Origin of the sequence: Pseudomonas sp. CCC3.1, assembly GCF_034347405.1 — a bacterium.
Lineage (GTDB): Bacteria > Pseudomonadota > Gammaproteobacteria > Pseudomonadales > Pseudomonadaceae > Aquipseudomonas.
In genome coordinates this window covers 2,874,181-2,931,851 of record NZ_CP133778.1, presented here as the reverse complement: position 1 = coordinate 2,931,851, position 57,671 = coordinate 2,874,181, and the positions used below count along the sequence as shown (strand labels likewise).

Genomic DNA, 57,671 nt, shown 5'->3' with positions numbered 1-57,671 from the left:
ATAAATATCAATCGGGCCGACCCCGGCCATGCTGTTGATGTCGCCGCCAGCCGCGAACACCTTGTCGCCACCGGTCAGCAGGATGCAACGCACTTCGGGGTTTTCAGCCAGTTCAGTGAAGTAACGCGACAGCAACGCTTGCAGTTCAAGGCTCAAGGCATTGGTGGCCTGGGGGCGATTCAGGCGCAGCAGGGCCACGCCTGCGGCTGGAAATTCAAGCAATACCGGCTCGGCAGATGGGTCTGACATGGGGTTCCTCATTAACAGGGGCTGTGACCACAGCGTGCGCTGGATTGTTGCTTTCGGTCGGTGACGCTTCATCGTCCGTTCAGACGACGAACGCCCCCCGGATTGTCCCTAGAGTGGCTCCATCAGAAGAAAAGGAGCGCGTCATGGGCCAACTTTCAGGGCTGGACTACAGCGGCAAGGTGGTACTGGTCACCGGCGGAACCAAAGGCATTGGCGCAGGTATCGCGCGCAGTTTTCTGCAAGCCGGGGCGCAGGTGATTGTGTGCGGCAGAACGCTTCCAGAGGCCTTGCCCAAGGTCGATGCGGCGCAAGCGGTATTCATGGCGTGCGACGTGCGTGACATGGATTCACTCAAGGCCCTGTTTGACGGAATTCGCGCCGATTTTGGCCGCCTCGATGTGGTCGTCAATAACGCCGGTGGCAGCCCGGCCGCTGAGGCTGCCAGTGCATCGCCACGTTTTCACGAAGGCATCATCCGGCTCAATCTCATCGCTCCCTTGAATGTTGCGCAGCAGGCCAACGCACTGATGCAGCAACAGGTCGAGGGCGGCTGCATTGTGTTTATCGGCAGCATCAGTGCGCTGCGTCCATCTCCCGGCACGGCAGCGTATGGCGCGGCCAAGGCGGGCGTGTTGGCGCTGGTGCAATCGCTGGCAGTGGAATGGGCACCCAAAGTGCGGGTGGTTACGGTCAGCCCTGGGCTGGTGCGCACCGAACAAGCGCATTTGCATTACGGCGACGAGCAGGGCATCGCGGCTGTCAGTGCCGGGATTCCGGCAGGGCGCATGGCAGTGCCCGAAGACATCGGTAACGCCTGTCTGTTTATCGCATCACCCATGGCCGGCTATGCCAGCGGCTGCAACTTGTTGCTGCACGGCGGCGGCGAACGTCCGGCCTATTTAAACGCAGCGAACTGACGACCTTCAGCGGCCGCCAGTGGGTTGCCGCTCTCAACACGCAGGAGACGAACTTGGCTGATTCTCAATTGCTAACCGACGTGCGCGCCCTGGTGGGGCGTGAATATGGTCGCGTCTACGCCTGGGACGAAGTCAACGCCCCGATGATCCGCCAATGGTGCGAGATCATGGGCGTGGACAACCCGCTTTACACCGACGCCGCCTTTGCCTCGAGCAGTGCACAGGACGGGCTGGTGGCACCGGCTGCGATGCTGCAGGTGTGGTGTATGGAGGGTTTTCATACCAATAACTATCCGCCGGGCTCGACCTCCGAAAACCCCTACGAGGTGCTCAAGCTCATTGAGTCGTATGGCTATGCGTCTGTGGTCGCGGTCAACTCCGAACTGAGCTTTAACCGTAATGTGCGGCCGGGTGAAAAGCTGTACTACACCACCCGTCTGGACTCAGTGGGTGATGAGAAAACCACAGGTCTGGGCACCGGTTTCTTCGTCACGCTGGTGATGAGCTACTTCGTTGAGCACAAAAGTGGCGACGAGGCGGTCGGAGAGTTGTTGTTCCGCGTGTTCAAGTTCCGCCCCGCGCACAACCACAGCGCCGAAGCCGCCCCGGCCAAGGTCGAGGAAAAACCTGCGATCAAGCGCCCCAAACCGGGCATGAGCGACGACACGCGGTTTTTCTGGGAAGGCTGCGACGCTGGCAAGTTACTGATCCAGCGCTGCACCCAGTGCCAGACCTTGCGTCATCCACCGGCACCGGTGTGCATCGAGTGCCACTCGTTCGATTGGGACAGCGTTGAGGCCAGTGGCCGCGCCAGCCTGTACTCGTTCGTGATCATGCATTACCCCCAAGTTGCTCCGTTTGATCATCCCAACCCGATTGGTCTGATCGAACTTGCGGAGGGTGTGCGTCTGGTAGCCGGGCTGGTGGGCGCTGAGCGTGACGAACTGCGCATCGGCCAAGCCTTGCAACTTGAATTCCAGACCTTCGACGGCGAACTCACGCTGCCGTTGTTCAGGCCAGCTGCGCAATAAGGGGGCTGCATGGATTTCGAATTCACCGAAGATCAAAAAGCAATCGCTGAAATGGCGGGCAATGTGTTTGCCGACTATTGCACCGATGACCGCTTGCGCCAGTTCGATACCAGTGAGCACGCCTTTATGGAGCCGCTGTGGCAGTTGTGCGTGGAAACCGGTTTGCAGGCCTTGGCCATTCCGGAGGCTCAAGGGGGCAGCGGCCTGGGCATGACCGAGTTGTTGCTGGTGCTTGAAGCCCAAGGCCGAGCGCTGGGGCAGGTGCCGTTGTGGCGCCATCAACTGGCCGCCGCGACTCTGGCGCAGTGTGCTGAGCCGTCCTTGCAGGCATGGGCTGTTGAGGCGGCGGCTGGCCGGGCTTTACTGACCCTGGACCTGAGCGGTTTGACCAGCGCCCAGGGCATTGCCTTGCAGGCCACATCGACCGCAGGCGGCTGGCTGCTCAACGGCCGTGTGGCTGCACTGGCGCTGGCTGAGCAGTCACAGGCGGCGCTGTTGTTGGTTGAGGCCGAAGGTCAGCCACGTTTGGCGCTGGTCGAATTGTCGGCCAAAGCCATCAAGCAGGTGCCCGGCCGCATGACCCACGGCGAAGCCATTGCAGACCTGCACGTCGACAAACTGTTGATTGGCGTTGAGCACGTGCTCCCGGCCAGTGCCTTGAGCTGGCTGGAGCCGCGCAGCATTGCGGCATTGGCCGCGTTGCAACTGGGTGTGAGTGATGAGCAGATTCGCCGCACCGTGGTGTACGTCAGCGAGCGTCGCCAGTTCGACCGCAGCATCGGCAGCTTTCAGGCCGTGCAAATGAGCATGGCAACGACCCACATCGCCCTTGAAGCGTTGCGCAGCTGCCTGTGGCAATTGTGCTATCGCCTCGACGCCGGTCTGCCCGCGCCGTCTGAAGCGCTGGCCACCGCCTGGCAGGCCTGCGAAGCGGGGCACCTGATCGGGCATACCGCTCAGCACGTACACGGCGGCATTGGCGTCGACCTGACGTACCCGATGCACCGCTTTCTTTACTGGAGCCGCGCTTTGGGCAGTGCCCTGGGCGGTTCGGCGGCAAGCCTGGAACGCCTCGGCGACTGGTTGAGCCATAACGACAAGCTGGGATGGAAATATGACCTCGAAGAACACCAAGCGCTTTGACGACGTGCGCCCCGGCGAAACCCTGCCGGAACTGGCGATCCCGATCACCGTGGGGCTGGTCGCAGGCGGCGCCATCGCGACCCGCGATTACTTCCCGGGCCACCACGACCTGAATGCCGCGCAGACCCTCGGCTCGCCGCACATCTTCATGAATATCCTCACCACCAACGGGCTGGTGCAGCGTTACATCGAAGACTGGGCGGGCCCCGAAGCGCGTTTTGCGTCGCTGAAGATCAAGCTCGGCGCGCCGAACTACCCCGGCGACTGCATGACCTTCAACGGCGCAGTCACGGGTCAGGACGCTGCCACCCGCACGGTGGAAATAACCCTCAGCGGCAAAAATTCGATGGGCAACCACGTGACCGGTACGGTCGCGCTGGTTCTGCCCTGACAGCGGGAGACACGACACATGACGCAATCGTCACTTTCCGGCAGCGCCGCCATTGTTGGGCTGGGCGCGACCGAGTTTTCCAAGAACTCCGGGCGTACCGAACTGCGCCTGGCGCTGGAAGCCACGCTGGCCGCACTCAAAGACGCGGGCATCGACCCGTCTGAAGTCGAAGGTTTTAGCTCGTATTCGGTCGACAAAGTGCCCGAGTATGAAATCGCCCGTCTGCTGGGCTGCAAGGACGTGAAGTTCTTCTCCCAAGTGCCTCATGGTGGTGGAGCGGCCTGCGGGCCGATCATGCATGCCGCCATGGCCGTGGCCACCGGTGTGGCCAAAGTTGTGGTGGTGTACCGCGCCATGAACGAGCGTTCGTGGTATCGCTTCGGCAGCGGCAGTTATGGCTTTGCCTCAACGCCGACGTTCGAGAACGTCAACTACGGCTGGTACATGCCGCACGGCCTGCACACCCCGGCCTCGTGGGTGGGCATGTTTGCCCAGCGCTACATGCACACCTATGGCGCGACCTCCGAAGACTTCGGTCGGGTAGCGGTGGCGGTCCGTGACTTTGCCGCGACCAACCCGAACGCCTTCTTCTACGGCAAGCCGATCACCCTTGAAGAACATCAGGCCTCGCGCTGGATCTGCGAGCCGCTGCATTTGCTCGACTGCTGCCAGGAGTCTGATGGCGCTGTGGCCATGGTTATCACCTCGGCCGAGCGGGCCAAGGACTTGCGCCAGAAGCCGGTGATGATCAAGGCCGGTTCCCAGGGCATTACCTCGGGCCAGCAAATCATGACCTCGTTCTACCGCGACGACATAACCGGGCTGCCGGAAATGGGCGTGGTGGCCAAAGAGCTGTATCGCCAGTCCGGACTTGGGCCTGATGCGCTGCAAACCGCGGTGATTTATGACCATTTCACCCCGTTTGTGTTGCCGCAACTGGAAGAGTTCGGTCTGTGTGAGCGTGGCGAAGCCAAGGAATTTATCCGCGCCGGGCACCATGCCCGCGGCGGCAAGTTCCCGATCAACACCCATGGCGGGCAGTTGGGCGAGGCTTACATCCACGGCATGAACGGCGTGGCGGAAGCGGTGCGCCAGGTGCGCGGCAACTCGGTCAACCAGGTCGACAACGTCGAAAACGTGTTGGTCACCGCCGGTACGGGTGTACCGACCAGCGGCCTGATTCTTGGCACAGCCTAAGGAGCTTCCATGTTCGTTGACCTCACTCCCGAACAACACGCCCTGCGCCTCAAGGTGCGGGACTACTTCCAAAACCTGATGACCCCGCAACTGCGTGAGCAATTGCGCGGCAAAGAGGGCGGCGATCTGTACCGCGACACCATCCGCCAGATGGGCCGCGATGGCTGGCTGGCCGTCGGTTGGCCCGTGGAGCACGGCGGACAAGGCTACGGCCCGACCGAACAATTTATCTTCTTTGAAGAAGCCAACATTGCCGGTGCACCGCTGCCTTTCGTGACCATCAGTACCGTGGGCCCGGCGCTCATGGCCTACGGCACGGAAGAGCAAAAGGCCAAGTTTTTGCCGGGTATTGCAGCGGGCGAAATCATCTTCGCCATCGGTTACTCCGAGCCGGGTGCAGGCAGTGATCTGGCAGCGCTGAAAACCAGTGCCCGGCTCGAAGGCGAGCACTTTGTGGTCAACGGCAACAAGCTGTGGACGTCGGGCGCCGAGTCAGCCGATTACATCTGGCTGGCGGCCCGCACCGACCCTGATTTGCCGCGCCACAAGGGGGTGTCGATCCTGATTCTCGACACTCGCTGCGAAGGCTTTTCGACCACGGTTATTCCGACCACCAGCAACCCGACAACGGCTACCTATTACGACAGCGTGCGGGTGCCGAAGGCCATGCTGGTGGGCGAATTGAACGGTGGCTGGAAGCTGATTACCGCACAGCTCAACCATGAGCGATTGGGCCTGGGCGCGTGGTCGGACAAAGTGGTGGGCTTGTTTCGCCGGGTGTTTATGTGGGCCCGCGAGGCGGATGAACATGGCGCTCGCGCGACCGACAAAGCCTGGGTGCGCGCCGGGTTGGCGCAGTGCTACGCCCGCCTTGAAGCCATGCGCCTGATCAACCTGCGCATTGCGGCCGGTCTTGAACGTGACCAGATGGACGTGGCGCTGGCCTCGACCACCAAGGTGTATGGCTCTGAGTCGGGGGTCGAGATTCTGCGCATATTGAGCAACATCGTCGGGGCCAATGGCCTGGTGCGTGGCGGTTCGCAGGCTTCCTTGCTGCAAGGCGAACTGGAGTACGAAGTGCGGGCTTCGGTGACCCTGACGTTTGGCGGCGGCACCAACGAAATCCAGCGCGAGCTGATTGCCCAGTTCGGCCTGGGCATGCCACGTAGCCAACGTTGACGCTCCCACATTAGATCTGCGCCATCCCCTGATGGGTTGGTATTAGGTATTTACAGGTAAAAAACATGAGCGCAATTGACCAGTTCAGAGAGCAAACCCGCAGTTGGCTTGAGGCCAATTGTCCGCCGTCGCAGCGCAAGGCCATCCCTGAGGGCGAGTTGGTGTGGGGCGCACGCCACGTCGAATTTCCTGATGCAGACGCGCAGCTGTGGTTTGAGCGCATGCGCGACAAGGGCTGGTTCTGTCCGGATTGGCCACTGGAGTACGGCGGCGCGGGTCTGAGCCCGGAATACAGCGCGGTGCTGGAAAGCGAGTTGCGACGCCTTAAGTGCCGCCCGCCGCAAATCAATCTGGGCATCTGGATGCTCGGCCCGGTGTTGCTTGAGTTCGGTACCGAAGAGCAGAAAAAAGCCCTGCTGACCCCGATGACTCGTGGCCAGGTGCGCTGGTGTCAGGGTTTTTCCGAGCCCAATGCCGGGTCCGATCTGGCGAGCCTGAAAACCTCGGCGCGCGATGAGGGCGATCACTTTGTGGTCGACGGCAGCAAGATCTGGACCTCTTACGGCGACAAGTCCGACTGGATGTATGCCCTGGTGCGCACTGATCCAAAGGCCAGCAAGCATGCAGGTATCAGCCTGATTGTGCTGGACATGAAGAGCCCCGGCGTGAGCGTCGCACCGATTGATTTGATCAGTGGCAAATCGGCGTTCTGCCAAGTGTTTTTCGACAGCGTCAAAGTGCCTAAATCGCAATTGATTGGCCCGCTGCATGGCGGTTGGAACTTGGCCAAACGGCTGTTGCAGCACGAACGCAAAGCCATGTCCAAGTTCGGTGAATTCAGCCTGCCGACGCATTTCCATTTGTTGCCACTGCTCAACGAGTACTTGCCTGAACCGACGGGCCTGAGTGAGTCGGCACTGGCTGCGCGTGCCGTGGCCTGCGCCATGAACGAGCACAGCTACAACCTGACCGTGCAGCGCATGGGCGAAGAAGCGCGAGCCGGGCAAGACGTGAGCGGGCTGATGTCGATCATGAAACTGGTGCACACCGAGCAGGAACGCGGCAAGTTCGAAGTACTGCTGGACCTGATGGGCTACCACGCGCTGGGCTGGGACAAGAGCGTTTTCAGTGCGCAGGAACAAGCCATTACCCGTGGCTGGCTTAACAGTTATGCCCTGACGATTTCTGGCGGGGCTTCGGAAATCCAGCTCAATGTGATCGCCAAGCGGGTGCTTGGCCTGCCTGACGTGAAGTAAGGAAACAGACCATGAACCTGCTTTATAGCGAAGAACAACGGTTGTTGGCCGACAGCGCCCGCGAGTTCCTGGCGGCGCGTAGCCCAGTGGCCCGTCAACGTACCTTGCGTGATGAGCACAGCGAATTGGGCTTTGACGCTACCTTGTGGCAGGACGCCGTAGCGTTGGGCTGGAGCGCGATTCCGTTCCCTGAGAACCTCGGGGGTCTGGATTTTGGCTGCATGGGCCTGGGCCCGATTTTTGAATCCATGGGCAGCACGCTCAGCGCCTCGCCGCTGTTGTCGAGTGTGGTGCTCAGCGGCTCATTGCTGCACTTGCAAGGCAATGCCCAGCAGCAGGATCAGTGGCTGTCGGCGGCCATCAGCGGCGAGCGGCGCCTGGCCCTTGCACTGGATGAGCGTTCGCGTCACAGCCCTACGCAAGTCGCCTTGCAGGCCGTGCCGAATGCCACTGGTTACAGCCTGAGCGGGCACAAGTATTTCGTCATCGATGGCGTCGGAGCAGACGGCTATCTGGTGGCGGCCCAGGCGGCGCAGGGCATCAGCCTGTTTCTGGTGCCTGCCACTGCGCCGGGCCTTGTAGTGAGTGCCTTGCCCTTGATCGATTCGCGCAACCACGCGCAGTTGCGACTGGACCAGGTGCAGGTCGGGCCTGATGCCTTGCTCGGTGACATCGGTGCGGCGGGGCCTGCGTTAATGACTGCGCTGGATCGTGGCCGGGTGTGTGTGGCGGCCGAGATGCTGGGCATGGCCGAAAAACTCTTCAGAATGACCCTCGACTACCTCAAGACCCGTGTGCAGTTCGAGGTGGCGATTGGCTCGTTTCAGTCACTGCAACACCGGGCGGCTCAGTTGTTTGTCGAGTTGGCACTGGCGCGCAGCACGGTGATGGCTGGCCTGGCAGCGCTGGACGATACGAGCTTGAGCGAGGTTGAGCGTCAGCGGCTGGCCAGTCTGGCGAAATGGAAGGCAGGCCAGATGGCCCTCAAGGTCGCCAATGAAGCGGTGCAGATGCACGGCGGGATTGGTGTGACCGATGAGCTGGACGTGGGCCTGTACCTCAAGCGTATCCGGGTGGCACAGGCAAGCCTGGGAGATGCCGATTATCACTGCGAGCGTTACGCAAGCCTTGCGCCTGCGCACGCCTGAGCCTGTTGCAAGCTGTTCGGGTGAGGAGAATAACAAGATGAAACTTGAACAATGGCAGAGCGCCTGGCAGCAGTTGATTGGTGCCGGCTCGCCTTATGAAGTGGTGACGCCAGCGAGTGGCGGTACCAAACGTTTTCGGCACACGGCCGCCAACGTGTGGGAGGTCATTGATAGCGGTCGCGTCCACGGCGACCGTGAGTTTTTGGTGTGGGAACAGCAACGCCTGACGTTCAGTGAGTTTTTCGATCAGGTCGATCGACTGGCCGGGCAACTGGTGCGACGTTTTGGTGTGCGTCAGGGCGATCGGGTGGCGATTGCCATGCGCAATCAACCGGCTTGGCTGGTCGCGTTTTCGGCCGTACAGCGCTGTGGCGCCGTGTGTGTGCCGCTCAACAGTTGGGGCTTGCGTGATGAGCTGTTTCATGGTTTGCAGGACAGCGGCGCGCGGCTGTTGCTGTGTGACGAGCCGCGCTTGCAACTGCTCAAGAGCGACCTGCGTGAGCAAGGTCTGGCAACCATCGTGGTGGGCCTTGCTGCCGGGACCACGCTGGACGAGCATTGCCAGCGTCTTGAAGATGTGCTGGCCGAGCCCGCATTGACTGCACCGACGCTGAAAGTCACCGCCGATGACCCGGCGATGATTCTCTACACCTCGGGCACCACCAGTTTGGCCAAGGGCGTGTTGTCGACCCATGACGCGGTGTGCCAGGCGCTGGTGGCCCTGGAGTTTCAAGGGGTTTTCTGTGCCGTGAGTTCGCCCGAGCGCATCAGCGTGGTGATCAACAGCGGTTACGCCCCCACCACCTTGATGGCGGTGCCGCTGTTTCATGTCAGCGGCTTGCATGCCCAGTTCTTGCTGGCCCTGCGCAGCGGTCGGCGTTTGCTGCTGATGTACAAGTGGGACGTGGAAAAAGCCTTCGATCTGATCCGCGACGAACACTGCACGCAGTTCAATGGCGCGCCAGTGATGATGCAGCAATTACTGGCGTCGCCACGCTTTGGCACGGCTGACACCAAGAGCCTGCTCGGCCTGGGGCTGGGCGGCGCGGCTCCGTCCAGCAGCCTGTTGGCGAACCTGACCCGGCGCAAACCCGAGGCCATTGGAGGCAGTGGTTACGGTCTGACCGAAAGCAACGGCATTTGTGCGGCGATTGGGGGAGATCAGTTCGTTTACAAGCCTGCCGCCGCGGGCTGGCCTTTACCCATCGTCGATGTGCGCATTGGCGACAGCCCGGACCGACCCTTGCCCAACGGTGTCAGCGGCCTGATCTGGGTGCGCTCGCCGACCCTGATGAGCGCGTACTGGAACCTGCCTGATGCGAGTGCCCAAACCTTGCGCGATGGCTGGCTCGACACGGGCGATATCGGTCATCTGGATGCTGAAGGTTTCCTTTACATCACTGACCGCGCCAAGGACTTGATCAACCGGGGTGGCGAGAAGATTTCGGCTGCCGAAGTCGAGTCCTGTGCGTGTGAAATGCCGGGCGTGGTGGAAGCCGCAGCCTTTGCCGTGCCGGACGACGTATTGGGTGAAGTGGTGTTTCTGGTGGTGCGCGGCGAGCCCGTCGATGCCCTGGACAGCGAGACCGTGCGCCGCTTTATTGCCCAGCGCCTGGCGAGCTTTAAAGTCCCGGCGCAGATCCATGTGCAGCACACCCCGTTCGCCCGCAATGCCTCGGGGAAGATGCTTAAAAACCTGCTCAAGGAAGTCTTGGTTACTGCCTGATTAGTCTTTGTGGACGATGTGCTCGCTGCCAGTTGGCGAAGAATGGACGCATACCTCAGCCCGTTTTATCCGCGTAGGAGGCAATACATGAAAATAACAAGAACAGGCGTAATGCTCGCAGCCGCCATGGCCGTCAATCTGGGAGCCATCGCTCCGGTTTCTGCACAAGTGTCCCCCGCAGAAGCCGCCAAACTGGGCAAGGAGCTGACCTGTGTAGGTGCCGAACAGGCGGGTAATGCGGCGGGAACCATCCCGCCGTACACCGGCAAGTATTTAGGCGAAGTCCCCGGCTGGAACCACGTTAAATTCTCGGGCGACCAGCCGGTTGACCCGTATGCCGCTGAGAAACCGATTTTGGTGATCACCGCGCAAAACATGGATCAGTACGCCGATAAGCTCACCGACGGTCAGAAGGCGTTGTTCAAGCGTTATCCGACCACCTACAAGATGAACATCTACCCAGGGCACCGTGATTACCGCTACCCGGACTATGTCTGCAAGCGCGTCATGAGCAACGCTTTGAATGCCAAGCTGGTGAACGACGGCATGGGCTTTGAAGGCCTGGGCCAAGTGCCGTTTCCCATTCCGAAAACAGGTATGGAAGCGCTCTGGAACCACCAGTTGCCAGCCCGCGCGTACACCGAAGAACGAACCAGTGATCTGGCGTCGGTCTTGCCCAATGGCAGCATTGGCTGGGGCCGTGCGTATGCCCGAAACCTGTCGCAGGCCAACTCACCGACCGTTGAGCCCAAGACCGAAGACAAGATCCAGGCCATGAGCAACAACATGACGCTCAAGCCGGCTCGCGACAATGGCACGATCAGCATTTCCCACGAACCCTACAACTTCGCCACCAACCCGCGCCAGGCGTGGAGCTACAGCCCTTCGACCCGTCGCGTGCGCCAACTGCCGGGGTACGGCTATGACCAGCCAATGATCGGGACCAACGGCACCATGACGGTGGACGAAGATCGCTTGTTCAACGGTTCGCCGGAGCGCTTTAACTGGAAGTTGATTGGCAAGCGTGAAATCTACATCCCGGCCAACGCCTACAAGCCGAATGCCGGCACGGTGAAATATGCCGACATGCTGACCATCAACCACCCCAATCCTGAACTGATGCGCTATGAGCTGCGTCGGGTCTGGGTACTCGAAGGTGATTTGAAAGAGGGCTATCGCCATGTCTATGGCAAGCGCGTGCTGTTCCTTGACGAAGACACCTGGCATTCGGTGCTGGCAGACAACTACGATGCCCGTGGGCAGTTGTGGAAGCACGCCATGATCAACTACTACTACCACCCGGACATGAGCGCCTGGCAGGCAGGTTCACAGTTCTTCATGGACTTGAACTCGGGTCAATACACCGGCTACGGCATGACCAACGAATCGAAAAAAGGTCCGATCCTCAACGAAGGCAAGTTCACTGCAGACCAGTACACCTCTGATGCCGCACGGGCGATGGGGCGTTAAGCCTAAACCCGCCGTTACGCAAAAAGCCCTGTCGGTCAACGACAGGGCTTTTTGTTTTAGGAACACACCCAATCCCGTGGGATTTCGTAGCAGTTGCCGAGCCTGCGAGGCTACGTCCGATTGCGAAGCGATCGTAAACCCTAAGTGCAGGGTTTAACTGATACACCTCAGTGCTTAATTTTACGACTGCTACGCAGCCGGACGTAGCCTCGCAGACTCGGCAACTGCTACGAGTGCGTCTTAGGCTTCAAGGCAAATGCAGCAGCACGTAGTCGTTTTTGTCGAAGCGCCCGCTCAAAGCCGGAACGATGTCGCCCAGCGCAGTGCCTTGCAGTGCCTGGTAGTCCTTGCGGTCCATAACGATCCAGGCGGGTGCCTGCAACGCGCTCAGTTCTACCGCTGACTGGGTGAACAAGGGCTGCAAGTCACGGTCTACGTTGACCATGAACTTGATCGCCTTGGCGTCTTTGCCCATGCCATGCAAGACCAGCGGCGCAGGTGCCTGATCGACCAGGTGCAGGGTGTTGAGGGTGAAGTCGCGGGTGTCGTAGGCGCTGCGCTCTGCCGGTTCGATCACCAGAATGTAGCTGCTCCACATCGCCAGCACGGCGCAGGCGGCCAGGCCGGTTGCCCGCCATTGGGCCTTGAACAGCAATGCCAGTGCGAATACTTGCAGCACACCGAGCACGGCATAGATTGAGGTCAGGGGTGGCAGGTCGTCACTGAAGCGCTTGCTGGCGACGATCAGGCCTGCAATCAGCAGCGTGGGCAAAGCCAGCAAAATGGCTTGAATAATGCCGCGCAGTGCCACGAATACTCGACCTTGCATGCCCATGAACGGGTAGGCCGCAATAATGGCGGCCATCGGTAGCATCGGCAGCAAGTAGCGGGCTTTTTTCGCTTGCGGAACCGAGAGGCCGATCATCACGATCAAGCCCGCTGCCGCGCAGTATTTGACCAAGTGCAGGGCCGTATTCGACGGTTTGCGCCCGGCGATCAGCACCGCGGCCACTACCAGCACGGCCAGCGGGTAAGCCAGCGCGTAGTTGCCCATGGAACTTGTGAAGTAATAAAAGGTGCCACTGGCGCCTTCGCTGCCGTCGATGCGGCCAGTGACCTGCATGCGGATCACGTCCTGGACAAAAGCCTGGCCGCCGCTGAGCCAGGCCAGCAGCAGTAACAGACCAATGCACAGCACCAGCAGTACCAGCGCCTGCACGCCAACGCTGAACATGCGGCGCCATTGACCGCTGAGCAGGTAGTAGCTGCAGAGCATGCCGGTGGGAATCACCAGCCCGATGGGGCCGCGAATGGCAAAGCCCAGTACCAGCAACACCAGTAGCCAAAGATGGCGGCGTGGCGCGCCAAAGTGATCATGGGCATAGGCCAGGTAAAACGCGCCGAGGCTGACTGCCGCGAGCATCTGGTCCAGTGACACGGCTCGGGTTTCAGTGATGAAGGTCATGCTCAACAGCAGCAGCGCCACGCTGAGCAAGGCCCAGGTGGTGGACTGCGGGGCAACCAGCCGATAGATCAGCGTCACGATCACGGCGCTGGCAAAAGCTGTGGGTAGCCACGCGGTCAGGCTATTGACCTCGCCAAACGGCAAGGACAGCAGCCAGGTGAACAGGGTCGTGGTGGCGTTGTAGTCGGCGTAAGGCTGGCCGTAGGTGGTCGGGAAAAAGCTGGGGCCATTGCGCAGCATTTCCTTGGCAAACATCACAAAGCGCGAGTCAAAGCCGATCGCGGCCTGGTGCATGTCGCCCAGAATAAACAGCAGTAATGCCAGTGCACCGAGCAGCAGGGACTGGCGGTGCAGTGCACGTAAAACGCTAGCGGAAGGGTAGGCCGGCATGTCGAGTTTCCTTGACTCAATAGACAGACACATAACAAGCGTGGGAGCTGGCGCAGGTTGCGATTTTTTGATTTGAGAGCAAAGTCAAAAGATCGCAACCTGCGGCAGCTCCCACGGGGTAGCCAATGGCGGCGTTGGTAGACCGTTAAACGGCCGTTGCGCCTTGCGATACCGGCAAGTTGCAAGACTCGCCACGCCCCATCGGGAAGTACTGCAAGCCCGCACGGGTCAGGCGCTCGACGTCATACAGGTTTCGCCCATCGAAAATGACAGGGGTTTTGAGGCGTTGCTTGATCAGGTCGAAGTCTGGCGCCTTGAATTGTTGCCATTCAGTGCAGACGATCAAGGCATCAGCGCCATTGAGCGTCGACTCCGGGGTACCCATCAGGCTCAAACGCGGCTCGTCGCCGTACAAACGCTGGGTTTCTTGCATGGCTTCAGGGTCAAAGGCACGCACGTCTGCGCCCGCGTCCCATAACGCCTGCATCAATACGCGGCTTGGGGCATCGCGCATGTCGTCAGTGTTGGGCTTGAAGGCCAAACCCCACAGGGCAAAGGTTTTGCCTTTGAGGTCGCCTTTGAAGAAGGCATTGATGCGGTCGAACAGTTTGTGTTTCTGGCGTTCGTTGATGGCTTCAACCGCTTGCAGCAAATCGCTGGAGCAATTGACTTGCTGGGCGCTGTGGATTAGCGCACGCATGTCTTTAGGGAAGCACGACCCACCATAGCCGCAGCCAGGGTAGATGAAGTGGTAACCAATGCGCGTGTCGGCACCGATGCCCAGTCGCACGGACTCAATGTCGGCGCCCAGGTGCTCGGCCAGTTCGGCGATCTGGTTGATGAAGCTGATTTTGGTGGCGAGCATGCAGTTGGCCGCGTACTTGGTTAGTTCGGCGCTGCGCAAGTCCATGTTGATGATGCGGTCATGGTTGCGGTTGAACGGGGCGTACAGGTCGCGCATCACGTCGCGCACTTCATCGCGCTCGCAGCCAATAATGATGCGATCCGGACGACGGCAATCGTTCACTGCCGAGCCTTCCTTGAGGAATTCGGGGTTAGACACGACGTCGAATTGCAACGAACGGCCGGTCTTGCTCAGGGCGTTGTTGATGTGTGCGGTCAGCGCGTCACCCGTGCCAACCGGCACCGTGGACTTCTCAACCAGAATCACCGGTTCTTCACGGTGGCGACCGACTGCGTCACCCACCGAGAACACCGCCTTGAGGTTTGCCGAGCCGTCTTCGCTGGGGGGGGTGCCGACCGCGATAAACAGCACTTGGCCATGTTCAACGGCGAGTTTTTCATCGCTGGTGAAGCGCAGGCGTTTGCTTTCGAGATTTTCACGAACAAGGTTTGAAAGGCCCGGTTCAAAAATGCTGACGTGACCTTGCTGTAACAGCTCGACCTTTTTCTGATCAATGTCCATGCAAATCACGTCGTGGCCGACTTCCGCCAAGACGGTTGCCTGCACCAGGCCTACATAACCACTACCAAATACACTGATTTTCATGCGCTGTTCCTGGAACCTGGGGGACGTCGAGAGTTGATCGTCAGCACCCCTAGAATGACCAGCGTCACGCCAAGGGTTTTTGAAAGGGTGAAGCTCTCATGGAATATCGGCAGGCTGGCGGCCAGCAGGTAGACCAGTGCGTAGCTGATGCTGAGCAGCGAGTAGGCTCGCCCCAATGGCAGGTCACGCAAGGCCAGTAACCAACACAGCATCGACAGCGCGTATGCCAGGATCGCGGCAAATACCACGCCCAGCGCTGACAGTGATACGTCGCCTTGGCTGATTGCGTTCAGCCATTGGGCGGGCTCCGGCAGGCGGGTCATGCTCCAGCGCATGCCCAATTGGGCGCCGCTGACCAGTAATACGCTGCCACACGCAAAGGAAAATCCACGGCGCAGGTTCATGCGTGTTGCCCCAGCAGAACCACACCGGCAATCACCAGACCCACGCCAATCCAGTGCCGCAGGTCGATGGTTTCTTTAAACACGTAGCGCGCTACCAGAGTGATCAGAACAAAGTTGAGGCTGAGCATCGGGTAAGCGATGCCCACTTCAAGGCGTTGCAACACCAGCAGCCACACCAGCAAACCGAGGCCCAGACACAGCAGGGCCAACCACAGCCAGGGTGATCGCAGCTTGTGTGCGATCCCCGATTGCGGTCCGCGCCAGCTTTCGACCGCGTACTTCTGAGCGACCTGGCCCGCGCAGGTCAGCAGGCACGCCATCAGCAACAGGGCCAGGGTCATGGAGCGGTCTGCGGGTAAATCAAAATCACCATATTGCCTTCGTCAAAACGCTGGGCATCGTTGGGCAGCATGTCCATTTCATGGGTTTCATCGCTGTCCTTGACCCGCATCACCACACCTACCGGGCCTTTCAGGCGCGCGTCGGCCAGCCAGGCCTGAATGTCTTCAAGGCCGATGCTTTTGCCTTTGGCATCGTCATAGGTCAGGCCGTATTTGACCTCACCCTGGGTGTTGTAAAGCGTTACGTCAGGACGGCGCAGGCGCCAGGACAGCGCCGATGCCGCCCCCAGATCGTTACTGAGCAGGGTTTTGGCAGGGGCTAATGCATCCAGATGCTGAAGCACAAACTGGTCTGGCATTTTGTTGTGCACCACGCTGCTCGGCATGCTGGCTGGCAGTACCAGCACCAGCACGCCCATGGCGACGGCAGGCGCGGCCCACATTTTTACCGGGCGTGACATGGCCAGCAGGCCAGTGACAATCCAGGTCAGCAGCACCACGACCAATAACGCTATGTGCAGGGGTTCGTTGTCGTAAAACGGTTTTTTGATCTGGAAGAAGATCAGCGCCAGCAAGGCAACGCTGCCCAGCAGCAGATTGACCAGACCGTTCATGCGCAATGAAAGGGTTTTGACGTGTTCAACCCGATTCATCAGCGTATGGCCCAGCAACAGGGCCAGCGGCAGCATGCAAGGCATGATGTAGGTCGGTAGCTTACCCTTGCTCAGGCTGAACAAGGCCAGCGGAAAAAACAGCCACATCAGGACAAAAATCACGCTGGCATGACGTTTTTGTGTCCAGGCATCTTTGAGGGTGGCAGGAAGCAGCGCGGCCCACGGCAGGCTGGAAACCACCATCAGCGGCAGGTAGAACCACCAAGGGCGCCCGTGCTGTGCATCTTCACCGGCGAAGCGGCGAATGTGTTCGTGCCAGAAAAAGAAGCGCCAGTAGTCCGGTTCCTGGGCGTGCACGGCAAGCACCCAAGGCAATGAGACGATGGCCGCCACCAGCATCGCGAGCAGGCCGTATTTGACCAGCTCCAGGAAGCGCTTTTGCCAGATCATGTAGGGCAGGGCGATCAGCACGGGCAGCAACAGGGCCAAAAAGCCCTTGGTCATAAAGCCCATGCCGCAGGCAAAGCCCAGCAAGGCCCAGCTATAAAGACGCTGGCGAGTGTATTGGGTGTCGACTGCAAACCACAGCGCAACCATGCTCAGGTTGACCCACAGAGTGAACTGCGGATCGAGGTTGGAGTAACCGGCCTGGCCTGCAATGAGGCCGAAGGTCATGTACACCAGTGCGCAGGCAAAGCTCTTGCGCGGGTCATTCCACAAGCGGCGGGCCACGAGGTAGGCCAGCAGTACGCTAAGGCCAGTGGCAATCGCGGAGGCAATTCGTACGCCAAACAGGTTTTCGCCAAAAATGGCTTGCCCGATGGCAATCATCCAGTAGCCAGCAATCGGCTTCTCGAAGTAGCGCAAATCCATGAAGTGCGGGGTGACCCAGTTACCGTCGACCAGAATCTGCTGGCCGATTTGCGCGTAACGCGCTTCATCCGGGATCCACAGACCGTGGGTACCCAGGGGTAACAGGTAAAACGCAATGAAGGCCAGAATCAGCAGCGGTATCGCCCAGCGTTGAGTCATGGCTTCTGCACTCCCAGCCAGCCTTCACGGCCGTCCAGTACGCCACGGCTCAATTGCCCGGCCGGCAGGCTGTTGAGATCGGCGGGAAGCAAGTCCCGCAGTGGCTGAAACTGAATGTCACGGGCACGGGCCTGCGCCAGCAATTGACGGAAGTCATTAGCCATTAGAATCCCTTCTACTTCTGCATGAATGGTGTACGCATTCAGCTTTTGAGGGCTGAAACGATCAAGAATGTATGAATTGAAGTCGGCAGCGCTCAGCTCAGGTCCGACTACTTCATCGAAAGTGGGTAAGTCCACAGGGATTTGCGGCGCGCCCAGTCTGCCGTCGGCCAACCTTGGCCGAAACAGACTGTGCCCGCGGCAATCACTGTTGTAACGAAAGCCAAAGGTTTCTTTGGCCTGGACTACGCGTTCATCTGCACGCCAACCGGCGGCGGCCGAACACTCGACTGCTTGCCCGGTAATGTCGCTCAGGGTGTCGACGCCCCGGCGAATCTGCTCGATCAGTTGCGCCTCGCTCCAGCGTCCGGTGTTGGCCTGCCAGCCATGGTGATCCCAAGCGTGCAGGCCGACCTCGTGGCCAGCGGCCAGGGTCTGGCGCATCAAGTGCCCCAGATCCTTGCCGATAGGTTTGCCTGGCCAGGCGGTGCCGGCCAGCAAAATATCCCAGCCATACAGGCTAGCCGCCTTGGAGCGCATCATTTTCCAGAAAAATTGGGGCTTGATCAGCCGCCATAAATGGCGGCCCATGTTGTCCGGCCCCACGCTGAAAAAGAACGTGGCTTTAATGCCTGCTTCGTCGAGCAGTTCGAGTAACCGCGGCACCCCTTCACGGGTGCCTCGGTAGGTGTCGACATCAATACGTAGTCCAGCCTGCATCAGCGTTTTTCCGCGATTTCAACCATGGCTTCACGCAGGAAGAAATCCAGAGTCTTGCCGATGGTTTCGCTCAGCTCGGTGGTCGGTGTCCAGTCGATCAGGCGACGGGCGTTTTCCACGCTTGGTTTGCGGTGGCTGACGTCTTGATAGCCGGTGCCGTAGAACGACTGGCTTTCAACATCGCGGAAACCGGCAAACGGCGGGAAGTTGTCACGCAGTGGGTGCGCTTCGAACTGACGCAGCAACTCTTCGCCCAGCTCACGAATACTGGCTTCGTTTTCCGGGTTGCCGATGTTGATGATCTGGCCGTCACACTTGCCGTCTTTGTTCTCGATGATGCGGGCCAGGGCTTCGATGCCGTCCGCCACGTCGGTGAAGCAACGTTTTTGCTCGCCACCGTCAACCAGGCGGATCGGCGTACCTTCCACGAGGTGCAGGATCAACTGAGTGATGGCGCGCGAGCTGCCAACACGAGCAGAGTCCAGACGGTCAAGACGCGGGCCCATCCAGTTGAACGGACGGAACAGGGTGAACTTCAGGCCTTTCTGGCCGTAAGCCCAGATCACGCGGTCCAGCAGTTGCTTGGACACGGAGTAGATCCAGCGCTGCTTGTTGATCGGGCCAACAATCAGGTTGGAGGTGTCTTCGTCGAAGTTCTTGTCCTGGCACATGCCATACACTTCGGACGTGGACGGGAAGATCACGCGCTTGTTGTACTTGACGCAGTAACGAACCAGCTTGAGGTTTTCTTCGAAGTCCAGTTCGAACACGCGCAGCGGGTTGCGGGTGTATTCGATTGGGGTGGCGATGGCCACCAGCGGCAGTACGACGTCGCACTTCTTGATGTGGTATTCGATCCACTCGGTGTGGATGCTGATGTCGCCTTCCACGAAGTGGAAGTTCGGGTGGCTGCGCAGGCGATCGATGGCGTCGGAGCCAATGTCCAGGCCATACACTTCAAAACGGTCGTCTTGCAGCAGACGCTCGGACAGGTGGTTACCGATAAAGCCGTTCACACCCAGGATCAGGACGCGGGTGCGACGGGCCGGACGGCCGGATTCGCTGCCGCGCAGGCGCGAGCCTTCAACCAGGCCCAGTTCGCGGGCCAGTTGCGGGCCGCTCAGGTACAGACCGTTATCGTTGCGCTGACCGGCTGTAATGACCAGAGAGTCCTGGCCGCACGCGATGCGCAGCGGGTCGCAGCTGATGACTTGGCCCGGTGCATGGCCCTGGTTGCCAGCGACCACTTCGGCGCCCCAGACAATCAGTTTGTGTTCGCCCACGGAGCAGAAAGCGCCCGGGTACGGTTGGGTCACAGCGCGAACCAGGTTGAACAGTTCTTCAGCCGGGCGTGCCCATTGCAGCAAGCCGTCAGCCGGGGTGCGACGACCAAAGTAAGTGGCCTTGGATTCGTCTTGCGGGGTTTCTTTGAGCTTGCCTTCCGGCAGCACCGGCAAAGTTTCGGCCAGCAGGTTGGCAGCGCTCTCGCGCAGCTTGGCGTGCAGGCTCAGTGCGGTGTCGCTGCGCTCAATGCTGATGCGCTGCTGGGCAACAATGTCACCGGCATCGGCGCGTTTGACCATGCGGTGCAAGGTGACGCCGGTTTCGGTTTCGCCGTTGACCAGCACCCAGTTGGCGGGTGCGCGACCACGGTAGCGCGGCAGCAGGGAACCGTGCAGGTTGAACGCGCCTTTGCTGACGCTGTTCAACAGTTCTTCGCCCAGCAGGTTGCGGTAGTAGAACGAGAAGATGTAATCGGCATTCAGCTTGCGAATGCGCTCGATCCACAGTGGGTGGTTAGCGTCTTCCGGCGCGTGCACCGGGATGCCTTTACGGGCGCACAGTTGGGCCACAGAGCCGTAAAAGTTATTTTCCTTGGGATCGTCCGCATGGGTGAACACAGCAGCGATTTCATAGCCTGCATTGAGCAGTGCTTCGATGCCTGTGCAGCCAATATCGTGATAGGCGAAAACAACGGCTTTCAAACTCATGATTGGACCTGTGTCGAAGTAGAAGAAGACGAGTTGCTAGTAGAAGACGAGTGACTGGTTGTAACGCAAACATCAGCAGGCTCGGCGCGCACGATCTTTTCAATAAAGAAGCGTGGCCGTGCACGTACATCGCTGTACATGCGTCCCAGGTATTCGCCCAGCAGGCCCATGCCGATAAATTGGCCGCCGGTGAATACGAATAGCACCGCAAACAGTACAAACGTACCGTCGCCAGCCCAGGTAGCGCCAAAGATCAGGCGCAAGACGATCAGCAGAATGGCGAATACACCGCCCAGCAACGCCATGCTGAAACCGATGATGCTCAGCAGGCGCAAGGGGGTGGTGGTCATGCACGTGATCAAGTCGAACATCAGGTTGATCAGGCGCATCGGGCTGTATTTTGAATCGCCGTGCTCGCGCTCAGCATGCTGCACCAACACTTCGGTGGTGTGACGGGCAAAGCTGTTGGCGAGAATCGGGATAAAGGTGCTGCGTTCACGGCAAGCCAGCATCGCGTCGACAATCGAACGGCGATAAGCGCGCAACATGCAGCCGTAGTCGCTCATGGCAACGCCGGTGGAACGTTGCACCGCAAGGTTGATCAGGCGTGACGGCCAGCGGCGCCAGGCGGAGTCTTGACGGTTATTGCGCACGGTGCCGACGACGTCATAGCCCAGGGCTGCTTGAGCGACCAGGCGCGGGATTTCTTCCGGCGGGTTCTGCAGGTCGGCGTCCAGGGTAATGACGACATCACCCTTGGAGTTTTCGAAGCCGGCCATGATCGCGGCATGTTGCCCGTAGTTGCGGTTAAGGATCACCGCGACAACAGAGCTGCCTTCACGTTCAGCCGCGTCCTGGAGGATTTGCGCCGATTGATCGCGGCTGCCGTCATCGACCAGTACGATTTCGTAAGGTTGGGTTAACTGGACACAGGCCGCCTCGGTACGCCGCAATAATTCGGGCAGGCTCTGTTCTTCGTTGTAGACCGGAATGACGATCGACACACACTGGATAGGGTAGGGTTTCAAAATTTTCGTTCCAGTCAGTTTCAATGGCACAAGATAACTTGTCTCAGAAGTCAGCCTATACGGGCGTCCTAGAGAGGCTACGCCTACAGGCAGTAAAGCTTAAAACTGACGAAGGTAAAGTCATCGAACTACGTTATCTACATGATTTTGTTGCAAACTATTGGGGCTACCCCCGCTAGATGAGGCATACGTTAAACGCACTATTGTGAAAAACCTATGAAAGTTAGATCAAGTGTGTGTTTTTTCTAACCGCTAGACAGGTGCTATTCAGGAACCAATGAATAGCGCTTAAACAGCAGCTTTGGTGATGAATAGCGGGAGTGTTACGAATGCAAATATTGATAGGAACTTAACGAATTTAAACAGTGACGTGTGTCAATGCTTAAACAAAAAGCAGATTTTTTAACGTTAAAAAACCTGCAGCGCCAACCTGCAGATATGTGATGTGCATCACATCGATTGGCGCCGATAGACAGCCAGTCTGTTCTCTTAAGTGAACGCCAATCTTGTAGGAGCGAGCTTGTCTCGCGATCTTTTCAAGGATCAAAAGATCGCGAGGCAAGCTCGCTCCTACAGTTGGCCGTGCGTAACGCCTAAGTGAGCAGCATTGCTGATTACAGGGTTTTTAGTTCAAGCCCAGCTTGCCGCGCAAGGTCGACAAGTCTTCGGCCAGGGTGTTGACCGGGCCGACCAGCGCCTTGCGATCGTTATCTTTGACTTTGTCGTAGGTCTCAAAACCACCCTCTTTGGTTTTGTATTTGGCCAGAATCTTGTCAACGGTGGCGAAGTTTTTGTCGACCTTGGCGACAAATGCCTTGTCGTTCGCGGCGATTTGCGGACGGAACAAATCAAAAATTTTCTTCGCGCCGTCTACGTTGCCCTGGAAGTCATACAGGTCGGTGTGGCTGTAGCGGTCTTCTTCGCCGGAAATCTTGGTCGCGGCAACTTCTTCCATCAGTGCGGCAGCACCGCCTACCACTTTCTCGGGCGGGAAGGTCAGACCGGCCACGCGGGTTTGCAGGTCTTTGACGTCGGTGTTGAGCTTGTCAGCCAGGGCGTCCAGGCCTTTGGTGCTGTTCTCGGAGAACAGGGTGTATTCAATGCGGTGAAAACCGGTGAAGTCTTCAGCGGTCACGCCTTTTTCGTGGTCATCAACCCGGGAGTCGATGGAGGCATCGAGGTCACTGAACAGTTCGGCAATCGGCTCAATCGACTCATAGTGCACGCGGGTCGGTGCGTAGAGCTTCTTCGCAGTGGCCAGGTCGCCTTTTTTAATGGCGTCGGTGAATTTCTGGGTTTCTTGCGCCAGGGTGTCGATTTCTTCAGTGACGTAAATTTTGTAGTCGGAAATAGGTTGCACCAGATCCAGGGGTGCAGTCGCCGCGAATACCGAGAGCGGGGTGTGCAGCAAACCTAGAGCGATGAGCAGTGCGAGCGGCGTCTTCTTCATGGGACTGTATCCGGTGTGTTTTAGGTTTAGGTTGGGGTTGAGATCAAGTGCGGGTGAGCGGTGCAGCGGCATTGAGCAACGAGCGCCCAATGAAATCCTGATCGTTGCGCACGCCCGGCAAGGTGAAGAAGTAACCGCCGCCAATCGGCTTGAGGTATTCCTCCAGAGGCTCACCGTTGAGTCGGGTCTGTACCGCGATAAAACCTTTGTCCAGATCGCTCTGGTAGCAAATGAACAGCAAGCCCATGTCCAGTTGGCCGTTTTTGTTAACCCCGTTGGAGTAGTTGAACGGGCGACGCAGGATCAAGCTGTTGCTGGTTTCGGCAGTGCGCGGGTTGGCCAGGCGGATGTGAGCGTCCAGCTTGGTGACCTTGCCTTCGGGGTCTTTGCTGTAATCCGGAACGTCGGTCTCGTGCTGGCCATCCATCGGCGCGCCACTGGCCTTGTTGCGGCCGAAGATGCTTTGTTGCTCTTGCAGAGGGGTGCGGTCCCAGCGTTCAACAAAATTGCGAATGATGCGCACCGCTTGATAGCTGCCATCCACTGCCCAATGCGGTTCGTCGCTGCCCGGCTGGACCCAGACAATGGTGTTCATCACAGCGTTGTTATTGGAGTCCGGGTTGGCCGAGCCATCACGGAAACCCAAAAAGTTGCGCGCGCTCTGTGGCGGTACGCCCGGCTTCGTTGGGGCTTGCGGCGGCACAGTACCTTCTTGCTTCCAACGCACCAGCAGCAAGTCCGGCAGGTTTTTCACGATGTCGCGCAGAGCGTGAATGTTGGTGTCGGCGGTATTGGCGCAAAACTGCAGGCTCAGATCGCCGTGGCAGAGTGCGGGCTCCAGCGCATCGTTGGGAAAGCCCTGCATGCGGCTCAGACGCTTGGGCTTGACGCTGCTCAGGCCGAAGCGCTCATCGAACAGCGACTCGCCGACCGACACCGTCACCGTCAGGTTGTCCGGGGTGACGACCGGGCCGAGAATGCCGGAGTCGGTTGGCGGTAACTTGGGGTCGACCTGGGGTACTGGGCCGCCTTTGGTCAGGAACGCAATGCGCTCATTCAAGGTGCGGAACAGGCGCTCCAGGTCTTTGCGGTCGCTGGCCAGCACATCAAAGGACACGAGCATGCCTGCTGCGGGGCGCGGGGTTACGATGCCGTTCTGGTGTTGGCCGTGGAACGCGTGATGGTCCTGGGTCTTGTCGCTGCTGGGCGCCTGGGTGACTTGCGCGTTGGCGCTGGCCGCCATGGCCGGGCAACTCAGGGCGCTGCCAGCCAGTGCGGCACCTGCGACCCCCATACCGAGGAGCACGCGGCGGCGTTGCAGATTGAATTCGCTAGGGCTGTTGTCTGAATCGCTCATGTACGTCTCGTCTGCAATTACAGGCCGGAAAGGCCGAGGGCTGGATCGATTCCATCGAGTGCATCGGCCAGAGCCTTGGCCTTGTTACTGATTTCTTGACGCTGGGCCGCGCTCACCGTGTCGTACGTGAGGTAGCCTTTATCGGTTTTCAGGCCGCTGAGTACGGCTTCAAGCGCGGAGCTGGCGGTATCAATGTTGAGCAGAATGTCGGCATTGTTTTTGGCCAGTAACGGGCGCAGCAGATCGACCACCTTGCGCGTGGTTTGAAGGTTGGCGGCGAAACCGTTCAGGTCGATGTGGCTGTAACGCTCTTCTTCGCCGCTGGCGGCACGGGTGTCCGCCAGGTTGTGCAATGTGCGCGAAACAATATTGACCAACTGTTCAGGCGGCAGCGATTGCGCCAGCAGTTGTTGCTTGAGCAGTAACGCATTGGCTTGCAATTGCTCGGCAATCGGCGCCAGGCCTTGGGTGCTGTGTTGCTCAAACAGGCCGTATTCGAGGCGATGAAAACCACTGAAGCCTGGGTCTTGTTCGCGTTTTTCGAAGTAATCGGCGCGGGCGTTGATGGCGTTGTCCAGTTCAGCCAGGCGTTGTGCGGCCGGGGCCAGGCGCTGATAGGCCTCGCGTGCCGGTACATAAAGGGCCTGTGCCTGCTGCAAGTCGCCGCTGGCAATCGCTTGCGACAAGGCGTCAACAGCCTTGATCAGCGCGTTGCCCTGGCTGCTCAAGTACACCCGGAACTCTGACAAAGGGCCAATGAACGCCACCATGGATGGGCGCGCCTTGGCGTTGGCTTCCGATTCCGCGGTCGGTGTGACGTGCAGGGTGCCGCGCGGGTTGCTGAGCAGGCCGCAGGTAATGGCGTAATCACCGGGCGCGAGGTTGGCGTTGATCACCTGGCTGAGACCGGGAGCAATGTTCTCGCGCTCTTCGATCACTAGCACGCCGTCAAGGATTTCCCATTCGACGGCACGTTCCGAGGCGTTGACGATACGGAAACTGTTAAAGCCGGCGGGCACGGTCAGGGCGTTGGGTTCACAACTGTGAGGGTGAATCGTTACGGTGATTTCATTGCTGTGCACCTTGCGCTTGGCCGCAGCCAGTTGCGAGGCGTAGTAGAACAACCCGCCGGCCGCGATCATTACGATCACCGAGCCGGCCACAGCCCAGCGCAGCGCGCGTGGGGGTGTACCGCTTGCAGGGGTAGACATGCAGGACCTTATGAGTTCGTCACTGAAGAGGGTTGGATGGCTTTGGGCGGTGCCGGGGAGCGGAAGAACATCACCAACGTCACCACCAGATAAATCACATAGGCGCCGATCACACTGACAGTGGGTGCGTCTTGATAGCCGAACATCCCGGCCAGGATCGAACCCAGCGGGCCGTCCATCGGCAGCGTGGCGCTAATGTCGAAGACCACGTCTTGCAGGTGATTCCACAGCCCGGCTTCGTGCAGGGCTTGCACCGAATTGGCCAAAATGCCAGCGGCGACCACCAGAATGAACAGCCCGGTCCAGCGGAAAAACAGCCCCAGGTTCAGGCGCATGCTGCCGCTATAAATAGCAAAGCCCACGAAGATCGCCAGAATCAGCCCGAGCAGGGCGCCCAGAGGTGCGGCCGGACCTTCGCTTTGCTGGAACACCGCGAGCAGGAAAAACACGGTTTCCAGCCCTTCACGTGCCACTGCAAAAAACACCATGGCAATCAGCGCGGTGACTTGATGTTTGGAGCCGGCGAGGGCGTGGTCGAGAGAGGTGTGCAGAGAATGCTTGATCGAGCGGGCGACCTTGCGCATCCAGAACACCATGGAGCTGAGAATGCCAACGGCGATCAGGCCGACGATGCCTTCGAACAATTCCTGCTGTTTTTGCGGGAATTCGGCGCTCATCAGTTCCAGGCCACCGCCGACCAGCAGCGACAAGGCGGCGGCGAGGAAAACCCCAATCCAGACCGCAGGCATCCACTGCCCACGCCCGGTTTGCTTGAGGTAACTGGCAATGATGCCGACGATAAGCGCGGCTTCGATACCTTCGCGCAGCATGATCAGAAATGGAACCAGCATGGGCAGAACACCGCGTTACGAATTGATAGTGTCAATTTGTAACATATTGATACGTATTGCCAAACAAGAATCGATTTCATTGGCTGAACGGTGGCTGAACGAAGGGGTGGCATCGACTCTGCGGGCTTGGATGCCTCTAGTACAGCGCTAACATTGACCTGTTACAAAGCACTGCGTAGCCTTGCACGTTCGAGGTTCTTCGCAACGCGAAGCTAAGACGGGAACGCGGTATGCCGCGGCTGCCCCCGCAACTGTAAACGGTCATTTACCCTGCCACGCCACTGCTTGTAAGCGGGAAGGCGCAGGGAATGGGGCTGCCTAGGGCAGACCCCCAGCCGTAAGCCAGGAGACCTGCCTCGTGTCAGATTCTTAATTCAACCGGGCGGGGTGATCCGGTGGCGAATGTTTACCGCTCGTATGAGACGGTCGTCGTCCCGTTTGCCCGCCGCTTTGCCAAAGGGCATCCGATGAAAACACTGGCCAAAACCCCCGTCACTATCGTTACCGGCTTCCTCGGCTCGGGCAAAACCACCTTGCTGCGCCACATGCTGGACAACGCCCAAGGTCGCCGCATTGCGGTGATCGTCAACGAATTCGGCGAGTTGGGCATCGACGGCGAAATCCTCAAGCAATGCTCCATCGGCTGCACCGAAGAAGAAGCCAACGGCCGCGTCTACGAACTGGCCAACGGCTGTCTGTGCTGCACCGTTCAAGAAGAATTCTTCCCGGTGATGCGCGAACTGGTTGCCCGTCGTGGTGACATCGATCACATCCTGATTGAAACCTCGGGCCTGGCCTTGCCAAAGCCGCTGGTTCAAGCTTTTCAGTGGCCAGAAATCCGCAGCGCCTGCACCGTTGACGCCGTGATCACTGTGGTCGACAGCCCGGCAGTGGCGCGGGGCACCTTTGCCGCCTTCCCGGATCAGGTGGATGCCCAGCGCAAACTCGACCCGAACCTGGATCACGAGTCGCCACTGCACGAACTGTTTGCCGATCAATTGGCCAGCGCTGACTTGGTGATCCTCAACAAAGCGGACCTGATCAACCCTGAAGACCTGGCCAAAGTGCGTGCCGAAGTGGCTGAAGAGCTGCCACCGGCGGTGAAAATCATTGAGGCCAGCAGCGGTCGTCTGCCCCTGGACATTTTGCTGGGTCTGGGCGCCGGTTCCGAAGACCACATCGACAGCCGTCACAGCCACCACGACCATCACCACGATGGCGATGATGACCACGACGATCATGACCACGATGCTTTCGACTCCATCTCTATTGAGCTGCCACAAGCAGAGGAGCGTGTGCTGTTGGACGCCCTGACGCAATTGGTGGTCAAGCACGACATCCTGCGGGTTAAAGGTTTTGCGGCGATTCCTGGCAAGCCGATGCGTTTGTTGATTCAGGGCGTGGGCACGCGTTTTGACAAGCACTTCGACCGCGCCTGGGGCAGTGATGAGGCGCGCACCACCAAGCTGGTTCTGATTGGCCAGGACCTGGACGCCGCACTGCTTGAGTCCACCCTGCGTACAGCGTTGAGCGTTTAAACCATGCATTTGCTCAGGACCCAGCCCGGTGGCTTTGTATCGGACGACAACATTGCCGACTTAGGCCAAACCCCCGCCGAGCTGGTGATCCTGTGCAGCGGTGATTCAAGCCTGGCACTGCTCGCGGACGCCGCGCAGCAGTTGCCTGAAGATTATCCAAGCCTGCGTCTGGCAAACCCGATGCAGGTGCAAAACCATGGCTCGGTCGATCTGTACGTCGACCAGGTGCTGCAACACGCCAAAGTGATTCTGCTGTCCTTGCACGGCGGAATTGGTTATTGGCGCTACGGCATTGAGCGCCTGATGCAGTTGGCCGAGCGCGGCGTGACGCTGATTCTGGTGCCGGGCGATGACCGTCCTGACCCTGAGTTGAGTGCGCTGAGCACTGTACCCGCCGAACAGGGCGAGCGTCTTTGGCACTTTTTGCGTCAGGGCGGGCGGCATAATGCGCTGCAACTTTATCGCTGCTTGGCCAGCCAATGCCTGGGCCGCGATTACCCGTGGGATGAGCCGCAGACCTTGCCGCGCACCGCCATCTATCACCCGCAGCACACCAGCCCCGAACTCAAGCACTGGCAGGCTGACTGGCACGCCGGGCAGCCGGTGGCGGCGCTGCTGTTCTATCGCTCGCACTTGCAAGCGGCCAACACTGCGTTTGTCGATGTGTTTTGCCAGCGTTTGCAAGCGGCAGGGCTTAACCCTTTGCCGATTGCAGTCGCCAGCCTTAAAGAGCCGGGCTGCCTGACGGTGGTTCAGGACCTGCTCGACGAGGTCGAGGCCGGGGTCATTCTCAATACCACTGGCTTTGCCCAGTCCAGTCCCGAAGCGCCTCACTTGCGCCCGTTCCGGCGCAATATCCCGGTCATTCAGGCCATTTGTGCCCAAGACAACGAACCCGGCTGGCGCGACAGCGAACAAGGCCTTGGCCCGCGTGATCTGGCGATGCACATTGCCTTGCCAGAACTGGACGGGCGAATCATCAGCCGTCCGGTCAGTTTTAAAGACTTGGCGTGGCGCAGTGAGCGCAGCCAGTCGGATGTGGTGTGCTATCGCGCGCAGCCGGAACGCATGGACTTTGTCGCCGAGCTGGCGCGGCGCTGGGTTGAGCTGGCTCGCGTGCCAAACCCGCAAAAACGCATCGCCCTGATTCTGGCCAACTACCCGACCCGCGATGGTCGCATCGGTAATGGCGTGGGGCTGGATACTCCGGCCGCTGCGCTGAATATTCTGCGGGCCTTGCAGGTGCAGGGCTATCCGCTGGACACCGAGTTGCCGGAGTCCGGGACCGCATTGATTCAGGCTTTGCTGGGCGGCGTCAGTAACGACCTCGACAGCCTTGACCTGCGTCCATGCCATCAAAGCCTGGGGCTGGATGAGTACTGGACGATGTTCAGCCAGTTGCCCGAGGCCAATCAGCAAGCGGTCAATGAACGCTGGGGCGCGCCGCAAGATGACCCGATGTTTCGCAGCGGCCGTCTGATGATCGCCGGGCTGCGTTTTGGTTTGACCTTTGTTGGCATTCAGCCGGCGCGTGGTTATCAGGCAGACGCCAGCGCGGTCTATCACGATCCGGACCTGGTACCGCCCCATGCGTACCTGGCGTTTTACTTCTGGTTGCGCCACACCTACGGCGCTCACGCCGTGGTGCACGTTGGCAAACACGGCAACCTGGAATGGTTGCCGGGCAAAGGCGTCGGGTTGTCGGAGCATTGCTGGCCAGACGCGATTCTCGGCCCCATGCCGAATGTGTACCCATTTATCGTCAACGATCCGGGCGAGGGCGCACAGGCCAAGCGCCGCACTCAGGCAGTGATCATCGACCATTTAATGCCGCCGTTGACCCGGGCTGAAACCTACGGCCCGTTGCGCGATCTTGAGCTGCTGGCCGACGAGTATTACGAAGCACAATTGCTCGACCCGCGCCGCGCCCGCGAGTTGCAGCGCGACATTCTCAAGTTGGTGCGTGACACTCACATCGATCGTGAGCTGCAACTGGACGAGAACCTCGACAGCGACGCCGATGCGGCGATCTGGTTGCCGCGTCTGGACACCTACTTGTGCGATTTAAAAGAGTCGCAAATCCGCGATGGGCTGCATATTTTTGGTGAGTCACCGGCTGGGCGCCTGCGTATCGACACGTTGCTGGCGTTGCTGCGTATTCCCCGTGGCGATGGCCGTGGCGCTCAATCAAGCCTGTTGCGGGCCTTGGCGAAAGCCTTTGAATTGGGCTTCGATCCGCTGGATTGCGCGCTGGCCGAGCCATGGGTGACGCGTCAACCTCCCGAATTGCAAGCCGTTAGCGAGGCGCTGTGGCGCACGGCGGGAGACACCCGAGAACGTCTGGAACTGTATGCGGCGCTGTTGATAGAGCAGGCACTGGAAGGCCGCCTGCAATTGCCAGAAGGTGAGCAGTGGGTCGAAGTACGTTCCATTTTTGATGCGTTGCTGGCGGTTGTGGCGCCGCGTTTGGATGCCTGCGGCCCGGCTGAGATGCAGGGTTTGCTCGATGCGCTGAGCGGGCGCTTTGTGCCAGCCGGGCCAAGCGGTGCGCCGAGCCGCGGACGGCTGGACGTGCTGCCCACCGGGCGTAACTTTTTCTCGGTAGACGTGCGCAACCTGCCCACAACCACCGCATGGCGTATCGGCTTCCAGTCCGCCACTCTGATTCTTGAACGTCATCTGCAAGATCACGGTGATCACCTGCGTCAGCTCGGGCTCTCGGTTTGGGGCACGGCGACCATGCGCACCGGGGGCGACGACATTGCCCAGGCCATGGCCCTTATGGGCGTACGACCGGTATGGGCCACGGGCAGCCAGCGCGTCGATGACTTTGAAATCTTGCCGGTCAGCCTGCTCGACCGGCCACGGGTCGATGTCACCTTGCGTGTGTCGGGGTTCTTTCGCGATGCCTTTGCCAACTTGATCCGCCTGTTTGATGCAGCGGTGCAAGCGGTGGCTGCGCTGGACGAGCCTGATGATCTGAACCCGCTGGCGGCCAAGGTACGCCGTGAACGCGAGCAGCTTGAGCGCGACGGCCTGGCCCCTGAGTTGGCGGCGCGTCAGGCGGGCTGGCGTATTTTCGGCGCCAAACCCGGTGCTTATGGCGCAGGCGTGCAAAACGCCATTGATGGTCGCGTGTGGCAAAGCCGCGAAGACCTGGCTGAGGTGTACCTGAACTGGGGTGGCTACGCTTATGGCGGCACCGATGAAGGCACGGCTGCCCGTGACCAGTTTGCCCAGCGCCTGAGTCAGGTGCAGGCGGTGGTGCAGAATCAGGACAATCGCGAGCATGACTTGCTCGATTCCAACGACTATTACCAATTTCAGGGCGGCATGCTGGCAGCCGTCGAAAGCCTGAGTGGCACAACGGCCGCCAGCTACCATGGCGACCACAGCCAGCCCGACGTGCCGAAAATTCGCACCCTCAAAGAAGAACTGAATCGGGTGATCCGCTCGCGGGCGGCGAATCCGAAGTGGATCGAAGGGGTTAAACGCCATGGCTACAAGGGGGCGTTCGAGATGGCGGCAACCCTCGATAATGTGTTTGCCTTTGACGCCACGACCCAGTTGATCGACGACCACCAATACGCGTTGCTGGCCGATGCCTACCTGCTGGACCCGGACACCCGTGAATTTGTGCAGCAACATAACCCGCATGCACTGCGCGACATGACCGAGCGTTTGCTTGAAGCGCAGCAGCGAGGTCTGTGGAGTGAGCCGGGCGAATATCGCCAGGCGCTGGAAGACCTGCTGCTGGACATCGAAGAAGATTGAAATTGAACCCTGTAGGAGCGAGCTTGCCTCGCGATCTTTTGATCTTAAAAAGATCGTGAGGCAAGCTCGCTCCTACAAGGGCGTGATAATTCTGAAAAGGTTTTGTACATGACTGACACCCCCCATTTCCCGCTGTCGGCGGTGGTCGGCGCGGACTCATTGAAACTGGCGCTGTGCCTGACGGCGATTGACCCGAAAATTGGCGGAGTGTTGATCGAGGGCCCGCGCGGCATGGCCAAATCGACCCTGGCCCGTGGCCTGGCCGATGTGCTCGCCAGCGGCCCGTTTGTGACGTTGCCGTTGGGCGCGACTGAAGAGCGCTTGGTCGGCACCCTAGATCTGGACGCGGCGCTGGGCCAGAGCAAGGCGCAATTTTCGCCCGGTGTATTGGCCAAGGCCGATGGCGGGGTGCTGTATGTCGACGAAGTCAACCTGCTGGCGGATCACTTGGTGGACGTGTTGCTGGACGTCGCCGCCAGCGGCATTAACGTGGTGGAGCGTGATGGTATTTCCCATCGCCACCCGGCGCGGTTTGTGCTGATCGGCACCATGAACCCCGAAGAAGGCGAACTGCGCCCGCAATTGCTCGACCGATTTGGCTTGAACGTGGCCATGGACAGCCAGCCGCAGCCGACGGAGCGCGGAGAAATCATCCGTCGCCGGTTAGCTTTTGATGCCGATCCGCAGGGCTTTTGTGCGCAGTGGGCGCAGGCGCAAGACGCCTTGCGTCAACGTTGCCAGCAGGCGCGAGACGGCTTGCAACAGATTGAACTGGATGATCAGTCATTGGCCGTGATTACCGAGCGTTGTTACGCCGCGGGTGTCGATGGCTTGCGTGCCGATCTGGTCTGGCTGAGGGCGGCGCGGGCGCATACGGCCTGGCGCGGGGCAGAATCCATCAGTCTGGATGACATTGATGCGGTCGCCGAGTTTGCCTTGCGTCATCGCCGTCGTGAGCAAACCCCGCAAGCACCGACCCCCGAGCCGCAGTCATCTGCCCAATCGGCAGGCCATTCTGCAAGTTCAGGGCAGGGGCAATGGGGCGAGTTAGCGGCGCAACCGCAAGCCATGGGCGCGCGTCGAGAAGTGCCGAGCTGGCCAAAAAAGCCCTAGGCATTCGCCCTCGATCAACTGCGGGGGCGGATGCCAAACCCCGACCGGGAATACTCGAACAAGGCCGCCTGGGTGCCAGTCGCTATGCTGAGAATGGCGCGATTGATTGGGTGCAAACCCTGCTGCGCGGCCGCCCGAAAACGCGCGAAGACCTGGCCCATAAAGCGCGTAAAGGTGCAGCTCAGGAACTGTGGCTGGTGGTGATTGATGCTTCTGCGTCAACCCGCCGGAATCAGGCATTGAGTGATGCCAAGGGTTTGCTGGCGCAACTTTTCGACGATGCCTATCGCCAGCGTGCCAGGGTAGCAGTGATGACCGCGAGCGGCAGTGCGCCGCAGTGGCACGTCAGCGGCGCCAAGGCTTCAAAAGCGCTGGATCAGTGGCTGGAGGGGCTGGGGGCTGGCGGTGGCACGCCGTTGCTGGACGCGTTGCACGAAGTCGTGCGTTGGCTTGAGGTGCGTCGCAAGCAGTTTTCACAGGAGCAACAGCGGTTTTTGTTGGTCACAGATGGACGATTAAAAGAGCGGTCGTCGCTGCCCGGACTGGACTGCCTTGGGCTGTTGATTGATATAGAGAGGGGGCCGATTCGTCTGGGGCGCGCCCGGCAAATGGCGGCAGAGTTGGGAATCGACTACCAACATATCGATGGTTAAAACACGGTAGACGCTGCCGCAGCCTGCGGCAGCGTCTACACGAGTGTGCGGCTTGTTATGCCGGCATGACCCATGGTTGCAGGGCGTAGCCTTCGTTGCTCAACTCGGTCCTAGCTTGTGCCAGCAGGTGTTCGAGCTGGGCGGCGTCCGAGCAGGCGCTGCGTGGGATTTGCTTGCGGCCGATGCGGGTGCTGGTGCGGTCAATGACTGTCAGGCTCAATTCGCCGTGACCGTCTTGCGCTGCCCAGGCAACACATTGAAAAGGTTCAAAGGCGTGGCCGGCAATCAAAAGTGCTTCGTTGAAACGGAGCGGGGCGTTCATAGGGTCATCTCTCATGGGTGCCCATCAAATGATTAACCGTCGGCTGGGCGTACCGTTCGGTTGGTTACTTGTACTGATGCCCTCAGAGCCGGTTCAGGTCACACGAATGGGTCATTTTTTTAAAAGTTTTTTTATCAGACTGATTTAAATCAATTCTGTAACACCTGCGCGTATCCGTTTAAGTGGCTGGGGAATCCCCGAGTCCTCTGTTTGCGAGGGTTAATGTCATATTGCTATTGCGCTTATAAATAAACGGTACAAGTCCCCGCCTTACTTGTTGCTACCGTTACGGTCAGTCTCCCCAACACTATGTTTCTAAAACTCTTTTTGTTTTTTGACGCCAAGGATCAGTCATGTTTGCAATGCCCTCACCTCGACGCCTGTTAGTGGTTGATCCGTGTGAAGATTGTCACCATTTATTACCAGAACTCCAGAGTGTTGGCTGGTCGGTGGACAGTTGCAGCCTGGAGTCGGTCAGTAATCGCTCTTGTGATGTCGGTTTATTCAGGTTGTTGCCTTCGCACCTTGAACGTCCCGAAGCCGTTAAAGAAATGATCAACCGCAGCGGTACTGAGTGGATTGCAGTGCTGAGTGCTGATGTTTTAAAGATGAAAAATATCGGTGACTTTGTCTGTGAGTGGTTTTTTGATTTCCATACTTTGCCGTTTGATGTGCCACGGGTTCAGGTCACGCTCGGTCGAGCGTTTGGCATGTCCCGTTTGCGCGAGCAGGCGTTGATTCATATCGATCCCCATGCCCATGAACTGTTGGGTGAAAGCCGAAGCATTCGTGACTTGCGAAAACTGTTGAGCAAGTTCGCGCCCACCCAGTCGCCGATATTGATTCGTGGTGAAAGCGGCACTGGCAAAGAACTGGTCGCGCGTACCCTGCATCGTCAATCCAAGCGTCATGATCAGCCCTTTGTCGCGATCAATTGCGGATCCATCCCGGAGCACCTGATTCAATCAGAGCTGTTTGGCCATGAAAAAGGCGCGTTCACCGGGGCCCATCAACGCAAGATCGGGCGTATCGAAACCGCCAACGGTGGCACGCTGTTCCTGGACGAAATAGGTGACTTGCCCCTGGAGTTGCAAGCCAGCCTGTTGCGTTTCCTGCAAGAAAAACACATTGAACGCGTTGGCGGCGGCGCGCCGATTGCTGTCGATGTGCGCGTTCTTGCGGCCACCCATGTCGATCTTGAAGCGGCCATCGCTCAGGGGCGCTTTCGTGAAGACCTGTACTACCGGCTCAATGTCTTGCAGGTGCAAATGTCTCCCTTGCATGAGCGTCACGGTGACATCAGTCTGTTGGCCAACCATTTTTCGCGCCTGTACAGCCAAGAGACGGGCCGCCGTTCGCGCTCATTCAGTGATGGCGCACTGATTGCGCTGGGCAATCACCCTTGGCCTGGCAATGTCCGCGAACTGGCCAACCGCGTTCGGCGTGGGCTGGTGCTGGCGGAAGGACGGCAAATCGAAGCCGCCGATCTGGGCCTGGAAGTACAGCCCGCTACCATGCCTGCCATAGGCACCCTTGAAGACTACAAAGTGCGTGCTGAGCGTCAGGCCCTGTGCGATGTACTGCATCGGCACTCGAACAACTTGAGTACCGCTGCCAAAGTGCTGGGTGTCTCGCGGCCTACCTTTTATCGGTTGTTGCACAAGCATCAAATTCGTTAGCGCGTGGCGTTCGTGCTGCTGCAGCAATCAATGCTGCTAGTGCAAAAACCAGGGGTTTTAAAGCGTCGGTCGGTTGCATGTCAGACTCCGTTCTTCATCAGCAGGTTAAACAGTGAAACTTTCTAGTTGTAATAAAGTGCTGAAAAGAGCAGAGCAAAAGATGTGCCGACTTTAATTTAGTGTTTAAAAACAAATGCCCGCAAACAACTATCAGTCTGCACGCACAGAAAGTGTTTCATTCTTGATATGGCTTAAAGCCATTAATGCACTAAAGGTATAGGCCGCGGCGGGAGGGATGGCGGTCTGATCGTGTGTTTCAGAAACGTTACAGATTGCCGGCTAACTATTAGAGCCCTGTGTTTACAAGGCTCCTGTGGGCAGTGAGTGTTTCAGAAATGGACACTTTTGCGATTTAAGCCAGTAACTGTTCGACAGCGTTAAAGGCCTGTAGGTGGCGAGCGTGCCAGTCGCCGGTAATCACTTGCAGAAGTTGTTGATGCTGTTCCAGCCATTTGCGGCTGGCGTTAAAAAACGCCTGGCGATCGGCGAGAGCGGGTTGGCAGCGCTGGCCGTCTTGAGTCCACTCCACGTGTTCGGGTGACAGCAGTAAATGCAGATCGTAATGACGTTCAAGCAACTGCCGTTCAAGCCAGGCCGGGCAGTCGCCAAACAAGGTCTGGCTCCAGAGCATATTGCTCAGCAAATGCGTGTCCAGAATCAGTAATTCAGGTTGTTGTGCGCGGGCCGCATCTTCCTGGGCGAGTTGGCCACGAGCGATGGCCGGAATGTCTGCAAGACACGTATCGCGTTGGTTTTGCTCGATGAAAGAGCGCACGTATTCACCCACCAAAAGGCCGCCGAAGTGTGCCTGCAATTGTTCCGCGAGCCAGCTTTTGCCGCTGGACTCCGGGCCGGCCAGTACCACCACTTTCATGTGCGCAGCGCCGGATCGAGGCGCCAGTCACGCCAGCCCTGAATGGCGATGACCGTGAACAGGGCATACAGCCCGGCGGTCAGGTACAGCCCTTTGTAGACAAACAGGCCGACGAAAATCACATCCACCACAAACCACAGCGCCCAGCATTGCAGGCGTTTTTGGGCCATCCACAACTGGGCGACCAGACTGAAAGCGGTCAGCGCTGCGTCCAGCCAGGGTTGGGCAGCGTCGGTCCAGTGAGCCATAGCGGCGCCGAGTGCCAGACTACCGATGGCACCGATAGCCAGACCGGTCGATATTTGCCGGGCGTTCAGCGACGTGACCTGACGACCTTGATGCTGCGCCCCGGAACGGGTCCACTGCCACCAGCCATACAACTGCAACACCGCGTACACCACTTGCAGCAGCATGTCGGAATACAGCTTCACATCGAAGAAAATCCAGCTATAGAGCAGCACCATCACCAGCCCGATGGGCCAGCACCAAGGGTTTTGTTTGACTGTTAACCAAACGGCAATGACGCCTAGCACGGCGGCAAACAGTTCAAGCCCTGACATGGGTAATCCTTGGTGGTGAGGGAAGGCCGGCGATTGTACCCGCAGTGCCTGCATTTGTGTGCCGTGACGTCCTCAAACTGGGTTTCAAATTAAAAGATCAAAAGATCGCGAGGTCAGCTCACTCCAGGGCGTTGCAAAACCCGCGAATCGCTTCGCAGGCACCCATCAGTGACGCATCATCCAGGGCATAAGCAATCCGCAGGTACGGCGCCAGACCAAAAGCGCTACCCGGCACCACGGCCACATTAGCTTCGTCGAGCAATGCATGGGCGACGTCTTCATCGGTGTGCAGCACGCGTCCTGCGGCCGAGGTACGGCCAATCAACCCGGCACACTTGGCAAAGACATAAAACGCACCGGCCGGGCTCGCGCACTCAAGCCCGTCAATGGCATTCAACTGCTCAACCAGCCTGTCTCGACGCTTCTGAAACACCGCCCGACTGTGCTGAATAAAGTCTTTCGGTCCCTCCAATGCCGCCAACGCTGCCTGCTGCGAAACAGAACTGGCCCCCGAGGTTTGCTGGCCTTGCAGTTTCTCCATGGCATCCAGCAACCAGCGCGGCCCTGTGGCAAAACCGATGCGCCAACCTGTCATGGCGTACGCCTTGGAAACGCCATTCATGGTCAGGGTTCTGGCAGCCAGTCGCGGCTCAACCTGGGCCAGGGTGAAGAACGTCTGATCGTCGAAAATCAGGTGCTCGTAGATGTCATCGGCCAGGATCAGCACATGCGGGTTGGCCAATAGCACCTCGGCCAGCGCGTGCAGTTCATCGCGGCTGTACACCGCGCCGGTTGGATTGGACGGCGAGTTCAGGATCAACCAGCGCGTGCGGGGTGTAATCGCTGCGGCCAGCGCGGCGGGGGTCAGTTTGAATCCCGTGTCGGCATCGCACGTTACGATCCGGGACTCACCGCCACACAACTGAACCATCTCGGGGTAACTGACCCAATAGGGCGCGGGAACGATGACTTGATCACCCTCATTGAGCGTCGCAGCCAGGGCGTTGTAGATCACCTGCTTGCCGCCGCTGCACACGAGCGTGTCTTGCCAACTGACGTCCAGAGCGTTTTCACGCTGGAATTTGGCGGCAACGGCTTCGCGCAATGAACGTACGCCAGCGACTTGGGTGTAACGGGTATGGCCGTGTTCAATGGCTTGAATCGCCGCCTTGCGCACATGTGCCGGGGTATCGAAGTCCGGCTCGCCTGCGCAGAGCGAAATGATCTTCGCGCCTTTCGCCCGACGCTCTGCCACGCTGTCGATGATGCGATACGTAGCCGAAGGTTGCGCGATGGCCAAACGCTGGTTCAGACGCTGAATATCGGCACTCATCAGACTTTCCTTTGCAAACTGTGATAACCCAAGGCTGTTCGGGCTTGCTCAAGGGTTTTGCCTTGTGTGATCAGGGTGCGAATCTGCGCTTCGACCGATTCGATCTGGCGGGCACAGGCCGCGACTTCTGCGGCCCGTGCTCGCGGCACAATCACCACGCCATTGGCGTCAGCGACCACGATGTCACGCGCACAGACACGGGCGCTGCCAATCGATACGGGCTGGTTGACTGATTGCACCTGCACGCGGTCTTTGCCGGTGCGCATGAAGCGGCCTTTGCTGAACACCGGGTAGCCGTCACTCAGGGCCTTGCTCACGTCTCGGCAAACACCGTCGATCACGGTTGCGGCGATAGCCCGGCTGCCCGCGTACTGGGTCATGATGTCGCCCCAGACCGTGCAGTCGGTGCGGCCTCCGTTGTCGATAACCACCACGTCGCCGGGCGCAACGTCGTCGATAAAATCGCCCACAGTGCCAGGCGGCACGCTGGCTGAGACGTATTGCACGGTGAAGGCGGGGCCCACTACGACAGCGCTGTAGTTGTCCAGCGGCGCGATGCCAAGGCATTGGCCGGGCAGCCCGAGTTTGTCCAGCGCATCAGAGACGCCCGGTGTGTCCAGCCCTGCAAACAGGGCGACCAGTGCTTGATCTTCAGTATTCATCAGGCGTGCTCCGTCTGGATTGCATCGAAATGGCTGTCGTGCATCACTTCAGCGACCGAGCGGCCAGCGCGTATCGCCTCAACCATGGCTTCTTGTCGGCGGTTGATGCGCTCTGCGAGGTCGAGCACCTGCTCGATATGGGGTTGGGGGACGAACACCGTGCCGCAGTTATCGGCAATCACATAGTCATTCTCGCTGACGTCGACGCCTGCCACGTTGATGGTGACAGCGGCATCGATCTGCATCACCCGGTTGCGCGCGCTGATCATGGTGACATCGCGCCCATACACCGGATAACCCATCGCTGCGCTGCCGTCGATGTCGCGGCTGAAACCATCGATAACGGTGCCGCGCACCTGTTTGCGTACAGCTGCGTTGGCCAGAATATCGCCCCAGCACGAGATGCCTTCGAGCCCACCGGCGATGACCAGCACCCGGTCGTCGCTGTCGATCTGTTCAATCACCGGGGTAATCAGGTGTACCGAGGGCGCGGTATCGAGCTTGGGGGCCAGCAATACGGTGCTGGCGCGACCGACGATTTTCGGGCAATTCCACAAAGGTCGTAAGCCTACAGTGGCGCCCGCCAAGCCAAGAAAATCGAGGGCGTCGGACACGGTATTGGTGTCCAGCGCGGCCAGTCGGTCCAGCAAAGGGGTGTGCTTCATGGGGTAGCCTCTGGGGTGACGGAGGCGCCCAGTGTTGATGAGCGTGTTTGATAGGTATATTACGAATCACAGAAGCATTAGATACGCTAAACCTATGGAATATCTATGATCAATTTTCGTCTGATCCGTCACCTCTGGCTGTTCCTGGCAGTTGCCGAAGAACAGAATTTTGGCCGTGCTGCCAAGCGTCTGGGCATGTCGCAACCGCCGCTCAGTGAGCAAATTCAGGTGCTTGAGCAGGCGCTCAAGGTCACACTCTTCGACCGCTCGCGACGCGGCGCCAAATTGACCCCGGTGGGCGCGGCGATTTTGCCGGCAGTGCGTAAATTTGCAGATCAGCTCGAGCGTCTGGAGTTGGCCGTGGAGGAAGCGGTGGCGGGGCAGTCTGGGGTACTGACCATCGGCGCCATTTCCACCGCGATGTTCGATGTGCTGCCACGTTTGATCGAACAGCTGAAAATCGACTATCCGCACCTGACCGTCTCGGTACGGGAAATCGATAGCGTTGAGGCGATTCCGGCACTTGAGTCAGCCGACATTGACCTGGCGTTCGCCCGACTGGATGGCGACCTGGGCACCTCCATTCAATCATTGCCGCTGTTGGAGGATCGCTTGGTAGTGGCCCTGGCAGTCGATCACCCATTGGCGTCGCGCACGCGGATCAGCCTGTCCAGCCTGGCCAATGAGCCTTTGGTGATGTTTGCCCGCAAGGTCAGCCCGGTGTATTTCGACAACCTGATCGCGACCTGTCGGGCCAGCGGCTTCTCCCCGCGCGTGCTGCACGAAGTGCGTTCGGTGGCCTCGCAAATTGCCTTTGTCAGCTATCGGCAAGGCATTGCACTGGTACCGGCGTCCTTGAAAAAACTGGCACCTGCCAATGTGGTGTTTCGTCCGCTGAGCCAAAAACTGAATGTGGTGACGACAGCCGTGGCCTGGAATGCGGATCGGCCGAACCCGCTGATCGATGACATCATTGCTCGGCTGCGCGATAAGGCCTGAGTCTGAAAGGGTTGATTTGATAGGTTTGGCGTATCAAGACCTTACTGAAAAAGGAATGTACACAAGGCGCAAGAGCCGTGACATTGAGGCCATCTTTAGACTTCACAGGTTTTAAACGTGCCCTTTACCCACTCCCAACTGCCTCTCACTGTAGAGGGTGTTTCACTGAACATCGCGGCCATCCACCAAGAGGGCGAACTGGCGCCGATTGTCTTTCTGCATGGATTTGGTTCCACCAAAGAAGACTACGCCGACATCGTGTTGCAAGCGCAGCTCGCTGGTCGTTCGTTCCTTGCTTACGACGCGCCGGGTTGTGGTGAGAGCGAATGTGATGATTTGTCGAGCATATCCATCGATTTCTTGCTGCAAACCGCGCTTCAGGTGCTGGCGCATTTCGGCATCGAACGCTTCCATCTGGTGGGCCATTCCATGGGCGGACTCACTGCGCTGCTGCTGGCCCATAACTTCCCGGAACGGGTGCTTAGTTTCGTCGATATAGAAGGCAACATCGCCCCGGAAGACTGCTTCCTCAGCCGTCAGATCGTCGATTATCCGAGTGCTGACCCGCAGGCATTTTTCGCGGCTTTTATCGAACGTGTGCGGCATGCACCGGCTTACGCCAGCGCCCTGTATTCAGCGAGTTTGCGACACAAGGTACGGGCGGGTGCGGTGCGCGCCATTTTTGAGTCGATAGTTGATTTGTCCGATAACGCTGACTTGATGGGCAAATTCCTCGGCCTGAAATGCCCGCGCATGTTCATGTACGGCGAGCAGAACGCCTCGCTGTCCTACCTGTCATCCATTGAGGCCGCGGGTGTGCAGCTGGCGCAAATTCCGGCCTGCGGGCACTTTCCGATGTATTCGAACCCGCTCGAAATGTGGCGGCATATCGGCGAAATCTGCGTCGATTGATTTGCCTGTGGGAGCCTGGCTTGCCAGCGATGCTGGCGATGCGGTTTCTCTGTCAAAGCGCTCCGCTACCCTCGCGGGCAAGCCCGCTTCCACAGGAGCGGTCACAAAACTTCAAGGCCGCTGCGGTTTCACCGACGTGCCAAAGGTGTTGCCCATGCGCACGCTGGTGGCGGCTGGCGTCGACAGTCCGATCTGATTCGGTGGGCGTTTATCCACCGGAACGTTCATGGCTTCACCCTTCTTTTGCGCGGCTTTGGCGGCGCTCGAATTATTGCCCAACTGCTGGCTCAGACAGCCGTAGTTCGGGGCGTTGTAGCCATCAACCTTGACCTCGGTGCAGCCTGTATCGGCGCCTTGGGCGTGGGCGATCAATGACAAACCGGAACACAAAAACACAGTGGCGAGGGCGGGGAGCAGTTTCATCAGGGCCTCCTTGCGGGCCCGCGAGAGGAGGGCCGCTGTAGATCAAAAGTGTAGTGCAAGGCGTTGGGCGGCTGCGCGATGTTTTTTTGCCATCACTGTAACGTCAGTTTCATATACAGCCTTCAGGATGACGTTTTTGGCAGGACGCGGTGGCCGTGCAGCGACGCCAAGCAAAACGCGAGCGAGGGGCATGGAGTTACGCAGCACGTTGTCTGACGTTGCTGTTCGCTCTGCTGTGGGCGCCCTCCTTGCTGGCAGACACTGATGAGTCACCTTTGCTGGTGCTGGACCTGCCAGCGCAAAATCTGGAACACGCGCTGCAAGCCTTTAGTCGGGCCACTGGCATGGCGATTCTGGTGGATCGTGAGTTAACCCAAAGCAGGCGTTCAATCGGTGTGCATGGCCGCTATACCGCCCAGCAAGCCTTGGGCGTGTTACTGACAGGGAGTGGCTTGATGGCTCGATATGCCAGCAGTGATGCCTTCACGTTGCAAGTGCCTGAGGTCAGCCGCCCGGTAGAGGGGCGGGGAGCCAAGGCACGGGCGGCTGCTGCGCGCATCAACAACAGCTACGCCGCGGCCTTGCAGCAAGCCATCGAGTACAGCTTGTGCCGTTCGCCGCTGACCCGCCCAGGCAGTTTTCGCGCCCTGATTCAGGTATGGGTCAACCGTGAGGGGTTGATCGAACACAGTCGGCTGGTCAGTTCCACGGGTGATACGCAACGCGACGAGCTGTTGGTGCGCAACCTGAGCACCACCCGCGTCGAGCGTCCGGCACCCAGCTCACTGCGATTGCCGGTGACTTTACTATTGATGCCCGACACAACAGGAACACGCATGGAATGTACAGCAGGGACAGGAGCGCCGGGATCATGAAAGAGACCGGGCACAGCACAATGGTCAGTTTGTTTCTGGCGTCTTACGAAGACTTCAAGGTGCGTTTGCGCAAGCGCCTGGGTTCCGAAGACCTGGCCTGCGATGTGCTGCACGAAACCTATTTGCGGGTAGACCGCATGGAGGTGCCGCCCAACCTCCTGCAACCCAACGCCTACCTTTACCGTATGGCCTTGAACATCGCCGCCGACCGTCGCCAGGCCGATGCGCGACTGCTGACCGGCAGCGAGATTTCAGACTTGTTACAACCCAGCGATGAAGCCCTTGACCCGTCTCGGGTGGTCGGCGGGCAGAAAGAAATCCAGTCGTTGATCAAGGCCCTCTATGCGCTGCCGCCGCGCCAGCGCAAAATCTTGCTGGCGGCGCGTCTTGAAGAGGCGCCGCACCTGGAAATCTCCCGACGCTTTGGCATTTCTACGCGCATGGTCGAGAAGGAAATCAAGGCCGCTTTGGGCTTCTGCGCAAAGCGTTTGGAAAGAAAAGTCATTCAGCGGTTCGGTCCCGGGGCCGGAAAACCGTCTTAAGTAATGAGTCCCTGATAATCCGTGAGAATGTACGCGCTTGAATATTTTTAGGTTTCCCTCATCCCGGGATCTGTCAGACAGCCAATTGCGTAAAGAAGCCCGGGACTGGCTGGTTCTGCTGACCTCAGGGCACGCCACCGTCGCTGACGCCAAGGCCCTGAAACTCTGGTGTGCGCAAAGCCCGGAACATGCACAGGTCTTTGAGCAGGCCAAGGTGTTGTGGCAGCAACTGGCGCCGGCCGCAGCAGACGTGCAACAGCCGCCGCGCAACGTCGGGCGTCGTGCGTTCCTTGGAACGGCCATTGCCGCCTCGGCCGCGATCGTTTTGGTACAGGTCTCTGCGCCGGGCGGTTTTGACGGGTTGACGGCTGACTATCGCACAGAAGTTGGCGAGCAGCGGGGCGTGAACTTGAGTGACGGCGTACGCCTTGAACTCAATACCCAAACCCGCATCAGCCGTCGCAATCAGGGCATCGAGTTGCTGGAAGGCGAAGTGGAAGTGCTGGCCAATGCCGCGCAACCGCTCAGGGTTCAAGCGGGGGCTGGCTGGTTGAGCAGCGCACACGCACGCTTTAACGTGCGCAATACCGATAACAGCGTCTGCGTGACCTGTGTTGAGGGTTCCGTTGCCGTGGACGTCGGCGGGCGCAATATCCGTCTGGACAGTGGTCGCCAACTGACCTACAACGCCGCCGGTGCCCAAGATCCGTTGGCGGTGGATACGCAGGCGGTGGTTGCCTGGCGTGAGCAGGTGCTGGTGTTCAACAACGCGACATTGGCGAGTGTTGTCAGCGAGATCAATCGATACCGGCCGGGGATGCTGGTGCTGCTCAACAGCGAACTGGGCAAGCGCCGGGTGCAGGCGCGGTTCAGCCTGCAACAACTGCCTGGCGTGGCGTTTATGATTCGGGATGCATATGGCGCCAAATGCACTCAATTGCCGGGAGGGGTTGTGTTGTTGAGCTAGCGACAAACAGACCGAAGGCTGCGATCTAGCAGGTGCGCCACTGCGCCACTGCGCCAGATCGCAGCCTTCGGCCGCGACTGCACATACGATTTCTCCCCCATAAACGATGAATCTCTTCAGCCATCCATTGTGAATTTTTGATGACGGGCATTCAGTCCAGCCCTCTGAAAACTGCCTATCTCCTATATGAAACGCTTGCCCCACGGCGAGAAACCATGAGGAAGATTCCAGATGGCCCGTTGCAAACTACCGATTAACCCAAATGCTCAAGGCCAAGTCGGCCCGACGATCCTGCGGCTCAAGCCATTGGCCCACGCCATCGCCTTGCTGATGGTCGCAGGCAGCGCCCACGGTGCAACGGCGTTCAGTTCTGGCTGGTTCGCCGACAAAGGCGCCTCTCAGGCCGCCACCGCTGCGCGCAACAACGCGCAGATGCCGACAATCCCGTCGCTGAATCAGCAGGCCAAGGCCAACCAGCAGTTGCAACGGTCCCTGACCACCCTCAACACCAGCGTTGCAGCGATTGCCGCTCAACAAGCCGCTCAAGCTGCCGGGCGCCAAGCGGCGTTAGGCCAGGTGTCAAGCGTTCCTGATGGCCTAGGCAAAGGCGGTTTGCAGGTCGATAACAGCCTGACCCAAGGCTGGACCAACGCCAAAGGCCCGACCCAAACGCAAGTCGGTGGCAAGACCACAGTGACCATTGAGCAGACCGCTGACAAGGCGATCCTCAACTGGGAAACCTTCAACGTGGGGCGCAATACCACGGTCGATTTCCAGCAGCAGTCCAACTGGGCTGCGCTGAACCGGGTCAATGATCCCAACGCCAAACCGAGTGAAATTCAGGGGCAGATCAAAGGCGCCGGCACGGTGATGATCATGAACCGCAACGGTGTGGTCTTCACCGGTACCAGCCAGGTCAACGTACGTAACCTGGTTGCCGGTGCGGCCACCATCACCGACGATCAGTTCACCCAGCGCGGGATTTATGTCGATGCAAACGGTTCCAAGCCAACCTTCACCGATGCCGCTGGCAAGGTTGAGGTGCAGAACGGTGCGGTGATTCAAACCCACGCTGCAACGCTGTCCACCGACTCGGGTGGTTACGCAATTTTGTTGGGCTCGGAGGTTGAAAACTCCGGCACCCTCATCACTGCCAAAGGGCAGACCACACTCGCCGCGGGCGACAGTTTTTATATCCGCCGGGGCGTCGGTACCTCGGGTAACCAGAATTCCACTACCCGTGGCAATGAAGTTGCCACCAGCTTCAAGGCCGGTAGCACGGCCGGTAAGGTCAGCAACAACGGGCTGATCATGGCCTCGACCGGTGACATCACGCTGACCGGGCACAAGGTCGAGCAAAACGGTGTGGCCTTGGCCAGCACTTCGGTGGATACCCGAGGCACGATTCACCTGTTGAACCCGATCACTGACAGCACTGGCACTGTCACCCTGGGCAAGGGCAGCACCACGGCCATTTTGCTGGACGGTACCGACGCCACGGCGCTTAACAGCCAGCGTGATAACGGCCTGATCAACCTCGACGGTCGCCCAAATGCGGTCAACAACGCCACCGGGCTGTTTAACAACCTGAGCACCATCACTGATCGTATCGACCAGTCGCGGGTCGAGATCGTCAGCGGCGGCACCGTGGAGTTCAAGGACGGTTCCACCACCTTGGCCACGGGTGGTCAGGTTGCGGTCACAGCGGGCCAGCGCAGTCTGGTTCGCGATGGGGCAATGATTGACGTGTCTGGCGCGGTTGGCGTCAAGGTGTCGATGGAATCCAACAACATCAAGATCAACGTTCAGGGTAACGAGCAGCGCGATGCGCCGGTGAACCGTGAAGGCGGCAAGCTGGCCAACAACGATGTATGGGTCGATTTGCGCGAATTGGTGTTCGTCCCGGCGGGCACCAACGGTTACGCCACAGATCGCTGGTACACCGCCGGTGGTTTGCTGGAAGTCGGCGGTTATCTTGGCACCCAAGGGCATACCGTCAGCGAGTGGATGGCTCAGGGCGGCACGCTGACGTTCACGGGCAAGGAAGTGGTTACCGAGAAAAATGCCCAGTTCAACTTGTCGGGCGGTACGGTGGACGTGCAGGGTGGCTACATTCAGCAAACCTGGCTTAAAGGCCCGGATGGGCGTCTGTATGAGTTGTCCAAGGCACCGGGCGACATTCTCTATAGCGGTTTCTACAAGGGCTATGAAGACACCAACGCGCGTTGGGGCCGTACCGACTACTACTACAACCCCCTGATTGCTTCGCAACGCCGCTACGAGGCGGGTTATACCGTAGGTCGTGACGCTGGCAAGCTGGTGATCGGCACCTCCAGCGCGGTGCTTGAAGGTCAGTTGATCAGTGATGTATTCCAGGGTGAGCGCCAGATCAAGACCCCGACGCTCAATATCGACGGCTATCAGCAGGCGCAAAAGGCTGCGGCCCAGCGTGCACAACTGATCATTGGCAGCTACACGCCCGTATTCAACAAAAGCACCGGCACCTTGCGCTTCGGCATGAACCCGGTCGCGGACGAGATTCTGTTCGAGTCCAATGCGCAAAAAATCACTGATGGCCTGAGCCTGGACACGGCATTGCCTGCTGATCGTCAGGGCAAGATCATCCTCGACAGTGACCAACTCAATGGCTTCGAACTGGGCGCGATCAAAGCCTCGGCCAAGCAGCAAATCACCGTCAATGGCGCACTGAAAGTGGCCGATGGGGGTGAAATCACTTTATTCACCCCGCAGGCGGCCATCAACGCCAACCTGACGGCCCGCGGTGGCAGCATCAATGCAGGCAACATTCTCAGCCAGCCCGACGTGAACCGCAGCTTTGCAGTGGGCGATGCATTGCTCAACGCACCGACCGGGACTCAGGCGTGGGTCAATGTCGCGCAAGGGGTCAAGCTTGACGCTTCCGGGCGCTGGAACAACTTGGCGCAGGACGGCGCCAACAACCCCAGCGTGGCGTATTCGAATGGCGGCAAGGTGTCGTTGCGCAGTAACGGTGATGTGACGCTGGCTGAAGGCAGTGTGGTGGATGTGTCTTCCGGGGCCACGATTGGGCTGGACGGCACGTTTACCGGCGCCAAGGGCGGTAACGTGACGCTTGCGGCTTACGGCAAGCTTGCGCTGGACAGTGAATTGCGCGGTTATGGGGTCAGCGGTGGCGGTACGTTGGCCGTGCAGGCACGCAAGGTGCAGATCGGTGAGAGCGCCACCGCGCCAGACGCCGATACCTTGCATTTGGCAGGTGACTTCTTCAACAAGGGCTTCTCGGCCTATGACATTACCGGCAACGAAGGGCTGTTGGTCACCGACGGCACTCAGGTCGATGTCACGATGCCGGTTTACCGTCAGGGCGAACACGCAGCGACCACACCAAGTGGCAGCGACCCGATTACCGCGCTGGATCGCTGGACACCGGCGCTGTACCAGGAAAATCCGCTCAAGGGCGTGCTGACTCAGCGCCGTGGCGCCAGTCTTAATTTGAACGCCGGTTCGCTTATCTCATCAGGTGCTTTGGCTGCAACCACCTCACTGGTCGTGGGCAAAGGTGCGGCGGTCACTGTTGATCCCGGCCAGGCGATCAATCTGCGCAGCATCGGCCAGTTGACGGTCGACGGCACGCTCACTGCCTGGGGGGGCAATGTAACCCTTATGGGGCTGGCCAACGCCGACTCAGAAAGAGTCGAAGCCATCGGCCATGGCCGCTCGATCTGGATTGGCGAGCAGGCCGTCATTGATGTGGCCTCACGGGCCGTGACCGCTGTCGACAATCGTGGCCAGGTGTATGGCCAAGTGCGCCATGGCGGCAAGATCACGATTGGCGGCGATATTGACCTGGCCACCGGCATTGCCAAAACCAGTGATCTGTTTGTGGTGCTGCGCGAAGGCGCGCGGCTCGATGCATCCGGCAGCCAAGCGCTGCTCGATGTGCCGGGGCAAGGTCGTACACAGGTCGCCAGCAACGGCGGCAGCATTGCCTTTGCCTCCAACAATGGCCTGTACCTGGACGGCAGCTTTATCGCCAATGCCGGGGGCGCCGGTGCGGCGGGCGGCAGTCTGTCGCTGGCGTTGGAAAGCCCGTACTACCTGAAAAGCGCTGTCACCGACACGGTGCTGAAAGTCCGTGAACTGGTACTCAGCCAGGATCATCAAAGCAGCACGTTAGCCGACACGGCCGATGCGGCAGCCGCCAGCCTGGAGTACGGTCATGCGCGTCTGGGGGTTGATCAGGTCAGTTCCGGCGGTTTTGACAACCTGGCGGTGCTGACCGATGGCCTGCTGAGTTTTGACGGTGATGTGTCGCTGAACATGGGCCAGAGCCTGCGCCTGTACAGCGGTGCCATGGCCCTCAGTGAGAACGCAGCCGCCAACTCCCGGATCAATCTGACAGCACCTTATGTATTGCTCGCAGGAATCCTCGATCCGCTGCTGGCCAAAGACCAGTATCGACATCCGGTGTTGGTCACTGGCATGTCGGAACGTGCCAGTCAGGCGGTGTTTAATGCCAACGCCAACCTGATCGATGTGCGCGGCAATGTGCAATTCGGTAACCGGAGCAGCGTGACTCCGGGCGGCATGCCGCTGGTGGTTGATCGTCGCGGTTTTGATGATGTGCAACTGACCAGTCAGGGCGATTTGCGCTTCCTTGAGGGCTCGGACGCTCTCAGCCTGGGCATCAACACCCAACTGATGACCCGGGGTGATATGACCCTGCTGGCGGCGCAGTTGTATCCGGCGACCGGAGTTGGGGCTCGGGTGATTGCTGGCTTTCTGGACGCCAAGGCTGAAGGCGGTTTCAACTACGACCCGACGCGCGTCTTGACGATTGGTCGTACCGGTAACAGCGATGCCCCTGTGCCTTACTCAGCCTTCGGTCGTCTGCAACTGGGCGGCGCCATCATCAAGCAGGGCGGGGTCGTGCGGGCACCGCTGGGGCTGATCGAAATTGGCACGCTGGGTTCCAAACGCGTGGAGTTGCTGCCCGGCAGCCTGACCTCGGCCAGTGGTAAGGGCCTGGTGCTGCCTTACGGCGGTACGGTTGATGGCCAGACCTACACCTACAATGGCAAAACTGTAACGCTCCTTGGCCTGGGCGGGATTGTGAATCAAAACGGGGACCTGCAGGTCGGGATGATCCTCGGCGGACAGTCTGTGGCTGTACTGCCTGGGGCCACAGTGGACCTGTCCGGTGGCGGTGAGCTGCTCGGCGCCGGGTTTGTTTCCGGACGCGGCGGCTCTACCGATGCCCGCTATAACCCGCTGGTGCAGTTCGGCGCCAACGGCGGTTTTGTGTTGCCGGGACTGAGCACCAACCCGATCTATGCGATTGTGCCTGGCGTGCAATCGGGCTATGCCCCGGTGGCGCCAGAGGGCGGTGCAGTGGACCCGATGATTGGCCAGCAAGTCACCATCGGCGCCGGGGTGCCGGGGCTGGCAGCGGGTACCTACACCTTGATGCCATCCACTTATGCCTTGATGCCAGGTGCTTATCGAGTAGAGATCAACGGCCAGGCCGGGGTTGGGTCCGAGGGCTCGGCCCAGCAAATGCGCAATGGCTCCTGGTCAACCGCCGGGCAACTGTCCATTGCCAATACCGGCATCAGCAACAGCACGGCCAGTCAGTTGATCCTTACGTCGGCTGAAACCTTGCGCCGTTATTCCCAGTACAACGAAACCAGCTACGCGCAGTTCGCCGCGGCTGACGCAGCCCGGCTCGGAGTGCCTCGGGCGCTGCTGGAGGTTGATGCCAGAACCTTGAAACTAGGCCTGCGACCGGGGAATGGGGCGGGTGCGTTTTCTTTTGAGGGTATCGGTCACTTTGAGGCGGCTACTGGGGGTTATGCAGGCTCCGTCGCGGCGGTGAACATGGGCACCGGCGGCATCGAAATAGTTGCGCCAGGCCAGGCCGCGACTCCTGATTTTAAAGGCGTCACCGTGTATGCCGACAGCCTCAATGCCTTGGGTGCCGGACGCTTGGTCATTGGCGGTCTGCCTCAAGTCACCTACGGACAGCTGGGTAATTACGTTAACTTTGCCAGGAACAACAGCGGCTCTATCACCCTGCGTGAAGGGTCAACCTTGTCGGCTCCCGAAGTGTTTCTGGTGACGATGGATGGCGCAATTACCGTGGAGCAGGGTGCTTCAATCAACACCATTGGGCGCGGCGATGTCAGCTATGACGCACGCGACGGCTTTGTGTATAGCTCGGTAGGCAACACGCTGGCGGTGTCCAATGGTTTGTTGAACGTGATCAACTCATCGCAAGGTGCACAAAGCCTGGGTATCCAGTTAGCGGTGTGCAGCAGTGCGCCGTGCAACGGGCAGACATCGCTGTACTCGCAAGGCAGCATCGTCGCCATGACCGACCAAACCCTGCAAATGGGCGATGAAATACGCTACGGCACGCGACACCTCAACCTGGGGGTGTCCAGCATCAACGTTGGCAGCACTGAAGCCCTGGCCGCCGCCGCTGCGGCCAATCGTCTGCCAACCGGGATAACCCTGAACCAACAATTGATCGACCGTCTGTTGCGCGGTGATACGCAATTTGGTGCGCCCGCCCTGGAGACCCTGCAACTTTCAGCCCGCGACAGCTTCAATTTTTATGGCACTACGGCCCTGGACACCTATGACGCAGTGACCGGCAAGTCCCTGCTGAACAATCTGATGATCTCCACTCCGGCAATCTATGGATCGGGTAGCACCAGTGATGTGGCCACCATTCATACTGCCAACCTGATCTGGCAGGGCTCCGGCAGCCTCGCTTCAGCACCGGTAGAGGGTGGTGCGGGGACCGGTAGCGGTCGCCTCGACATCAATAGTGAAAGCATCAAATTCGGCTACGGCAACTTCGCCCAGCCCAGCAAATCCAAAAGCCTGGACCGTCTGGCCCTGGGTTTTGCCAACGTGAACCTCAATGCCAGCCAACAAATAACCGCCAACTACACTGGCAGCCTCTCGGTCTATCAGAGCCAAGGCGCTTTTGACCCGCTTGACGGCTTTGCCTACACCGGCGGCAACCTCAACATCCTGACCCCGTTGATGACCGGCGAAGCCGGTTCGATTAATCGCATCACCGCCGGTGGCGCGATCAATATCAGTGCCTCTGCGGGCACTTATGGCGATGTCAAAGGGCTGGGCGGCGAGCTGTCCTTGAAAGGTGACAGCATTCGCCTGGCCAGTGCCGTGGTCCTGCCCTCTGGCAAGGTGACACTGGATGCCCGAGGCGATGTAGTGCTGACCGACGAGGCGCTGATCGATGTGTCCGGTCGTGCCATTGCCTTTAACGACGTGACCAAATACGCGGCGGGCGGTGATGTACTGTTGGAAAGCCGCACGGGTAATGTGCTGCAAGCAGCAGGTTCGACCATCAACCTCTCGGCCACGTACAACCAGGCGGGCAAATTGCGCGCCGTGGCGGTGGACAGCGGTGCCGGCATTGTCGATCTGGCGGGCAAGATCCTCGGCAGCAGCAGCGGTGTTTATGACGCCGGCGGCACGTGGGTGCCGTACCTGGCGGGCGCAGTGGAAATCCAGGCTCAGCGCCTGGGTGCCAGCGCCAGCCTCAACGAACAGTTTGCAGCGCTCAATCAGCGCCTCAACCAGGGCGAGGTCTTTGGTGCGCGCAGCTTCCAGATCAAGCAGGGCGACCTGGTCATTGGCAACGACGTCAAGGCCAACAACGTCAGCGTCTCGCTGGACAACGGCAGTCTGCGCGTCAGCGGGCGTGTGGACGCCAGTGGTGAGCGGGTCGGCACTATCGCGTTGGCCGCCAAGCGCGGCCTGACCCTCGACGGCACGGCGGTGCTCGATGCGCATGGCAGCCAACTGCGGGTCGACAGCTACGGCAAGATCATTGATTCACCGAACCGCGCCATCGTGGTGCTCAGCTCGGGCGAGGGCCAATTGACCTTGAACGATGGCGTGCACATCGACGTGCGTCACGGCACGGCGGGCACGCCAGGCAATGACGGACGCAATCGCGGCACCCTGGAGTTGAACGCGCCACGCCTCAACAACACGGACATCGCCATTGATGCTCGTGGTCAGTTGACGATCCAGGGTGCACGTTCGATCGCGCTCAACGGCATGGCCCGTTACGACGATGCCCCGACCAACACCGATGCCACTGCCAGCGGGCGTCCGTATCAGGTGATTGATCAGGCTTACCTGGATCAAAAACATGCATTGAGTGTGCAGTTCATCAACGCAGCCCTGAGCAATAAAGACCTGATGAACAACAGGCTCTCGGGGCTGAACAACGCCACTTACGCGGACGCCTTCCATCTGCGTCCGGGCGTGGAAATCGTCAGCAAAACCCCGGGCGGTGATCTGGTGGTGCAGGGCGACCTCGACCTGTCCGGCTATCGCTATGCCAGCCTCAACCCGCATACCCAGAAAAACAATGCCGTGTATGGCTCCGGTGAAGTGGGCAGCCTGACCCTGCGTGCCGGGGGCGACCTGAACATCTACGGCAGCATTAACGACGGTTTTGCACCGCCACCGGCGACCGATGACGACAACGGCTGGGTGTTGCTGCCGGGGATTGACTATACCAATGGCACGCGGGTGATACCGGGCAGCGGCGTGACCCTCGCTGATGGGACCTTGTTCCCGGGGGGCTCAACCCTTAACTTTGACTTGCCGATGAAGGCTGTGGCGCTGGGTGCTGGAACACGGCTACCGGTTGCCGCCACGCTCACTCAACCGCTGACATTGCCCGCAGGGACCGTGCTGGCAGCGGCTGTACGGGATGCCACGGGCAACGTACTGATCACCGCCGGTACACTGTTGAGTCAAAGCCAGACCCTGCCTGCGGGTACTGTTTTGGATGCCGGCAGCATGTTCTCCAGCTTCTTCAATGTCGGGGCCATGATCTGGCCCAAGGGCGTGCCATTGCCCGCAGCGATCAACCCCAATGGGACCAACGCGGTGACCCTCAATGGCAGCAAAGTGCTGCCTCGTGGTGCTCTTTTACCTGCGGGTACCGACGTCAAGTTGCCCGATGGCGCGACGTCAGTACAACTGCGGGTCGAGGAGGCTGGAAGCCAGGGCAAAAACTGGGGCATTGCGCCCATGCTGACCGAAGGCTCCCAAGCCTGGTCGGTGCGTCTGGTGGCCGGGGCCGATACTCAAGCGGCCGACAGTCGCCAACTGCAACCGAATCCGTTGAGCGGTAACTTGCGCCTGGCCGACAGCCATTTCGGTTCGTACGGGGTAGGGAGTCTGGTGTGGACCCTGGATGGCTCCATGGACTGGTTCGGTGACGACAGCATGGTGGGCCAGCCGATCGACTTTGTTAACGATGCCTACCCGGGGATGTGTGATGACGCGCCTTACTACTGCGCTTCGGGCGGCGGGCCTTATACCCTGGAGCAAGGCGGCAGTACCCGCTTCAGCGTGATCCGTACCGGCGCGGCCGATCTGGAGTTGCTGGCGGGTGGCAACCTGAGCATGGAGTCGCTGTTCGGGGTGTATACGGCGGGCAGTTCTTCCACTGCCACCTCGGCCAACGATCCCTACAACCTGGCGCGAGCCGTGGGTGAAAATGGCAAGGTACTGGCTAACGCGGGTGGCAACGAGCAGTGGGTGGATGGCGGGTCAGAGAGCCTGTACCGCGCCTGGTATCCGGACGGTGGGGGCAACCTGTTGTTAAAGGTTGGCGGCAATTTGACCGGTGACATTATCGGTACTGCGCCAATTGGTTACATGCGCCGGGTGAAGAGCGATCTGGGGCACGATACGGCGAACGTTGGCGACTGGCTGTGGCGTCAGGGCAATACCCTGAGTGGCAGTCAGGCCCAAGCCACCGCTTGGTGGATCAACTTTGGTTCTTACACCGTCAATATGTCCCCGAACGGGGGCTCCGACCAGATGACGGGTTTCACCGGTTTCGGTACGTTGGGTGGCGGCAACCTCGATGTCGATGTGCGCGGCGATGCGGGCATCTCCAAGCCTCTGGGCTTTGGCGATCAAAGCCTCAATGGCCGCAGCCAAGGGTTGGTAATGGCGGTCGGCAGCACTGGTCGCGTAGGGGCTGACGGCAGCCTGCAACTGACCGGCGGGGGCGATTTGAACCTGCGGGTCGGTGGCTCCGTGAACGGCGGCAGCGACGTTTACCGGGACCATCTCAATGGGGCAGTGGTGAATGTGCGCGGGCATGTGCAGATGACCAGCGGTGATCTGGGCAGCCTGACCCTGCGTTATGGCATCAAGTCCGGTAACCAGAGTCCCAGTGAAGTGCGTGCTATTGATGCACTGCGCTCGACGTCCGGCATTGCCGCCGGTGGTATGACCTTGCTGCCGGGCGACGCGACCTTCAGTCTGGCAACCCGAGGAGATCTGGTTGTGCAGGATGTGGCCGACCCTGGACGTGCGTCGCAGATGAATACTTTGACGTACCAGAAAGGCGACACCTCCGGTATCGGGCAGAGCTGGTTCAGCTTATGGACATCGCGCACGGCGGTGGACCTGTTCTCCGGCGGCGGTAACCTGACGCCACTGACCGGGACCGCAGAAACCGATATGGCGGCAGTCTATCCCGCGACATTAAGGGCCGTCGCGGCCAATGGCAGCCTGTATTACGGCAGCTCTTCGGCTTTCAATACCGATGACAAGATGCTGCGGGCGCTGGTGCTGGCACCCTCGGCCAATGGGCAATTGGAACTGCTGGCGGGTGACTCGATTTATGGCGGCGCGCTGAGCATCAGCCGCTCCAGCGCAGCCCCAGATACCATGGCGACTATTTGGAAGCCGGCTTATCTGGGCTTCATCTCTAAAGGTGCGGTTCAGGGCAGCGGGAATTTAGCCAGCGACGGCAACGTTGCCCGTTTTGGGCTACACCCTCTGTTTGCCTTTGGTCCCAACACCGCAAGTATGGCATGGGGCGAGGCCCTGGAGCCTGCGCGCTTCTATGCGCTGAACGGTGATCTGCTGGGTATCAGCAGTGGGCGGATACTCTCGATCACCAGTTCAAATGACCCGCGTTACCGCCAAACGTATTACGAAGGCGCAGGTGCGGTCTGGATGCTGGCCGGGCGCGATATTGTCAGCAGCGGTACGCCTCTGAGTGGTGCGATCGGAGGGCTGTCGGACACGGGTGAATACACATTGACCGGCAACCTGTTCGTGCATGACAACCCCAATGACGTCTCCATCGTCAGCGCTGGCCGCGACATTCTGTTCAGCAACTTCAAGGTGGCGGGACCGGGCACGCTGGAGCTGACAGCGGGCCGTAACATCCTGATGGAAGACAAGGTCAGCGTCACCAGCCTTGGCGGTGTGGCACCCGGCGATAGCCGCCCCGGTGCGAGCATCGTGATGCAAGCCGGGTTTGGTCCCAACGGGGCGGACTTCCAGCATTTTGTCGAGGCTTACCTCAACCCGGCCAATCAGGTTTCCCTTGGTGAACCGTTGTCGGTACAAGGCGGCAAAGTGGCCAAGACTTACGAAAACGAGCTGCTCACCTGGCTGGCCGAGCGCTTCGGTTTCGTCGGTGACAGCGCTCAGGCTCGGGTCTTTTACGCGGCGCTGCCCGCCGAGCAACAGCGGGTATTCGCCCGTGAAGTTTACTTCGCCGAACTCAAGGCTTCCGGTCGTGAGTACAACCAGCAAGGCGGTGTGCGCCAAGGCAGTTATGTACGCGGACGGGCGGCGATTGCGGCACTGTTCCCGGAGCAGGATGTGGCTGGTAACCCGATCACCTACAAGGGTGATATCACGATGTTCGGCGGCGCGGGCGTGCACACCGATTTCGGTGGCTCGATCCAGTTACTGACCCCGGGCGGTGGCCAGACCTTCGGTATCGAAGGCATTGCGCCACCGGCGTCGGCGGGCATCATCACTCAGGGCGCGGGCGACATTAGCCTGTATTCCCTGGAGAGCATTTTGCTGGGCCAAAGCCGGATCATGACCACCTTTGGCGGTTCGATCATGGGTTGGTCAGGGCAAGGTGACATCAACGCCGGGCGTGGCTCCAAGACCACCGTGGTGTACACGCCACCGAAGCGGGTTTATGACAACTGGGGCAACGTTGGCCTGGCGCCATCGGTGCCGAGTACCGGGGCTGGTATCGCCACGCTGAACCCGATCCCGGAAGTGCCAGCAGGTGATATCGACCTCATCGCGCCACTGGGCACCATTGACGCGGGGGAGGCCGGGATCCGGGTTTCCGGCAACATCAACATCGCCGCTTTGCGCGTGGTCAATGCCGCCAACATCCAGACTCAAGGCAAATCGTCCGGGGTGCCGGTGTCGGCCACTGTCAATACCGGGGCCTTGAGTTCTGCCAGTTCGGCGGGCTCGGCAGCAGCCCAGGCAGCCGACAGCGCGGCCCGCAACCAGCAAGCAGCCGCGCGGCAGGCAAGGGCTTCAATCGTGACGGTTGAAGTACTGAGTTTCGGCAGTGAGCCGGTGCAACACGATGTAGAACAAACCCCTAAAACCACAGGCTACAACCCGAACAGCCCGGTGCAGATCCTCGGTGCCGGACCGTTGAGTGAGCATGCGCAAGCCAGCCTGACCGATGAGGAGCGCCGTCAAATCAGTCTCTAACCGCAGCACGATTGTGTCGTTCTCCCTCGGGGGTGGTCGTTGATCACTCCTTTTTTTTTCAGCACCGCGTGCGTATTTTTTATGAACTTTCAATGACAACGGTTCGGTGCAGCCCTCCCACAACGGCCTACTTCCTGAACGTGAAACTCACCTTCGGGTGAGAACCAATGAGGATGACTCCAGATGGTCCGTTGCAAAGCACCGATTAACTCGAAAGCTCAAGGTCCTGGCGGCCCTTCGATTCTGCGCCTCAAGCCATTGGCCCATGCCATTGCCTTGCTGATGGTCGCAGGCAGCGCCCACGGTGCCACGGCGTTCAGCTCAGGCTGGTTTGCCGATAAGGGCGCGTCTCAGGCGGCTACCGCTGCGCGAAACAATGCGCAGATGCCCAAGATCCCGTCGCTGAACCAGCAGGCCAAAGTCAATCAGCAGTTGCAACGGTCCCTGACCACGCTCAATACCACGGTCGCAGCCATTGCTGCTCAGCAAGCGGCTCAAGCTGCTGGACGCCAGGCTGCGTCAGGTCAGGTTTCGAATATCCCGGACGGTCTGGGCAAAGGTGGCTTGCAAGTCGATAACAGCCTGACTCAGGGCTGGACCAACGCCAAAAGCCCGACCCAAACACAAGCCGGTGGCAAAACCACCGTGACCATTGAGCAGACCGCTGACAAGGCGATCCTCAACTGGGAGACCTTCAACGTCGGGCGCAACACCACGGTCGATTTCCAACAGCAGTCGAACTGGGCCGCGCTGAATCGGGTCAACGACCCCAACGCCAAGCCAAGCGAAATTCAGGGCCAGATCAAGGGCGCCGGTACGGTCATGATCATGAACCGTAATGGCGTGGTGTTTAGCGGGACCAGTCAGGTCAACGTGCGCAACCTGGTCGCCGGTGCAGCGAATATCACCGATGACCAGTTCACT

Annotated in this window: 42 protein-coding genes and 1 riboswitch (2 of these 43 only partly in view); of the genes, 22 read left to right on the top strand and 20 right to left on the bottom strand. The window is 59.5% G+C overall.

Translation table 11 applies throughout. The features are described 5' to 3' along the window. A protein-coding gene (locus RHM56_RS12940; RefSeq protein ID WP_322241648.1) for an enoyl-CoA hydratase crosses the window boundary here: on the bottom strand, positions 1–249 show its start. 537 nt of this gene lie to the left of the window's left edge; the window shows 249 of its 786 coding nt (coding positions 1–249); the start codon lies at positions 247–249; the stop codon falls past the left edge of the window. A gap of 143 nt (positions 250–392) precedes the next feature. Here RHM56_RS12940 and RHM56_RS12935 point away from each other — a divergent pair, with 143 nt between their 5' ends. From RHM56_RS12935 to RHM56_RS12890, 10 genes are all read left to right on the top strand, one after another. Further along, complete coding sequence (locus RHM56_RS12935) at positions 393–1,166, top strand: SDR family oxidoreductase (protein WP_322241647.1); 774 nt, start codon at positions 393–395, stop codon at positions 1,164–1,166. 53 nt (positions 1,167–1,219) lie between these two features. Beyond that, positions 1,220–2,197, top strand: coding sequence for a bifunctional MaoC family dehydratase N-terminal/OB-fold nucleic acid binding domain-containing protein (locus RHM56_RS12930; protein WP_322241646.1), 978 nt, complete (start codon positions 1,220–1,222; stop codon positions 2,195–2,197). A gap of 9 nt (positions 2,198–2,206) precedes the next feature. Next, entirely contained in the window at positions 2,207–3,340 is a 1,134-nt protein-coding gene (locus RHM56_RS12925) for an acyl-CoA dehydrogenase family protein (protein WP_322241645.1), read from the top strand. Next, on the top strand, positions 3,312–3,731 hold the full coding sequence (locus tag RHM56_RS12920; protein WP_322241644.1) for a MaoC family dehydratase: 420 nt from the start codon (positions 3,312–3,314) through the stop codon (positions 3,729–3,731). The genes RHM56_RS12925 and RHM56_RS12920 overlap by 29 nt, the downstream gene beginning before the upstream one ends. Before the next feature lie 18 nt (positions 3,732–3,749). Then, positions 3,750–4,928: a lipid-transfer protein gene (locus RHM56_RS12915; RefSeq protein WP_322241643.1), complete on the top strand. Its 1,179-nt coding sequence runs from the start codon at positions 3,750–3,752 to the stop codon at positions 4,926–4,928. Between the two features lie 9 nt (positions 4,929–4,937). Next, entirely contained in the window at positions 4,938–6,107 is a 1,170-nt protein-coding gene (locus RHM56_RS12910; protein WP_322241642.1) for an acyl-CoA dehydrogenase family protein, read from the top strand. 65 nt (positions 6,108–6,172) lie between these two features. Next, on the top strand, positions 6,173–7,363 hold the full coding sequence (locus RHM56_RS12905) for an acyl-CoA dehydrogenase family protein (RefSeq protein WP_322241641.1): 1,191 nt from the start codon (positions 6,173–6,175) through the stop codon (positions 7,361–7,363). 11 nt (positions 7,364–7,374) lie between these two features. Continuing rightward, positions 7,375–8,511, top strand: coding sequence for an acyl-CoA dehydrogenase (locus RHM56_RS12900; RefSeq protein ID WP_322241639.1), 1,137 nt, complete (start codon positions 7,375–7,377; stop codon positions 8,509–8,511). Between the two features lie 37 nt (positions 8,512–8,548). After that, complete coding sequence (locus RHM56_RS12895) at positions 8,549–10,237, top strand: class I adenylate-forming enzyme family protein (RefSeq protein WP_322241638.1); 1,689 nt, start codon at positions 8,549–8,551, stop codon at positions 10,235–10,237. Positions 10,238–10,324: 87 nt separating this feature from the next. Continuing rightward, positions 10,325–11,707 (top strand): DUF1329 domain-containing protein, encoded by a 1,383-nt coding sequence (locus RHM56_RS12890; RefSeq protein WP_322241637.1) that lies wholly within the window; start codon positions 10,325–10,327, stop codon positions 11,705–11,707. A gap of 247 nt (positions 11,708–11,954) precedes the next feature. On the opposite strand, the gene RHM56_RS12885 is transcribed toward RHM56_RS12890, so the two are convergent. The 12 genes from RHM56_RS12885 to efeU form a co-directional block, all read right to left on the bottom strand. Further along, positions 11,955–13,562 carry a glycosyltransferase family 39 protein gene (locus tag RHM56_RS12885; protein ID WP_322241636.1) on the bottom strand — a complete coding sequence of 536 codons (1,608 nt, stop codon included), beginning with the start codon at positions 13,560–13,562 and terminating at the stop codon, positions 11,955–11,957. A 145-nt stretch (positions 13,563–13,707) separates the two neighbouring features. Then, positions 13,708–15,072, bottom strand: coding sequence for a UDP-glucose/GDP-mannose dehydrogenase family protein (locus RHM56_RS12880; RefSeq protein ID WP_322241634.1), 1,365 nt, complete (start codon positions 15,070–15,072; stop codon positions 13,708–13,710). After that, positions 15,069–15,476, bottom strand: a complete 408-nt coding sequence (gene arnF / locus RHM56_RS12875; protein WP_322241633.1) for a 4-amino-4-deoxy-L-arabinose-phosphoundecaprenol flippase subunit ArnF — start codon at positions 15,474–15,476, stop codon at positions 15,069–15,071. Before arnF ends, RHM56_RS12880 begins: the two co-directional genes overlap by 4 nt. Continuing rightward, positions 15,473–15,817 (bottom strand): 4-amino-4-deoxy-L-arabinose-phosphoundecaprenol flippase subunit ArnE, encoded by a 345-nt coding sequence (gene arnE, locus RHM56_RS12870; RefSeq protein WP_322241631.1) that lies wholly within the window; start codon positions 15,815–15,817, stop codon positions 15,473–15,475. The genes arnF and arnE overlap by 4 nt, the downstream gene beginning before the upstream one ends. Beyond that, positions 15,814–17,463 (bottom strand): lipid IV(A) 4-amino-4-deoxy-L-arabinosyltransferase, encoded by a 1,650-nt coding sequence (arnT, locus tag RHM56_RS12865; RefSeq protein ID WP_322241630.1) that lies wholly within the window; start codon positions 17,461–17,463, stop codon positions 15,814–15,816. The genes arnE and arnT overlap by 4 nt, the downstream gene beginning before the upstream one ends. Then, on the bottom strand, positions 17,460–18,344 hold the full coding sequence (arnD, locus tag RHM56_RS12860; RefSeq protein WP_322241628.1) for a 4-deoxy-4-formamido-L-arabinose-phosphoundecaprenol deformylase: 885 nt from the start codon (positions 18,342–18,344) through the stop codon (positions 17,460–17,462). Before arnD ends, arnT begins: the two co-directional genes overlap by 4 nt. Then, entirely contained in the window at positions 18,344–20,335 is a 1,992-nt protein-coding gene (gene arnA / locus RHM56_RS12855) for a bifunctional UDP-4-amino-4-deoxy-L-arabinose formyltransferase/UDP-glucuronic acid oxidase ArnA (RefSeq protein ID WP_322241627.1), read from the bottom strand. Before arnA ends, arnD begins: the two co-directional genes overlap by 1 nt. Then, entirely contained in the window at positions 20,332–21,363 is a 1,032-nt protein-coding gene (gene arnC, locus RHM56_RS12850; RefSeq protein ID WP_322241626.1) for an undecaprenyl-phosphate 4-deoxy-4-formamido-L-arabinose transferase, read from the bottom strand. Before arnC ends, arnA begins: the two co-directional genes overlap by 4 nt. 625 nt (positions 21,364–21,988) lie before the next feature. Further along, on the bottom strand, positions 21,989–22,813 hold the full coding sequence (efeO, locus tag RHM56_RS12845) for an iron uptake system protein EfeO (RefSeq protein WP_322241625.1): 825 nt from the start codon (positions 22,811–22,813) through the stop codon (positions 21,989–21,991). A gap of 43 nt (positions 22,814–22,856) precedes the next feature. Further along, positions 22,857–24,170: an iron uptake transporter deferrochelatase/peroxidase subunit gene (gene efeB / locus RHM56_RS12840; protein ID WP_322241624.1), complete on the bottom strand. Its 1,314-nt coding sequence runs from the start codon at positions 24,168–24,170 to the stop codon at positions 22,857–22,859. 17 nt (positions 24,171–24,187) lie between these two features. Next, complete coding sequence (gene efeO, locus RHM56_RS12835; protein WP_322241622.1) at positions 24,188–25,381, bottom strand: iron uptake system protein EfeO; 1,194 nt, start codon at positions 25,379–25,381, stop codon at positions 24,188–24,190. An 8-nt stretch (positions 25,382–25,389) separates the two neighbouring features. Next, entirely contained in the window at positions 25,390–26,232 is an 843-nt protein-coding gene (gene efeU / locus RHM56_RS12830; RefSeq protein ID WP_322241620.1) for an iron uptake transporter permease EfeU, read from the bottom strand. 175 nt (positions 26,233–26,407) lie between these two features. After that, positions 26,408–26,606, top strand: a riboswitch (cobalamin riboswitch). 93 nt (positions 26,607–26,699) lie between these two features. Here efeU and cobW point away from each other — a divergent pair. The 4 genes from cobW to RHM56_RS12810 all read left to right on the top strand — a co-directional run bounded on the left by cobW (position 26,700) and on the right by RHM56_RS12810 (position 33,310). Further along, on the top strand, positions 26,700–27,770 hold the full coding sequence (cobW, locus tag RHM56_RS12825; RefSeq protein ID WP_322241770.1) for a cobalamin biosynthesis protein CobW: 1,071 nt from the start codon (positions 26,700–26,702) through the stop codon (positions 27,768–27,770). 3 nt (positions 27,771–27,773) lie between these two features. Continuing rightward, complete coding sequence (cobN, locus tag RHM56_RS12820; protein ID WP_322241618.1) at positions 27,774–31,544, top strand: cobaltochelatase subunit CobN; 3,771 nt, start codon at positions 27,774–27,776, stop codon at positions 31,542–31,544. A 108-nt stretch (positions 31,545–31,652) separates the two neighbouring features. Further along, positions 31,653–32,657: an ATP-binding protein gene (locus tag RHM56_RS12815; RefSeq protein WP_322241617.1), complete on the top strand. Its 1,005-nt coding sequence runs from the start codon at positions 31,653–31,655 to the stop codon at positions 32,655–32,657. Continuing rightward, positions 32,582–33,310, top strand: a complete 729-nt coding sequence (locus RHM56_RS12810; protein WP_322241616.1) for a vWA domain-containing protein — start codon at positions 32,582–32,584, stop codon at positions 33,308–33,310. Before RHM56_RS12815 ends, RHM56_RS12810 begins: the two co-directional genes overlap by 76 nt. A 55-nt stretch (positions 33,311–33,365) precedes the next feature. On the opposite strand, the gene RHM56_RS12805 is transcribed toward RHM56_RS12810, so the two are convergent. Then, the gene (locus RHM56_RS12805; protein ID WP_322241615.1) at positions 33,366–33,632 is read right to left on the bottom strand and encodes a hypothetical protein; all 267 of its coding nucleotides are present in this window, start codon (positions 33,630–33,632) and stop codon (positions 33,366–33,368) included. Positions 33,633–33,985: 353 nt separating this feature from the next. Between RHM56_RS12805 and RHM56_RS12800 the strand changes: the two genes are divergently transcribed. Next, the gene (locus RHM56_RS12800) at positions 33,986–35,311 is read left to right on the top strand and encodes a sigma-54 dependent transcriptional regulator (RefSeq protein WP_322241614.1); all 1,326 of its coding nucleotides are present in this window, start codon (positions 33,986–33,988) and stop codon (positions 35,309–35,311) included. Between the two features lie 412 nt (positions 35,312–35,723). Here RHM56_RS12800 and RHM56_RS12795 read toward each other — a convergent pair whose 3' ends face one another. The 5 genes from RHM56_RS12795 to RHM56_RS12775 form a co-directional block, all read right to left on the bottom strand. Continuing rightward, positions 35,724–36,245: an AAA family ATPase gene (locus RHM56_RS12795; RefSeq protein ID WP_322241612.1), complete on the bottom strand. Its 522-nt coding sequence runs from the start codon at positions 36,243–36,245 to the stop codon at positions 35,724–35,726. Next, positions 36,242–36,805 carry a nicotinamide riboside transporter PnuC gene (gene pnuC / locus RHM56_RS12790; RefSeq protein ID WP_322241611.1) on the bottom strand — a complete coding sequence of 188 codons (564 nt, stop codon included), beginning with the start codon at positions 36,803–36,805 and terminating at the stop codon, positions 36,242–36,244. The genes RHM56_RS12795 and pnuC overlap by 4 nt, the downstream gene beginning before the upstream one ends. 118 nt (positions 36,806–36,923) lie before the next feature. Beyond that, positions 36,924–38,138, bottom strand: a complete 1,215-nt coding sequence (locus RHM56_RS12785; RefSeq protein ID WP_322241609.1) for a pyridoxal phosphate-dependent aminotransferase — start codon at positions 38,136–38,138, stop codon at positions 36,924–36,926. Further along, entirely contained in the window at positions 38,138–38,800 is a 663-nt protein-coding gene (locus RHM56_RS12780) for an RraA family protein (protein WP_322241608.1), read from the bottom strand. The genes RHM56_RS12785 and RHM56_RS12780 overlap by 1 nt, the downstream gene beginning before the upstream one ends. Further along, positions 38,800–39,465: an RraA family protein gene (locus tag RHM56_RS12775; protein WP_322241607.1), complete on the bottom strand. Its 666-nt coding sequence runs from the start codon at positions 39,463–39,465 to the stop codon at positions 38,800–38,802. Before RHM56_RS12775 ends, RHM56_RS12780 begins: the two co-directional genes overlap by 1 nt. A gap of 105 nt (positions 39,466–39,570) precedes the next feature. Here RHM56_RS12775 and RHM56_RS12770 point away from each other — a divergent pair, with 105 nt between their 5' ends. Both RHM56_RS12770 and RHM56_RS12765 read left to right on the top strand, forming a co-directional pair. Continuing rightward, positions 39,571–40,464, top strand: a complete 894-nt coding sequence (locus tag RHM56_RS12770) for a LysR family transcriptional regulator (RefSeq protein WP_322241606.1) — start codon at positions 39,571–39,573, stop codon at positions 40,462–40,464. 117 nt (positions 40,465–40,581) lie between these two features. After that, entirely contained in the window at positions 40,582–41,376 is a 795-nt protein-coding gene (locus RHM56_RS12765; protein ID WP_322241605.1) for an alpha/beta hydrolase, read from the top strand. 111 nt (positions 41,377–41,487) lie between these two features. On the opposite strand, the gene RHM56_RS12760 is transcribed toward RHM56_RS12765, so the two are convergent. Continuing rightward, positions 41,488–41,799, bottom strand: a complete 312-nt coding sequence (locus RHM56_RS12760; RefSeq protein ID WP_322241604.1) for a hypothetical protein — start codon at positions 41,797–41,799, stop codon at positions 41,488–41,490. 218 nt (positions 41,800–42,017) lie between these two features. On the opposite strand from RHM56_RS12760, the gene RHM56_RS12755 reads away from it, so the two are divergent. From RHM56_RS12755 to RHM56_RS12735, 5 genes are all read left to right on the top strand, one after another. Beyond that, on the top strand, positions 42,018–42,674 hold the full coding sequence (locus tag RHM56_RS12755) for an STN domain-containing protein (RefSeq protein WP_322241768.1): 657 nt from the start codon (positions 42,018–42,020) through the stop codon (positions 42,672–42,674). Then, positions 42,671–43,216, top strand: a complete 546-nt coding sequence (locus tag RHM56_RS12750; protein WP_322241603.1) for an RNA polymerase sigma factor — start codon at positions 42,671–42,673, stop codon at positions 43,214–43,216. Before RHM56_RS12755 ends, RHM56_RS12750 begins: the two co-directional genes overlap by 4 nt. Positions 43,217–43,253: 37 nt before the next feature. Next, on the top strand, positions 43,254–44,183 hold the full coding sequence (locus RHM56_RS12745) for a FecR family protein (RefSeq protein WP_322241602.1): 930 nt from the start codon (positions 43,254–43,256) through the stop codon (positions 44,181–44,183). 231 nt (positions 44,184–44,414) lie between these two features. Beyond that, a complete protein-coding gene (locus RHM56_RS12740) occupies positions 44,415–56,747 on the top strand; it encodes a filamentous haemagglutinin family protein (protein WP_322241601.1) in 12,333 nt (4,110 codons plus the stop codon). 183 nt (positions 56,748–56,930) lie between these two features. Beyond that, a protein-coding gene (locus RHM56_RS12735; RefSeq protein WP_322241600.1) for a filamentous haemagglutinin family protein crosses the window boundary here: on the top strand, positions 56,931–57,671 show its 5' end (the start). It continues 11,769 nt past the right edge of the window; only the first 741 of its 12,510 coding nucleotides appear in the window; it begins with the start codon at positions 56,931–56,933; its stop codon lies beyond the right edge, outside the window.

Excerpts from the sequence above, each read along its gene's own strand:
- pnuC (WP_322241611.1), bottom strand. The coding sequence starts at position 36,805 with ATGTCAGGGCTTGAACTGTTTGCCGCCGTGCTAGGCGTCATTGCCGTT.
- cobW (WP_322241770.1), top strand. The coding sequence starts at position 26,700 with ATGAAAACACTGGCCAAAACCCCCGTCACTATCGTTACCGGCTTCCTC.
- efeO (WP_322241622.1), bottom strand. The coding sequence starts at position 25,381 with ATGTCTACCCCTGCAAGCGGTACACCCCCACGCGCGCTGCGCTGGGCT.
- arnT (WP_322241630.1), bottom strand. The coding sequence starts at position 17,463 with ATGACTCAACGCTGGGCGATACCGCTGCTGATTCTGGCCTTCATTGCG.
- RHM56_RS12925 (WP_322241645.1), top strand. The coding sequence starts at position 2,207 with ATGGATTTCGAATTCACCGAAGATCAAAAAGCAATCGCTGAAATGGCG.
- RHM56_RS12815 (WP_322241617.1), top strand. The coding sequence starts at position 31,653 with ATGACTGACACCCCCCATTTCCCGCTGTCGGCGGTGGTCGGCGCGGAC.
- RHM56_RS12885 (WP_322241636.1), bottom strand. The coding sequence starts at position 13,562 with ATGCCGGCCTACCCTTCCGCTAGCGTTTTACGTGCACTGCACCGCCAG.
- RHM56_RS12800 (WP_322241614.1), top strand. The coding sequence starts at position 33,986 with ATGTTTGCAATGCCCTCACCTCGACGCCTGTTAGTGGTTGATCCGTGT.
- RHM56_RS12785 (WP_322241609.1), bottom strand. The coding sequence starts at position 38,138 with ATGAGTGCCGATATTCAGCGTCTGAACCAGCGTTTGGCCATCGCGCAA.
- RHM56_RS12780 (WP_322241608.1), bottom strand. The coding sequence starts at position 38,800 with ATGAATACTGAAGATCAAGCACTGGTCGCCCTGTTTGCAGGGCTGGAC.
- RHM56_RS12810 (WP_322241616.1), top strand. The coding sequence starts at position 32,582 with ATGGGGCGAGTTAGCGGCGCAACCGCAAGCCATGGGCGCGCGTCGAGA.
- RHM56_RS12900 (WP_322241639.1), top strand. The coding sequence starts at position 7,375 with ATGAACCTGCTTTATAGCGAAGAACAACGGTTGTTGGCCGACAGCGCC.
- RHM56_RS12880 (WP_322241634.1), bottom strand. The coding sequence starts at position 15,072 with ATGAAAATCAGTGTATTTGGTAGTGGTTATGTAGGCCTGGTGCAGGCA.
- RHM56_RS12740 (WP_322241601.1), top strand. The coding sequence starts at position 44,415 with ATGGCCCGTTGCAAACTACCGATTAACCCAAATGCTCAAGGCCAAGTC.
- RHM56_RS12915 (WP_322241643.1), top strand. The coding sequence starts at position 3,750 with ATGACGCAATCGTCACTTTCCGGCAGCGCCGCCATTGTTGGGCTGGGC.
- RHM56_RS12905 (WP_322241641.1), top strand. The coding sequence starts at position 6,173 with ATGAGCGCAATTGACCAGTTCAGAGAGCAAACCCGCAGTTGGCTTGAG.
- arnF (WP_322241633.1), bottom strand. The coding sequence starts at position 15,476 with ATGAACCTGCGCCGTGGATTTTCCTTTGCGTGTGGCAGCGTATTACTG.
- arnD (WP_322241628.1), bottom strand. The coding sequence starts at position 18,344 with ATGCAGGCTGGACTACGTATTGATGTCGACACCTACCGAGGCACCCGT.
- RHM56_RS12770 (WP_322241606.1), top strand. The coding sequence starts at position 39,571 with ATGATCAATTTTCGTCTGATCCGTCACCTCTGGCTGTTCCTGGCAGTT.
- RHM56_RS12890 (WP_322241637.1), top strand. The coding sequence starts at position 10,325 with ATGAAAATAACAAGAACAGGCGTAATGCTCGCAGCCGCCATGGCCGTC.
- RHM56_RS12910 (WP_322241642.1), top strand. The coding sequence starts at position 4,938 with ATGTTCGTTGACCTCACTCCCGAACAACACGCCCTGCGCCTCAAGGTG.
- RHM56_RS12750 (WP_322241603.1), top strand. The coding sequence starts at position 42,671 with ATGAAAGAGACCGGGCACAGCACAATGGTCAGTTTGTTTCTGGCGTCT.
- RHM56_RS12805 (WP_322241615.1), bottom strand. The coding sequence starts at position 33,632 with ATGAACGCCCCGCTCCGTTTCAACGAAGCACTTTTGATTGCCGGCCAC.
- efeU (WP_322241620.1), bottom strand. The coding sequence starts at position 26,232 with ATGCTGGTTCCATTTCTGATCATGCTGCGCGAAGGTATCGAAGCCGCG.
- efeB (WP_322241624.1), bottom strand. The coding sequence starts at position 24,170 with ATGAGCGATTCAGACAACAGCCCTAGCGAATTCAATCTGCAACGCCGC.
- RHM56_RS12775 (WP_322241607.1), bottom strand. The coding sequence starts at position 39,465 with ATGAAGCACACCCCTTTGCTGGACCGACTGGCCGCGCTGGACACCAAT.
- RHM56_RS12760 (WP_322241604.1), bottom strand. The coding sequence starts at position 41,799 with ATGAAACTGCTCCCCGCCCTCGCCACTGTGTTTTTGTGTTCCGGTTTG.
- RHM56_RS12795 (WP_322241612.1), bottom strand. The coding sequence starts at position 36,245 with ATGAAAGTGGTGGTACTGGCCGGCCCGGAGTCCAGCGGCAAAAGCTGG.
- efeO (WP_322241625.1), bottom strand. The coding sequence starts at position 22,813 with ATGAAGAAGACGCCGCTCGCACTGCTCATCGCTCTAGGTTTGCTGCAC.
- arnA (WP_322241627.1), bottom strand. The coding sequence starts at position 20,335 with ATGAGTTTGAAAGCCGTTGTTTTCGCCTATCACGATATTGGCTGCACA.
- cobN (WP_322241618.1), top strand. The coding sequence starts at position 27,774 with ATGCATTTGCTCAGGACCCAGCCCGGTGGCTTTGTATCGGACGACAAC.
- RHM56_RS12920 (WP_322241644.1), top strand. The coding sequence starts at position 3,312 with ATGACCTCGAAGAACACCAAGCGCTTTGACGACGTGCGCCCCGGCGAA.
- RHM56_RS12895 (WP_322241638.1), top strand. The coding sequence starts at position 8,549 with ATGAAACTTGAACAATGGCAGAGCGCCTGGCAGCAGTTGATTGGTGCC.
- RHM56_RS12935 (WP_322241647.1), top strand. The coding sequence starts at position 393 with ATGGGCCAACTTTCAGGGCTGGACTACAGCGGCAAGGTGGTACTGGTC.
- arnE (WP_322241631.1), bottom strand. The coding sequence starts at position 15,817 with ATGACCCTGGCCCTGTTGCTGATGGCGTGCCTGCTGACCTGCGCGGGC.